The organism is Psychrobacter namhaensis (assembly GCF_016107545.1).
In the GTDB taxonomy this organism is placed as follows: domain Bacteria; phylum Pseudomonadota; class Gammaproteobacteria; order Pseudomonadales; family Moraxellaceae; genus Psychrobacter; species Psychrobacter namhaensis.
On record NZ_JABASS010000008.1, the window covers coordinates 57672 to 115342 of the forward strand.

The 57671-nt window shown below is 45.5% G+C and carries 52 protein-coding genes, 2 tRNA genes and 1 riboswitch (2 of these 55 cut by a window edge); of the genes, 22 read left to right on the forward strand and 32 right to left on the reverse strand.

Going from position 1 to position 57671, the window contains the following annotated elements:
- The 5 genes from JFC06_RS07720 to JFC06_RS07740 form a co-directional block, all read right to left on the reverse strand.
- Positions 1-743, reverse strand: the 5' portion of a protein-coding gene (locus JFC06_RS07720; RefSeq protein WP_198334579.1) for a hypothetical protein. It extends 235 nt beyond the left edge of the window; 743 of the gene's 978 nt are visible here — the first part of the coding sequence; the start codon lies at positions 741-743; the stop codon falls past the left edge of the window.
- A 56-nt stretch (positions 744-799) separates the two neighbouring features.
- Positions 800-1744, reverse strand: a complete 945-nt coding sequence (locus tag JFC06_RS07725; RefSeq protein WP_227670201.1) for a uroporphyrinogen-III synthase — start codon at positions 1742-1744, stop codon at positions 800-802.
- Between the two features lie 141 nt (positions 1745-1885).
- Complete coding sequence (hemC, locus tag JFC06_RS07730; protein ID WP_198334581.1) at positions 1886-2920, reverse strand: hydroxymethylbilane synthase; 1035 nt, start codon at positions 2918-2920, stop codon at positions 1886-1888.
- 191 nt (positions 2921-3111) lie between these two features.
- On the reverse strand, positions 3112-3849 hold the full coding sequence (locus JFC06_RS07735) for a LytR/AlgR family response regulator transcription factor (RefSeq protein WP_193005815.1): 738 nt from the start codon (positions 3847-3849) through the stop codon (positions 3112-3114).
- A gap of 244 nt (positions 3850-4093) precedes the next feature.
- Positions 4094-4981: a histidine kinase gene (locus JFC06_RS07740; RefSeq protein ID WP_227670200.1), complete on the reverse strand. Its 888-nt coding sequence runs from the start codon at positions 4979-4981 to the stop codon at positions 4094-4096.
- Between the two features lie 377 nt (positions 4982-5358).
- Here JFC06_RS07740 and argH point away from each other — a divergent pair, with 377 nt between their 5' ends.
- The gene (gene argH, locus JFC06_RS07745) at positions 5359-6732 is read left to right on the forward strand and encodes an argininosuccinate lyase (RefSeq protein WP_198334620.1); all 1374 of its coding nucleotides are present in this window, start codon (positions 5359-5361) and stop codon (positions 6730-6732) included.
- A 189-nt stretch (positions 6733-6921) separates the two neighbouring features.
- A complete protein-coding gene (locus JFC06_RS07750) occupies positions 6922-7212 on the forward strand; it encodes an oxidative damage protection protein (RefSeq protein WP_198334583.1) in 291 nt (96 codons plus the stop codon).
- A 105-nt stretch (positions 7213-7317) separates the two neighbouring features.
- On the opposite strand, the gene phoU is transcribed toward JFC06_RS07750, so the two are convergent.
- From phoU to pstS, 5 genes are all read right to left on the reverse strand, one after another.
- Entirely contained in the window at positions 7318-8100 is a 783-nt protein-coding gene (phoU, locus tag JFC06_RS07755) for a phosphate signaling complex protein PhoU (protein WP_193005812.1), read from the reverse strand.
- Between the two features lie 101 nt (positions 8101-8201).
- The gene (pstB, locus tag JFC06_RS07760; protein WP_406947931.1) at positions 8202-9137 is read right to left on the reverse strand and encodes a phosphate ABC transporter ATP-binding protein PstB; all 936 of its coding nucleotides are present in this window, start codon (positions 9135-9137) and stop codon (positions 8202-8204) included.
- Between the two features lie 94 nt (positions 9138-9231).
- Entirely contained in the window at positions 9232-10146 is a 915-nt protein-coding gene (pstA, locus tag JFC06_RS07765) for a phosphate ABC transporter permease PstA (RefSeq protein ID WP_198334622.1), read from the reverse strand.
- A gap of 81 nt (positions 10147-10227) precedes the next feature.
- Entirely contained in the window at positions 10228-11181 is a 954-nt protein-coding gene (gene pstC, locus JFC06_RS07770; RefSeq protein WP_198334584.1) for a phosphate ABC transporter permease subunit PstC, read from the reverse strand.
- Positions 11182-11359: 178 nt separating this feature from the next.
- A complete protein-coding gene (gene pstS / locus JFC06_RS07775) occupies positions 11360-12529 on the reverse strand; it encodes a phosphate ABC transporter substrate-binding protein PstS (protein ID WP_198334585.1) in 1170 nt (389 codons plus the stop codon).
- A 450-nt stretch (positions 12530-12979) separates the two neighbouring features.
- A riboswitch (TPP riboswitch) is annotated at positions 12980-13125 on the forward strand.
- 247 nt (positions 13126-13372) lie between these two features.
- On the opposite strand from pstS, the gene thiC reads away from it, so the two are divergent.
- Positions 13373-15499, forward strand: coding sequence for a phosphomethylpyrimidine synthase ThiC (gene thiC, locus JFC06_RS07780; RefSeq protein ID WP_227670199.1), 2127 nt, complete (start codon positions 13373-13375; stop codon positions 15497-15499).
- Between the two features lie 98 nt (positions 15500-15597).
- On the opposite strand, the gene JFC06_RS07785 is transcribed toward thiC, so the two are convergent.
- Both JFC06_RS07785 and JFC06_RS07790 read right to left on the reverse strand, forming a co-directional pair.
- Positions 15598-16488 carry a fructose bisphosphate aldolase gene (locus JFC06_RS07785; RefSeq protein ID WP_198334586.1) on the reverse strand — a complete coding sequence of 297 codons (891 nt, stop codon included), beginning with the start codon at positions 16486-16488 and terminating at the stop codon, positions 15598-15600.
- A gap of 183 nt (positions 16489-16671) precedes the next feature.
- On the reverse strand, positions 16672-17526 hold the full coding sequence (locus JFC06_RS07790) for an EamA/RhaT family transporter (RefSeq protein ID WP_198334587.1): 855 nt from the start codon (positions 17524-17526) through the stop codon (positions 16672-16674).
- Positions 17527-17908: 382 nt separating this feature from the next.
- Here JFC06_RS07790 and JFC06_RS07795 point away from each other — a divergent pair, with 382 nt between their 5' ends.
- The 3 genes from JFC06_RS07795 to JFC06_RS07805 are packed head-to-tail and all read left to right on the forward strand — an operon-like array spanning position 17909 to position 21390.
- The gene (locus JFC06_RS07795; RefSeq protein ID WP_198334588.1) at positions 17909-19813 is read left to right on the forward strand and encodes an ABC transporter ATP-binding protein; all 1905 of its coding nucleotides are present in this window, start codon (positions 17909-17911) and stop codon (positions 19811-19813) included.
- Positions 19814-19867: 54 nt separating this feature from the next.
- Positions 19868-20764 carry an alpha/beta fold hydrolase gene (locus JFC06_RS07800; protein ID WP_198334589.1) on the forward strand — a complete coding sequence of 299 codons (897 nt, stop codon included), beginning with the start codon at positions 19868-19870 and terminating at the stop codon, positions 20762-20764.
- Positions 20765-20772: 8 nt separating this feature from the next.
- Positions 20773-21390 carry an alpha-ketoglutarate-dependent dioxygenase AlkB family protein gene (locus tag JFC06_RS07805; RefSeq protein WP_198334590.1) on the forward strand — a complete coding sequence of 206 codons (618 nt, stop codon included), beginning with the start codon at positions 20773-20775 and terminating at the stop codon, positions 21388-21390.
- On the opposite strand, the gene JFC06_RS07810 is transcribed toward JFC06_RS07805, so the two are convergent.
- The 3 genes from JFC06_RS07810 to JFC06_RS07820 form a co-directional block, all read right to left on the reverse strand.
- Positions 21383-22387 carry an NADP-dependent oxidoreductase gene (locus tag JFC06_RS07810; RefSeq protein ID WP_193005643.1) on the reverse strand — a complete coding sequence of 335 codons (1005 nt, stop codon included), beginning with the start codon at positions 22385-22387 and terminating at the stop codon, positions 21383-21385. The two genes, JFC06_RS07805 and JFC06_RS07810, sit on opposite strands and share 8 nt — an antisense overlap.
- A gap of 86 nt (positions 22388-22473) precedes the next feature.
- On the reverse strand, positions 22474-23232 hold the full coding sequence (locus JFC06_RS07815) for an endonuclease/exonuclease/phosphatase family protein (RefSeq protein ID WP_193005644.1): 759 nt from the start codon (positions 23230-23232) through the stop codon (positions 22474-22476).
- A gap of 201 nt (positions 23233-23433) precedes the next feature.
- A complete protein-coding gene (locus JFC06_RS07820; RefSeq protein WP_198334591.1) occupies positions 23434-24546 on the reverse strand; it encodes an AOC03_06830 family ribosome hibernation factor in 1113 nt (370 codons plus the stop codon).
- Between the two features lie 778 nt (positions 24547-25324).
- Here JFC06_RS07820 and JFC06_RS07825 point away from each other — a divergent pair.
- The 5 genes from JFC06_RS07825 (at position 25325) to JFC06_RS07845 (ending at position 30123) form a co-directional block, all read left to right on the forward strand.
- The gene (locus JFC06_RS07825) at positions 25325-27526 is read left to right on the forward strand and encodes a M3 family metallopeptidase (RefSeq protein WP_198334592.1); all 2202 of its coding nucleotides are present in this window, start codon (positions 25325-25327) and stop codon (positions 27524-27526) included.
- On the forward strand, positions 27527-27784 hold the full coding sequence (locus JFC06_RS07830) for a YheV family putative metal-binding protein (RefSeq protein ID WP_198334593.1): 258 nt from the start codon (positions 27527-27529) through the stop codon (positions 27782-27784).
- 140 nt (positions 27785-27924) lie between these two features.
- On the forward strand, positions 27925-28473 hold the full coding sequence (locus tag JFC06_RS07835; protein WP_198334594.1) for a hypothetical protein: 549 nt from the start codon (positions 27925-27927) through the stop codon (positions 28471-28473).
- A 27-nt stretch (positions 28474-28500) separates the two neighbouring features.
- The gene (locus JFC06_RS07840; protein WP_198334595.1) at positions 28501-29064 is read left to right on the forward strand and encodes a hypothetical protein; all 564 of its coding nucleotides are present in this window, start codon (positions 28501-28503) and stop codon (positions 29062-29064) included.
- A 144-nt stretch (positions 29065-29208) separates the two neighbouring features.
- On the forward strand, positions 29209-30123 hold the full coding sequence (locus JFC06_RS07845; protein ID WP_198334596.1) for a haloalkane dehalogenase: 915 nt from the start codon (positions 29209-29211) through the stop codon (positions 30121-30123).
- 122 nt (positions 30124-30245) lie between these two features.
- Here the strand turns inward: JFC06_RS07845 and pnp are convergent, their stop codons facing one another.
- The 14 genes from pnp to tpiA form a co-directional block, all read right to left on the reverse strand.
- Complete coding sequence (gene pnp, locus JFC06_RS07850) at positions 30246-32348, reverse strand: polyribonucleotide nucleotidyltransferase (RefSeq protein ID WP_198334597.1); 2103 nt, start codon at positions 32346-32348, stop codon at positions 30246-30248.
- A gap of 707 nt (positions 32349-33055) precedes the next feature.
- The gene (rpsO, locus tag JFC06_RS07855; protein WP_045443035.1) at positions 33056-33322 is read right to left on the reverse strand and encodes a 30S ribosomal protein S15; all 267 of its coding nucleotides are present in this window, start codon (positions 33320-33322) and stop codon (positions 33056-33058) included.
- A gap of 367 nt (positions 33323-33689) precedes the next feature.
- Positions 33690-33863 (reverse strand): hypothetical protein, encoded by a 174-nt coding sequence (locus JFC06_RS07860; RefSeq protein ID WP_198334598.1) that lies wholly within the window; start codon positions 33861-33863, stop codon positions 33690-33692.
- Between the two features lie 157 nt (positions 33864-34020).
- On the reverse strand, positions 34021-34182 hold the full coding sequence (locus JFC06_RS07865; protein WP_198334599.1) for a hypothetical protein: 162 nt from the start codon (positions 34180-34182) through the stop codon (positions 34021-34023).
- Positions 34183-34261: 79 nt separating this feature from the next.
- Entirely contained in the window at positions 34262-34786 is a 525-nt protein-coding gene (locus JFC06_RS07870; protein ID WP_198334600.1) for a type 1 glutamine amidotransferase domain-containing protein, read from the reverse strand.
- Between the two features lie 351 nt (positions 34787-35137).
- A complete protein-coding gene (gene truB / locus JFC06_RS07875; RefSeq protein WP_198334601.1) occupies positions 35138-36223 on the reverse strand; it encodes a tRNA pseudouridine(55) synthase TruB in 1086 nt (361 codons plus the stop codon).
- Between the two features lie 9 nt (positions 36224-36232).
- A complete protein-coding gene (locus JFC06_RS07880) occupies positions 36233-36622 on the reverse strand; it encodes a ribosome-binding factor A (RefSeq protein WP_193005656.1) in 390 nt (129 codons plus the stop codon).
- 202 nt (positions 36623-36824) lie between these two features.
- Positions 36825-39551 (reverse strand): translation initiation factor IF-2, encoded by a 2727-nt coding sequence (infB, locus tag JFC06_RS07885; RefSeq protein ID WP_198334602.1) that lies wholly within the window; start codon positions 39549-39551, stop codon positions 36825-36827.
- A gap of 151 nt (positions 39552-39702) precedes the next feature.
- Complete coding sequence (gene nusA / locus JFC06_RS07890) at positions 39703-41187, reverse strand: transcription termination factor NusA (protein WP_193005658.1); 1485 nt, start codon at positions 41185-41187, stop codon at positions 39703-39705.
- A 104-nt stretch (positions 41188-41291) separates the two neighbouring features.
- Entirely contained in the window at positions 41292-41792 is a 501-nt protein-coding gene (gene rimP / locus JFC06_RS07895) for a ribosome maturation factor RimP (RefSeq protein ID WP_198334603.1), read from the reverse strand.
- Between the two features lie 445 nt (positions 41793-42237).
- Positions 42238-42314 (reverse strand) — tRNA-Met (locus tag JFC06_RS07900).
- A gap of 123 nt (positions 42315-42437) precedes the next feature.
- A tRNA-Leu gene (locus tag JFC06_RS07905) sits at positions 42438-42522 on the reverse strand.
- Positions 42523-42664: 142 nt separating this feature from the next.
- Positions 42665-42973, reverse strand: a complete 309-nt coding sequence (gene secG, locus JFC06_RS07910) for a preprotein translocase subunit SecG (RefSeq protein WP_025652589.1) — start codon at positions 42971-42973, stop codon at positions 42665-42667.
- 180 nt (positions 42974-43153) lie between these two features.
- The gene (gene tpiA, locus JFC06_RS07915) at positions 43154-43966 is read right to left on the reverse strand and encodes a triose-phosphate isomerase (RefSeq protein ID WP_198334604.1); all 813 of its coding nucleotides are present in this window, start codon (positions 43964-43966) and stop codon (positions 43154-43156) included.
- Positions 43967-44284: 318 nt separating this feature from the next.
- Here tpiA and pilB point away from each other — a divergent pair, with 318 nt between their 5' ends.
- From pilB to coaE, 4 genes are all read left to right on the forward strand, one after another.
- On the forward strand, positions 44285-45994 hold the full coding sequence (gene pilB / locus JFC06_RS07920) for a type IV-A pilus assembly ATPase PilB (protein ID WP_198334605.1): 1710 nt from the start codon (positions 44285-44287) through the stop codon (positions 45992-45994).
- A 222-nt stretch (positions 45995-46216) separates the two neighbouring features.
- The gene (locus JFC06_RS07925; RefSeq protein ID WP_198334606.1) at positions 46217-47440 is read left to right on the forward strand and encodes a type II secretion system F family protein; all 1224 of its coding nucleotides are present in this window, start codon (positions 46217-46219) and stop codon (positions 47438-47440) included.
- Between the two features lie 7 nt (positions 47441-47447).
- The gene (locus JFC06_RS07930; protein ID WP_198334624.1) at positions 47448-48350 is read left to right on the forward strand and encodes a prepilin peptidase; all 903 of its coding nucleotides are present in this window, start codon (positions 47448-47450) and stop codon (positions 48348-48350) included.
- 128 nt (positions 48351-48478) lie between these two features.
- Positions 48479-49165, forward strand: coding sequence for a dephospho-CoA kinase (gene coaE / locus JFC06_RS07935; RefSeq protein ID WP_198334607.1), 687 nt, complete (start codon positions 48479-48481; stop codon positions 49163-49165).
- On the opposite strand, the gene rlmB is transcribed toward coaE, so the two are convergent.
- Positions 49128-49898: a 23S rRNA (guanosine(2251)-2'-O)-methyltransferase RlmB gene (rlmB, locus tag JFC06_RS07940; protein ID WP_193005664.1), complete on the reverse strand. Its 771-nt coding sequence runs from the start codon at positions 49896-49898 to the stop codon at positions 49128-49130. The genes coaE and rlmB overlap by 38 nt on opposite strands.
- A 223-nt stretch (positions 49899-50121) precedes the next feature.
- On the reverse strand, positions 50122-50457 hold the full coding sequence (gene ppnP, locus JFC06_RS07945) for a pyrimidine/purine nucleoside phosphorylase (RefSeq protein ID WP_193005665.1): 336 nt from the start codon (positions 50455-50457) through the stop codon (positions 50122-50124).
- Positions 50458-51158: 701 nt separating this feature from the next.
- On the opposite strand from ppnP, the gene recN reads away from it, so the two are divergent.
- The 7 genes from recN to JFC06_RS07980 all read left to right on the forward strand — a co-directional run bounded on the left by recN (position 51159) and on the right by JFC06_RS07980 (position 56986).
- Entirely contained in the window at positions 51159-52838 is a 1680-nt protein-coding gene (gene recN, locus JFC06_RS07950; RefSeq protein ID WP_198334608.1) for a DNA repair protein RecN, read from the forward strand.
- A 118-nt stretch (positions 52839-52956) separates the two neighbouring features.
- Complete coding sequence (locus JFC06_RS07955) at positions 52957-53520, forward strand: YqgE/AlgH family protein (protein ID WP_198334609.1); 564 nt, start codon at positions 52957-52959, stop codon at positions 53518-53520.
- A gap of 50 nt (positions 53521-53570) precedes the next feature.
- Complete coding sequence (gene ruvX, locus JFC06_RS07960; protein WP_193005699.1) at positions 53571-54110, forward strand: Holliday junction resolvase RuvX; 540 nt, start codon at positions 53571-53573, stop codon at positions 54108-54110.
- A gap of 86 nt (positions 54111-54196) precedes the next feature.
- Positions 54197-54676: a hypothetical protein gene (locus JFC06_RS07965; protein WP_198334610.1), complete on the forward strand. Its 480-nt coding sequence runs from the start codon at positions 54197-54199 to the stop codon at positions 54674-54676.
- A gap of 75 nt (positions 54677-54751) precedes the next feature.
- A complete protein-coding gene (tusA, locus tag JFC06_RS07970) occupies positions 54752-55078 on the forward strand; it encodes a sulfurtransferase TusA (RefSeq protein ID WP_198334611.1) in 327 nt (108 codons plus the stop codon).
- Between the two features lie 75 nt (positions 55079-55153).
- On the forward strand, positions 55154-56092 hold the full coding sequence (gene xerD, locus JFC06_RS07975) for a site-specific tyrosine recombinase XerD (RefSeq protein WP_198334612.1): 939 nt from the start codon (positions 55154-55156) through the stop codon (positions 56090-56092).
- Between the two features lie 285 nt (positions 56093-56377).
- On the forward strand, positions 56378-56986 hold the full coding sequence (locus JFC06_RS07980) for a class I SAM-dependent methyltransferase (protein WP_193005671.1): 609 nt from the start codon (positions 56378-56380) through the stop codon (positions 56984-56986).
- Between the two features lie 84 nt (positions 56987-57070).
- Here JFC06_RS07980 and lptG read toward each other — a convergent pair whose 3' ends face one another.
- Positions 57071-57671 carry the 3' portion of an LPS export ABC transporter permease LptG gene (lptG, locus tag JFC06_RS07985; RefSeq protein WP_198334613.1) on the reverse strand. 608 nt of this gene lie beyond the right edge of the window, so only the last 601 of its 1209 coding nucleotides appear in the window; the start codon falls outside the window, past its right edge; its stop codon occupies positions 57071-57073.

The following is a 57671-nucleotide window of genomic DNA, read 5'->3' on the forward strand; positions in this document are numbered from 1 at the left end:
GTAACTAGGGTTTTCAGCTGTTTTCGCGCTTGTCTCAAATAACCAATTAACGGCTCTCGTTCGCGCATATTGCTGGCTTGACTGGCCAGATTCAATGTCATAATAACTTCATGAATCATCAGTTGCCTGCGCGTTAGGCTCACATCACTGTCAGTGTTTTGAGGCTGTGTCGCAGCATGAGTAAAACGCTCGTGACTGTGCAAAAAATCTTGAATATTTTGTATGCCGAGGTTGTGTAATTGCCAAGGACTGGGCTGCGCGCTTTTTGCCTGCAAGCGTTCAATGTCTTTTGTTAGGCTTTGTTTAATCACGACGGTTAGCGCTGGGGCGATCTCATTACTGCTTTGTGACAGCTGCCAATGTAGTCCTCGCAACAAATCTATCGCTGCACTATGGTTATTATCGGCCAGTAATCTATCAGCGGCTTGTATTTGAATACGCAATAAATCCAACTGGTTTTGCGCTTGACTGCTGGCCGCCGCTCTAGGCTCTGGCAACGTCTGCTGACTCATGGCAAACAGTCGATCATCCATCTCATTGAGTCGGCTGACGACTTGTTCGTTACTTTGCAAACGCTCATTAACATGATGCTCAAAACGCTGTTGGCTGATGTATAGCCATAATATCGCGGCGATAAGCAAAAAAATAACCAACCACTGCAGCCGCAACAAAAACACCGTTGCTTGCCGGCGCTGCTGAACAGCAGACGGATCCTTAGATAACGATTCAGAATTTATTGGCATAAGACAGTACCGTTATGGATAGGTTTAAACATAGTGAAGTAAATCATAGGAAAATGTTAGTTTTTAGCATGAATAGCAGCGAGAATGGTTTCTGGCGCCAAATCTTCTACCCGCCAGTGACTTAACTGCTGCTCTGCCACCATGTTGGCTAAGCGCTCCCCTAACACGACGTAGGCAAAATCTGACAACGTAAGTACCTTATGTGGTTCTACACTGCTCGCGGCCACACTATCTGACTGCGGTGTTAAAGGTGTTGCAGCTGCTGTAACAATCGTTGTCCAATGCTCAAAGGCCGTACCACTACTAATAACCACAATTGGCTTTGACTGTTTGGGTTGTTTTGAGGGAGCGACAACCTGCGTGGATCTGTGCGCCAAAAAGTCTTGTAGCCACTGCTGATACTGAGTCGCCGCCTCAGTAGGCATGGTGCGCTCATACCAAGCAATACTATCAATATGCACACCGCGTGCCTGTAATGTATCGACCAATAGTCGTCGTCCGCCAAGGCCACGCCAGATCAGTAGTTTATCACCTGCTTGCAGAGTTTTAATCTCAGGCATGGCTAGCATGCCTTCATTATTGGCAACGTCAGGCTGCCGTACTCTATAGCTTGTCGTATCTAATTTGGCACGACTCAGTACAGCCGCGGTTGCTGCCCCAACGGCAATGACAGGGCTGGGTGTCTTCAACGTCTCAAGTTCTGTCTCTGCTTCCTCAGCGGTACCGCCCTGCGATTTGAGTTCACGCACAAGCGATTGCCAAACCGCTAAACCGGCAGCCGCCGCGGTGGGACTCACGATAACGAGCGCCTTATAGTCACCCGTTAACCATTGACCCATCAAGGTTCTATCATTATCGGTTACTGGCCGCGATTGCAGCGACAACATCGGCATATCAACCACTGTCAGCCCTGCAGCTTGTAGATGATGCGTTAGTGGTGCTGCACGCTCTAGCGGGCGAGTGTTGATGACCACTTGCGGCAATGATAGTGATTGATCCATTGCTTGGCTTTTTTGCCTAGACTTGACGTAAGTTGACGACATAGATATACCATGAAAAACGCTGATAAAACCGACTTAACCACAGACCTGTAGAGGTAACGGCTGGCCTATGGTTGCTCAAATAGTTGCATCATTTATGCGTTATTCAGGATGATAGATCGCTGCTAAAATATCCCCAGCACCATCGGCAAGCAGCATGTCTGCAACATCAATACCAAGCTGGTTGGCCTGCGCTTCTTGCTCGTCTTGTGGGCCGATCAATGTGACCCGTTTTTCAGATTTTAACAACTTGCTGCCGTCGGCTTGACCCACCCGACCTCGTAACCACAACACATTGCCGTTATCATTATTACCATTGTCACCGTTGTGATCATTATTGGCATCGGTTTCGTCAGCCATTTGCAAAACCGCATAAGCCGCGATCGGCACTTGACACCCACCCTCTAAGTGACGATTTAGCGCGCGCTCAGCGATGAGGCGAATACGAGCTTTGTCATCATTAAGCGGTGCAAGCAGTTTTAACACCTCGTCATCACCGTCACGGCATTCGATCGCCAAGGCGCCTTGACCAACCGCTGGCAGGCAAGCATCAATATCAAGCTCTCCGCGTATCCGCTCGTCCAGCTCAATACGTTGCAGCCCGCTGGTTGCTAGGATAATAGCATCATACTCGCCAGCATCTAGCTTACCCAAGCGGGTGCCAACATTACCGCGCAAGGTCTTGATTTGTAAATCTGGACGATACGCTTTAATTTGACACTGGCGGCGCAAACTTGATGTCCCAACCACTGCCCCTTGTGGCAACGCATCGATACTATCGTAAGTATTGGAGACAAAGGCGTCTGTTGGTGAAGCACGCTTGCAGTAGACCCCAAGCGTCAAGCCTTCAGGGAGCTGCATGGGCACATCTTTTAACGAATGTACTGCAATGTCTGCTTGTTTGTCGTACAACGCTTGCTCAAGCTCTTTGACAAATAAACCTTTACCGCCGATTTTCGCCAAAGGTGTGTCCAAAATCTTGTCACCCTTAGTGACAATTTTTAGCAAGTTGATCGTCAGCTCAGGATAAAGTGCCAATAAACGATCACGAATGTGCTCAGCTTGCCACAATGCCAAAGGACTCTGGCGCGTGGCGATGTTTAAAGTGGTCAAAGCAGGTTGCTGCAGATTGCTCATAGAAAGCCTCAATAAGTTCGATACTGGAGCGTCAGTACTTAAATGTCAGTCATCAAAGACAGCGCAAATTTGCCACAAAAAATGGCGATAGGAAGGATTTACCGTAAATGCTGACGCAAAAAATACCCTTATTTAAGCATAAATAAGGGTTTGATGATATGGCGTGATTATTTCGCTATTAATACAGTCAGTTACATGCTTTGAATCTTATCGCGTAATGCTGGCAAGTGACGGCGGCTCACTGCTAACGCCTCGTTAATACCTTTAAAGCGTATCTGATACTGTCCCCCATCCAGCGTCTCTAAAAAGTCCAAAAAACTGAGGTTGATAATGGCATTACGGTGTACACGAAAGAGGCGATCGCCAAACTCTTGCTCAAGCTCTTTTAGCGTCTCATCAATCAGCACCACACCATCTTTGTGGCGTACTTTGACATACTTTTGATCGGCGGTGAAATAATAGATGTCTTTTAGCTTAATCAGCTCAACACCGCGGTGAGTACGGGCAGCGATGTGTTCGCGTACTGGGCGTGCCGTTGGGTCTTCAAGTTTACGGATCTCATTTAACTGCGCGGCATTTAGGTTTTTTGCTTTATCCAGCGCCTCCAGTAACTCGTCTTTATTCGCAGGCTTTAATAAATAACCAATGGCGTTGGCCTTGAGCGCTGCGATCGCATAGTGATCATAAGCGGTGACGAATATAATCGCTGGTGGGTGCTCAAGCTTAGCAAGCTCTTGCGCACAGCGTACCCCATCCATCTCAGGCATGCGAATGTCTAATAAGATAATGTCTGGCTGCTGAATTTTTACAGCGACAATGGCTTCTGCCCCTGTTGTTGCTTGTGCCACCACTTGGTGACCTGATTCTTGTACAATCCTGACCAAACGCTCACGCGCGAGCGGTTCATCATCACAAACTACGATACGCATGCAAACTCCCACCTTAGGACAGACTTAATATGTTTTTAATAGTATTAACATTTATCATCCATCACTTAGCGTAAAAACATTTAACTATTTAACAAAGGTACTAATCCCTCTATTAACCTCTATACATAGTTCTATGTGCCGACTACTGATGTATTGACTGTTATATTTAACACAGTGCAATAAGTATGCCATGCTTATTTATTCGAAGCAGAAAGGGGAGAAACGAGCGCTAGTAAACCGGTCGTCATAAACCGACGTCATGAAGCGGATAATTGATGATGGTGATGATTTGGGTGGTGGTGACCTTACTTTTGATATTAGCGTTTTGACCAAAATAGGCACGTAAACGCTCAGCTTGAATATAAAAATCCATGTGCTGGCGCAGCTCATGATTGATGATTAAAGTCTTTTTGGGCAGCTCGACAGCAATTTTAATGGCGACCTGATGCTGCTGCCACGTCACTTTAATACTGATATAAATCGTCTCTGTGGTCATCTCAACCACATTCAGCAGCATTTTTTCTAGTACGCTTTGTAGGGTTAAGGCAGTAATAACCATGTCATACATGATATTTTCATCAGGCAGCTGCCAACTCACCTCAAGCTTGTCTGCCAAACGGCTAGACTCAATCGCCAGATAATGCTCACAAAGCGCAATTTCCTCTTCAAAGCTAATCTCACGCTCACCACTAAAACTGGCACGAAATAACGCGGAAACATGCTGCAATAAAGCGGCGGCTCTTGCTGGGTTGGACTCAATAAGTGACACAAGCGTGTTCAGCGTGTTAAAGAAAAAATGCGGTGCCATACGGGCTTTAATCACATCATTCTGCGCGCTTAAATTACGCTCAAATGACTGCTTTAGGGCGTTTAACTCACGATAGCGACGTAAGAAGTACAGTAAAAACACCAAGGTAAAACCACCGCTAAACATCGCATCAAATAAAATATTTACTATGAAGGTTTGACGGTCGTACTCAAACCAGCCCACATTAATCATAATCAGCATGATCAGCGTCATTGAGATGACAGAGGTAATGATTAATAAGGCAAGGACATACATACTGACTCTGGGTATGCTCATCCTTTTAAAGATTGGACGCAGGTAATCAATGAGATATAAAGACGGCATAATGCTTAAGACATTTTGAAGAAACCTACTCAAAAGCTGAATCAAAAAATCTGGCCAAGTCGCGATGTCATAGCGATTCGTCACCGTCACAAACAACGACCAAAAAAAGATGTATATCAACCACTGCCAAGGCTTCAAGACCTCCATGAGCTTGGGAATAAAAAACTCTAAGCGCTCCGCTAGTAAGGCAACCTCATCCTTTGCTATACTTGAGCTCTTATTCTCTTGACTTGTCTTGTACCGATATGAATGCCAATTCTTCAAACCCTAGTAATCCCAAATCAAATGTAAACGCATCTGCCACTGATTCTAGCACAGATGCCTCTATAACAAATAACGCTGCACAAAACAGTCCTACAAGCAGTCAGGGCCAGCAGATGTGGGGCGGACGATTTAGTGAGGCGACTGACAGTTTTGTGGCAGCCTTTACCGCATCCGTTGGTTTTGACCAACGTTTTGCCCGTCATGATATTGAAGGCTCAATTGCTCATGCGACCATGCTCGAAAAGTGTGGCATTTTAACTGCTGACGAAGTGGCCACTATCGTGGATGGCCTACAGCAAGTGTTACGCGAAATTGAAGCGGGTAAGTTTAACTGGTCAATTGCCCTTGAAGACGTACACATGAATGTCGAATCACGTCTCACGGACATTATCGGCGCGGTTGGCAAAAAACTGCACACAGGGCGTAGCCGTAACGATCAAGTCGCTACCGACATTCGTCTCTGGTTACGAGAAGAAACGGACAATATTATCGCACTGTTAGTACGCCTGCAAAGCGGTTTGCTTGATTTGGCTGACAAGCACACCGACACCATTATGCCAGGCTTTACCCATCTACAAACCGCGCAGCCCGTGAGCTTTGGTCATCATGTCATGGCATGGTTTGAGATGTTGTATCGCGATACTGAACGTCTCGTCGATGCACGCCGCCGTATCAATCAGATGCCGCTTGGTAGTGCAGCCCTTGCAGGTACGACTTTCCCTATCGATCGTACGATTACCGCTGAGCTGCTAGGCTTTGAAGGCATTTGCCAAAACTCGCTTGATGCAGTATCAGATCGTGACTTTGCGATTGAATTCACCTCAGCCGCTTCTATCCTCATGATGCATATGTCACGTATGAGCGAAGAGATTATTCTGTGGATGTCAGCACAGTTTAATTTTGTACAGATCCCAGATCGTTTCTGCACTGGCTCCTCTATCATGCCGCAAAAGAAAAACCCTGATGTGCCAGAGTTGGTACGCGGTAAAGCGGCCCGTGTCTTTGGGCAACTCATGACCCTGCTGAGCCTAATGAAAAGCCAGCCCCTTGCCTACAATAAAGACAACCAAGAAGACAAAGAGCCACTTTTTGATTGCGTGGATACCTTAACGGGTTCGCTATTGGCCTTTGCTGATATGCTACCAAATATCACTCCAAACATCGATGCCATGCGTGACGCTACCATGAAAGGCTACGCAACCGCGACTGATTTGGCGGATTATCTGGTCCGTAATGGGGTGGCGTTCCGTGATGCGCACGAAGTGGTCGGCAATGCGGTCGCTTTAGGGATCGCCGAGGGCGTTGACTTAAGTGAATTGTCTTTGGCCCAGCTACAGCAGTTTAGCGAGGCGATCGGTGATGATGTCTTTGACTACCTCACACTAGAAGGCTCATTGGCAGCGCGTGACCACTTAGGCGGCACAGCGCCCAATCAAGTCAAGCAGGCCGTGGTCAATGGTCGCGCGCGCTTAAAAGCGTTTGCCTGATATCTTGGTGAAGAAGTTTGCCTGATACTTTGATAAAAGCACCCGTCTAAATAGTGGGTGTTTTTTTATTGGTCATACTACCTGCAAACTATACACCAGATACCCTTTGCTAAATCTGCCAAGACCGTTATCATAGATGAATATGACCATTTAATTTGACACCTTAATACAACGAATAAGGACTGCTTTATGACTGAGACATTTAATCCGCAAGCCAACACGGTGTTTTGCCGTAAATATAAGCAAGAATTACCAAAGATGCCGCACCCACCTTTTCCTAATAAAAAGGGTCAAGAGCTACAAGAAACGATATCAGACAAAGCCTGGAAAGAATGGCTTGAACATCAGACCATGCTGATTAACGAAAACCATTTGAGCATGATGGATCCTGAGGCCAAAAAATTCTTAACCGAACAACGCGATAAATTTTTGGACAACGAAGATTATGAGCGTGCCCAAGGTTGGACGCCAGAAGCCTAACCGTTGATTTTTGTTTTCTACTATCTAAAAAAACGCGCTATATCGATATCGCGCGTTTTTTATTTTGCCAAAAATATCTGTGCTCGAATGTTAACAAGAGATTTTTTATTCCTCATCACTGTCTGACGACTCAAAATCAGTCGCTGACATGGCGGTCACGTGTCGGGCAGCTAAGCGATCATTGGCTTCTTGTACCGCTTTTTCGACCAGAGCATAGTCTGAATGACGCACATCTTGACCGCTAATATAGTTAATCACCAATTCAGCCACGTTTTGGGCATGATCGCCAATACGCTCAAGCGCACGCAATATCCACATAATATTAATCACTTTTGAGACGTGCCGAGAGTCTTCCATAATATAGGTCATCAAAGCACGAATGGCCGATTGGTACTCATCATTGACCACGTTATCATTACGCATAACCTCAAACGCTTGCTCAGCATTTGACTGACTAAACGCTTCGAGCGCGTTGTGTAGCATGAGACGAACTTGGTTGCTTAAGTGTTGAACTTCCGCGTAACCATAAGAGGACTTGCCTTGCGCCGAGATTTTACTGGCCATCTGGGCAATTTTGACCGCTTCATCCCCAATACGTTCTAAATCCACCACGCCTTTACTGATAGACATCACCAAACGTAAATCGCTGGCAGCTGGCTGACGTTTGGCAACCAGTAACAAAATGTGCTCATCGAGCTCCACTTCCATCCGATTGATGTCAAAGTCCATATCGATGACTTCTTGCGCCAGCGCCTCATTTTTATCAATAAGCGCATGGATCGCTTTGGTGACTTGGTTGGCCGCGCTATCGCCCATGTACAAAAACAGACGGATGGCTTCATCAAGATCTTGATCAAAACTTTTGGAGATATGCTTATCACTTTGCATAAGAGGTATTCCCTAAAATCCATATTTTGGTGAAACGGTATATCTTTTAAGTTGAACCAATGACAGGCGCTGGATACTGGTTAACAATAAGACGCTCAATATTAGCCATAACGACCCGTAATATAGTCTTCCGTCGCGGTTTGGGCAGGCTTGGTAAATATCTGATCCGTCTCTCCCATCTCAATCATGTCACCCAAATACATGTAGACGGTGTAGTCGGACACGCGGGCGGCTTGTTGCATGTTATGAGTGACAATCGCAATGGTGTAGTCCTGTTTTAAATCCTCAATCAGATCCTCGATAGCACCGGTCGATATGGGATCAAGTGCTGACGTTGGCTCATCGAGTAACAACACTTCAGGCTTGGTTGCGACACTACGCGCGATACACAGACGTTGCTGCTGCCCACCTGATAAAGACAACCCAGAGGCTTTTAGCTTGTCTTTGACCTCAGGCCACAGTGCCGATTTCTTTAATGCCCACTCCACACGATGATCCAGCTCAGACTTGCTCAATTTTTCATAGAGGCGTACGCCAAACGCAACATTGTCGTAAATTGACATCGGAAACGGTGTGGGTTTTTGAAAGACCATACCAACCTGCGCGCGTAACAAGTTCACATCGATGTCTTTACCCAAGATATTGTTGCCATCCAGATTGATAGTACCTTCTGCGCGCATACCGGGGTATAGATCGTACATACGATTAAACGTACGTAATAATGTCGACTTACCGCAACCTGATGGCCCGATAAAGGCGGTCACTTTTTTGTCTGGAATATCAATATTGATATTTTTTAACGCTTGAAAATCTCCATAATAAAAACTTAGGTCACGAATCTGCATTTTTGCAGCTGGCATGTTTTTAGGAATGTCGTGGCGGGTTTGTTTGGCTAAGCTGGCAATATCTGGTTGCTCCATCTGCGAGCTAGTAGCCATAGGTCTGTTTAATAGACTGCCTTTTGTCTGATCGCTTGTTGTCTCATTGAAGCGCTTAACAGTCGTTTTTGTACGAACTTTGCTGATGACGTCATTCATAATTTTATCCAACTTAGCTCAATTAAAGCTCATATAAGTTCAAGTAAATGCTCGATGTCATGGGATGTATCGTCAGATTTATTTGGTCTGACTGCTATCTACTTTGGCTGCGACCACCAATGAATCTCGCCAAAATATTTAGTACCAAGACAGAGGTCGTGATAAGGAGTGCTGCCGCCCACGCCAAGGTGTGCCAGTTGTCATAAGGACTCATTGCAAACTGATAGATGGTATTGGGTAAATTGGCAATGGGCTGACTCATGTCGGTACTGAAATATTGATTGTTCAATGCGGTAAACAGCAAGGGCGCCGTCTCACCAGTGATTCTGGCAAAGGCCAATAGCACCCCAGTGGTGAGTCCTGCACGCGCCGCTTTAATAGTTACCTGCGTCACCATTTTCCATTTAGGCGTGCCGAGTGCATAGGCCGCTTCACGAATACTGTTGGGCACTAGATTGAGCATATTTTCCGTGGTACGCACAACCACAGGAATCACAATCAGTGCTAATGCCAACGCGCCTGCCCAGCCAGAGAAGCTTTGTCCCTTTACCATTAATGCATAAATAAAGAGACCAATCACAATCGATGGTGCGGAGAGCAAAATATCGTTTAAGAAGCGCGTCACTTTGCCAAGCATACTGCCTTGAGAAAATTCAGATAAATAAATACCTGTCATCAATCCAATCGGCGCGCCGATAAACAATCCTGAAAAGGCCAACATGATGGAGCCGACAATGGCGTTACGTAAACCGCCTGCACTCATAGGCGGCGGGGTATCGGCCGTGAATACAGGCAGTTGTACGATGCCTTGAAAGCCTTCGACAAACAACGTAAACAAAATCCAAAACAACCAAAACAACCCAAAAACCATCGCCGACATCGCAAAACCTAGACCGAGCTTATTGGCCCAGCGGCGCTTGTTATAAAGGCGTTTGTTATAACGTCCTTCAAAACTTGTATTCACTGGTAACGGCGCATTGATTGCGTTGGTTGCATTGTTAGCAGGCATCATATTTATTTCCCATGTCTTTTATCACTCTCTCTCAAAGTCTGTCGAACCTAAATCAAACCTAAGAAGTCCATCTCAGGCCTATCGATTGCCCGCTTTATTATCCATGCGCATCAGCATCAGCTTAGCCAGAGACAGCACGATGAAGGTAATGACAAATAGGATTAGACCTAAGTGTAGTAAGGAAGCCAGATGTAGCTCACTGGACGCTTCTGCAAACTCGTTGGCCAAGGCCGACGTAATCGTCACCCCAGAGGTAAACAGACTTGGACTGATATTAAAGGCATTACCAATTAAGAAAGTAACCGCCATCGTTTCACCCAGTGCCCGGCCCAATCCCAAAATAACGCCGCCGACGACGCCTGCTTTGGTATAAGGTAGGATAATCTTAAACATGACCTCCCACGTCGTTGCCCCCATACCGTAAGCTGACTCTTTTAATAAGTCCGGCACGACAGAAAAGACATCGCGCATGGTAGCGGCGATAAAAGGAATGATCATGATGGCAAGGACCAATGAAGCGGTAAACATGCCCAGCCCCATAGGCGCGCCCGTAAATAATTCACCGATAATAGGTAAAGGGCCTACATGCTCAATGAACCACGGCTGAATGTGATCGCCAAAAAAAGGCGCAAAGACAAACAGTCCCCACATACCGTAAATAATAGAAGGAATACCTGCCAACAGCTCAATGGCAATACCAAGTGGTTTTTTTAGAAAGGTGGGGCACATCTCGGTTAAAAATATGGCAATCCCAAAGCTCACGGGTACAGCAATGACAATCGCAATAAGCGAGGTTACCAGCGTGCCGTAGATAGGCGCTAGCGCACCGTACTCATTGGCAACCGTGTCCCAGTTATTGCTGGTATAAAAGCCCAAGCCAAACTCTTGAATGCTCGGCCACGCCCCTATGATTAAAGAGACTAAAATGCCGCCTAAAGATAAAAGCACCAGTAGGGCAAAAGCCTTGGTGGCGTTGACAAACAGCGTGTCGTAACGTTTTTGTTGGGCCAGTTGGGACCTTAAGTCATTCATAAGTGTCTCAGCATTGAATAGAGTGAATTCAAAAAACCAGTGTGTTCATTCAGTTTTATGACAACAAACTTCAAATGTTCTTTAAATTTGCTGTGATAAAACCCCTCAAACCACTACCGAAGAATAGTGATTTGAGAGGAAAATGAGCAATTATTAAGCAATAGATAGAATAGTGAAGTTACTGCGCAGGCTTATATACTGGCTGTCCATCACTGCCCTTTACCTCGTTCCATTTTTCTTTAAATAACGCCACGGCGGTGTCAGAGAAAGGCACATAATCTAACGCCATAGCGTCATCATCGCCTTGGGTATAGGCCCAATCAAAGAAGTTCAATACACCAGCGACCTGCTGTGGATTCTCTGGCTGCTTGTGCACCAAGATGAAGGTTGCAGCAGCGATTGGCCATGCTTGCTCAGTCTCAGAATTGGTGATGACTTTATAAAAGCCTTCTTGTTGTGACCAGTCGATATCACCCGCTGCGGCAAAAGTTTCTGCAGAGGGTTGTACGAAGTTGCCAGCTGCGTTTTTGAGAGCCGTGTGTGACATGTCGTTTTGCTTAGCGTAAGCGTATTCAACATAGCCGATCGAGTTTTTCATGCGGTTGACGTAGCTTGAAACGCCTTCATTACCTTTGCCGCCAGCACCAGTAGCAGACGTCGGCCATTTGACTGTCTTATCAACGCCAACGGTGTCGCTCCAATCTGGTGAAACTTTAGCAAGGTAGTCAGTAAAGTTAAAAGTCGTACCTGAACCGTCTGAGCGGAATACGGTGGTAATCGCCGCATCAGGTAAGCTCAAATCTGGATTCAATGCTTTGATGGCAGGGTCATTCCAGTTATTAATTTTACCCAAATAGATATTGGCTAAAGTTTCACCATCCAATTTCAGCTCGCCTGGCTCAACACCATCAATATTGACAATGGGTACCACGCCGCCGATGACCGTTGGGAATTGAATCAGACCCGCTTCATCCAGCTCTTCAGGCGTCAAAGGCGCATCAGACGCCCCAAAATCGACTGTTTTTGATTGAATTTGTTTGATACCACCAGAAGAACCGATTGATTGGTAGTTAACTTGACCACCAGTCGCAGCGTTGTAGTCGTAAGACCATTTGGCGTAGATAGGCTGCGGGAATGAAGCCCCTGCCCCAGTGATATTCATGGCGATATTTTCAGCAGACTTAAAACCTGTGGCGGCAGCAGGGGTTGCCTGAGCCTGAGTGGTGGTTTCCGTGGTTGTGACAGCGCTGCTATTATCAGCAGCTGGCTCTGACGTATCGGTCGATTTGTTACACGCCGTAAGTGCTAAGGTACAGCTGACGGCCACTGCTAATAACGAATAACGCATGTAGGACTCCTGAAGTTTAACAACGGTACAAAAAAGCATTGTGTGTGACATGGGAGCTATGTTGCCAAATCTTTATGACAGTTTAATGACAACCTCTTGAATCTTTCATGCGCTTTACATAATATTTGGATATCCTACCTATAGTCAGTTTAGAATAAAAGTCGTACATCCATTAATGGTGTTCGACTGGTATAAATTTTCCTCGCTGGCTGTTCGCAAGCGTGACAGAGGCTTCATAAAATTCATACTAGCACAGCTGTCACCTTTTTAAAGTGAACCGACTATCTACAGTCTATTCACAGTAAATCCTTGCCTTCACTGGTCACTCACGGGTCCTAAGAAGTCATAGTCGTAGCAATATCAAACTGCCCGTATAAAGCCTGATATTTATGGCCAAATATCATTAGCCGTTAGGATAGAATTTTGCTAGTATGAAGAGGATTTACAACACTGACAGACTCGGGGTGCGGTGTAACATTGGCCTGCTTTATTAAACTTGCTTTATTAAAATTAGTCGCCTTGATACATTCGCTGAGAGATCACCCGCCGAACCTGATGCGGTTAGTACCGACGCAGGGAAGTCTTAAGCACTTTGTTATTTATGACAAAGGACGCGTAGAAATACATTTTTATCATCACTACTGTCTTAATATGCGTAACGCATGTCCAGATACGAGAGAGGATATAAAGCTGCGTCCAATATTTGATGACCATCACCTGTGACGATATTTTTTGGTCGCAGGCGTGTACTCAGAATATAAACTTGTCTAGATGGTGGAGTCTTGCCCCCGCAGCTACTGGCGGTGTTGCTTTTATTCAAAAACCAACACGCTAGGACAGCATATGACTATCTCAGACACCACCGCAATGGCACCACAGGCTCAAACGCCTAACCCAGCCCATCACACACCGCTTACGTCAGAGTCCACTGACGCCACCACTGTCAAATCAGACAAAAAAGCAGACGCGCTAAAAACGCCTGCCCACCGCGCGGCAAGTGACGCACGCTTCGAAGAAGACGCACGCGACTTGCATCGTATCCTACCCGCCTCCCGTAAAGTCTATATCGAAGGCTCAAGACCTGATATCCAAGTACCCATGCGTGAAATCAGCTTGGCTGATACCCCTGTTGGCGGTACGGGTGACAAAGATGGCGAACATAACCCACCGTTTTATGTGTATGACACCTCAGGCGTCTATACCGACCCCAATGTTGATATCGACCTCACACGTGGGCTGCCAAAACTGCGTGAAAAATGGATCGCTGAGCGCGGTGATACTGAGCAACTAAGCGGGCTGTCTAGCTCATACGGGCAGGCGCGTGCTCGCGATATCAGTACGGCCAATCTAAGGTTTGCTCATATCGATAAACCACGTCGCGCTAAAACGGGCGACGGCTTGTCAGGAAATGTCACGCAAATGCACTACGCGCGTCGCGGCATCATCACCCCTGAGATGGAATATATCGCCATTCGCGAGACACAAAAGCAGCATGAGCTGACCGACATGCGCCAACATGATGGCGAGAGCTTTGGTGCCAACACACCAAAAATCATCACGCCTGAATTTGTACGCAGTGAAGTGGCTGCTGGACGCGCCATCATCCCAAACAATATCAATCATCCTGAATCCGAACCCATGATCATCGGACGCAATTTTTTGGTCAAAATCAATGCCAATATTGGCAACTCAGCGCTTGGCTCTTCTATCGATGAAGAAGTCTCAAAAATGACGTGGGCCACGCGTTGGGGTGCCGATACCATTATGGACTTATCAACGGGCAACCACATTCATGAAACCCGCGAATGGTTAATTCGTAACTCACCAGTGCCGATTGGTACCGTACCGATTTATCAAGCGCTAGAAAAAGTCGATGGCGTCGCAGAAGACTTAACGTGGGAGATTTTTCGCGACACCTTGATTGAGCAGGCAGAGCAAGGCGTGGATTACTTCACCATTCATGCCGGCGTACTGCTGCGCTATGTGCCGCTCACTGCCAAACGCTTAACAGGTATCGTCTCACGCGGTGGCTCTATCATGGCACAGTGGTGCTTGGCCCATCATAAAGAGAGCTTTTTGTACACGCATTTTGAAGACATTTGCGAAATCATGAAGCAGTATGACGTGGCGTTTAGCTTGGGTGATGGTCTGCGTCCCGGCTGCTTGCAAGACGCCAATGATGAGGCGCAATTTGGCGAGCTACGGACACTTGGCGAATTGACCAAAGTGGCATGGGAGCATGACGTACAGGTGATGATTGAAGGCCCTGGTCACGTGGCGATGAACCGTATCAAAGAAAATATGGATTTGCAGCTTGAGCTGTGTGCAGACGCGCCTTTTTATACGTTAGGACCGTTAACGACTGATATCGCCCCCGGTTATGACCATATCACCAGTGCCATAGGGGCTGCGATGATTGGCTGGTTTGGCACAGCGATGCTCTGTTACGTCACGCCAAAAGAGCATTTGGGTCTGCCCAATAAAAAAGACGTCAAAGACGGTATCATCACTTATAAGATTGCGGCCCACGCAGCCGACCTTGCCAAAGGCCATCCCGGTGCGCAGGCACGCGATAATGCGTTATCTAAAGCGCGCTTTGAGTTCCGCTGGGATGATCAGTTTAATCTGGCACTTGATCCAGACACCGCACGCGAATATCACGATGAGACGCTACCAAAAGACGCGCATAAGTCTGCGCATTTTTGCTCCATGTGTGGCCCAAAATTCTGCTCGATGAAAATTACGCAAAACGTGCGCGAGTATGCAGCGGGACTGGACCAAGATACCAAAAATCAAAAGGTAACGCCGCAAACGGGCGATTTGACCGATGCGGAACATCTGATCAAAGAAGTGGATACTGAGCTTGTCGGACAAGTGGGTGCGGCCAGCGCTGAAGAAATACGTCAAGGTATGGCAGAGATGACTGCAAAATATAACAAGGAAGGACGTCAGTTATATAAAGAGGTATAGGCTTAATAAGCTGTACACTTAAAACAAGAAAAGCCTTACTATTTAAGTATTTACACACTTATTTAGTAGGGCTTTTTTTACTGCTTTATGGGTGACTACTACACTTTTGATGCCTGATAGATTTCTTCGATTGAAGTTGTGATGGTTTCAGCAAACTCATCATCGCTTTGCTGACGGCTTAAGCCTTCAGTAAAAGCACGAGAGAAGCTGGCAATCATACCTGGGTTTTGTTTGAGCTTAGCACACGCCTCACTACGGCTGTAGCCACCGGATAGCGCCACCACCTTCAGCACTTTTGGATGATCAATCAGCGCTTGGTAAAAGCCTGATTCTTCTGGCAGTGTCAGCTTTAACATCACTTGATGATCATCAGTTAAGCGTTCCAGATTACGCAAGATATCTGCCTTTAACAGCAGCTCACAATCATGCTTTTTGGCACTGTTAATATCCACTTCTGGCTCAACGATTGGCATCAAGCCTTTTGAGAGGATTTGCTTTGCCACATCAAACTGCTGCTGCACGACCAGTTCAATACCATCGGCGCTTGGCTCGTAAATCACAGAGCGCATTTTGGTGCCAAATACAGGATAGTTTTTGGCCTTATCTAATAGTAAATCTAAATTTGGCATCGGCCGCATGACTTGTACACCGCTCATTTTTTCAGCCAATCCCTTATCCACTTTTAAGAACGGCACAATGTTTTTGTCTTCCCACAGATAGTTGGCCGTCGGTTTACCGTTGACTTCACGCTCCATGGTGTCTTCGAATAAAATCGCCCCAAGCACCCGCTCACTATCAAAAGCCTCACAAGTCATAATACGGGCACGCATCTCATGCACCAAGTCAAACATTGCTTCGTCGTTATCATAATCAGCACTACTCACACCATAATTTTCTAGGGCTTTTGGTGTGCTGCCGCCGCTTTGATCAAGTGCTGCAATGAAACCTGAACCGTTTTTTATGCGCTGTAATTGCTTTTCGTATTCCATTGAGTGGGCATCCTATTTTTAGTTATTGAGATCAAACATCATAAAATAAACAGAGTCTTGTCAGCCTAAACCAGCCTTACTGCTTATAGATAACCTTATCATAGGACGCCCTGCCTGCCTATATCTGATACGTTAAAGCTTTTGTAAAATTGCTTGCCTTTGCCAGATTTTAAGCGAAAATCATCAAATCAAAAACAGTACGCCTACACAGCCAATCGCGAGTAATAGGCCGATGACATTAATACGGTTTAGGGTTTCTTTAAACACCCCGACCCCAATCAATGTAGCGACCGCGATGACCCCCACATTCATACCCGTAAAAACGATACTTGGAGACTCGGACAACACTTGATGCGCCCGCACATAAGCATAAATATTTCCCATGTTAAGCGCGCCTAATAATAACCCCGCTACCAGCGCATTCCCCTGCCAGCGCACCCGAGTGATGAGCAGGTAGATCAACAACAACAGCCCTGCCAAACCAAAACTGACAAATAACGTGAGTGGAAAGGCCGCGCCCTGCTTGGCAACTTGCTTAAATAAAATATCGATAACGCCATAACCCGCCCATACGCCAAACAACCAAAGCGGTGTACGTTTGGCGTCTTTGCTAATATCAGCGTGCTCTTGCTGTGGACGATAGATCAGCGCTCCTAGTGCCAAAAACCCTAATACCAGTCCCAATACACGCGTACCCGTCAGCAGCTCACCAAACAATAAGAAAGCGGCCACGATCGGAATGATCAAAGATAAACGCTGAGCGGCATCGGTTGCGACCATACCGACCGCCTCAATGGCGCGCCCAAGGACGATAAACACAGCTGGCAGCAGCACAGCAAGCGCGATAATAATACCCCACGCATCGCCAAGCGTCCTCACTGCGCTGACATCGGGTTTTAGCAAAAACCAAGTCAGCAAAAACGCGACGGGATAACCCGCGACGATGGTTTGCCGTATATCCACCTCTTTTTGTCGTAATATTTTTAGTAACACGGAAACGGCGACACTGCAAAGCACCGCTATCGTTAAATACATCATGCGCTTCTACCTTTTGCTTTTTGCACCGCAATTTTTGCGGATTGACTATCCTCATGTTCAGAGTAAGAGGCTAACTCTACTTAAGCCAAGCCAACGTTCTATCTATCCATGACTGTAAACAGATAGAGACACTTAAACAGATTGAAATCAGAGAATGTAACAAAGTATGTCTTACACAGCAATCTATTTATTGGCTTTTGTCTTTCGGATAATAACAAGGGCTTGTGACTACAACGGCAGCGGTCAAATTACAATTAGCATGCAGGTCTAATTGCGAATTTTGCTAAAATAGTGCGCAACCCTAATAACAACAGTAAAGATTCAAAATAACGAGTAATGTCGTTGATTTTGGCGTACTGCTATTGATGTTTTATGACTGCCTATGAATGCTCTATTTCGCTTTTTTGAAAACCGCTTACCTGCGTTTCCTGAGACACCCATGCCGCTGCCGTCACCTCGTGATGGCATGCTAAAATTTATGTGGGCGTGTACCAAGGGTTTACGCGGCTGGCTATTGTTGTTCATGATTTTGTCTGCGGGTATCGGTATCTATGAGGCAATGTTGTTCGCTTGGATCGGTAATATCGTCGACTGGCTGGGCGTTTATACACCAGAGAATCTATGGCTAGAAAAAGGCGACATGTTGCTCTTGATGCTGGCGGTCATGATCCTGAGTCCCATATGGATTGCATTGTCATCATTTGTACATTTTCAGACCTTGCAAGGTGTGTTTCCAATGCAGATGCGCTGGCGTTTTCATCAGCGCATGCTTGGACAATCGATGCAGTTTTATCAAGATGAATTTTCAGGGCGCGTCTCAGCCAAGGTGATGCAAACCGCGCTGGCAGTTCGTGATACGGTGATGACCGTGACCGACATGTTTATGTATGTCACTGTCTATTTTATCACCTCAGGTGTCATCTTATTTAATCTCGACAGCCTGTTATTAATTCCGTTTATTGTTTGGCTCATCTTAGTTGCGCTCACTATTTGGTACTTTATTCCCAAACTCAAACAAACGGCCATTGTACAAGCAGATGCTCGGGCGTTAATGACGGGCCGTATTACCGACGCTTATGCCAATATCATGACAGTTAAGCTGTTTAGTCACTCGCGCCGTGAGCTGAGTTATGCCAAAAACGCCATGGGGCAGTTTTTAGGTACCGTTCATGCACAAATGCGCTGGGTCAGCTATTTAGAAGTCTCGACCCATCTTATCAGTGTGATTTTAGTCAGCGGCACGGTGGGTATTGGTTTGTATTTGTGGCAACAAGGAGCGGTTGGGGTTGGCGCGATTGCTGCCGCAACAGCGATGGCCCTACGTTTGAATGGTCTGACGCGCTGGATTATGTGGCAAACCGCCAGTCTATTTGAAAGTATCGGGACGGTACAAGATGGCATGCGCACCTTATCCGCTCCGCAGACGATCATGGATAAACCAAATGCGCCTGCCTTAAAAGTCACGGACGGTCATATCGTCTTTGATCACGTTGATTTTAGCTATGAAAACGACAGCGATGATGTTAAGGGCAAACCTGCCAATACCATCAATGCCCCAGCGTCACCTAACACTATCAAACTGCTCGATAACTTCTATTTGGACATCAAACCAGGAGAGAAGATCGGCTTGGTGGGGCGCTCAGGCGCAGGAAAGTCTACTCTCGTTAACTTATTATTGCGCTTTTTTGATGTGGATAGCGGTAAAATCCTGATCGATGGACAAGCCATCGATGAAGTCACTCAAGAGTCGTTACGCCAACAGATCGGTATGGTGACCCAAGATACCTCCTTATTGCATCGCACGGTCCGTGAGAATATCGCTTACGGTCGTCCTGATGCGACCGATGAGGAGATTATGATGGCCGCCAAACAAGCCCAAGCTTGGGATTTTGTTAAAGACTTATACGACGATAAAGGCAACACTGGTCTCGATACGCAAGTGGGTGAACGCGGCGTCAAACTCTCTGGCGGGCAACGTCAGCGTATCGCGATCTCACGTGTTATGCTAAAGAACGCACCGATTTTGCTGTTGGACGAAGCCACCAGTGCCCTTGACTCTGAGATTGAGTTTGCCATTACAGAGAGCCTAAATGATATGATGACGGGCAAAACGGTTATTGCAATCGCCCATCGTCTTTCTACTATTGCCGCACTTGATCGACTGGTGGTCATGGACAAAGGACATATTATCGAGCAAGGCAGCCATGATGAGCTATTGTCACTAAACGGTGTCTACGCACGGTTATGGCAACGTCAAAGTGGCGGCTTCTTAGGAGAAGACAGCTGATTAACCACCGTCAACTCTCATTAAAAAAGTCATTCACAAGGATGTGTTTATTTTATGGAAGCCTTTACAAATCGCATTCATCTTAGTGGTAAACAAGCGCGCTACTATGATTTAAACCAGCTGACTCAAACGTCACATTCCGGCACACGCACACGTGTCCCAGCGCATTTTTATGCGGGCAACAGCTTTACCGTGGGCACTTATACGCCACTGTTAAGTAAACTGGCGAGTGACTTTGATATAAGCTCGCTTGCTCTACGCGGCTATTGGTATGATAAACCGCAAAACCATCGCCTCACACGCGAGCAAGATGCGGATATTCTTATTGAGTTTTTAGAAAAGACACAGGATAAGCCTGTCGTTGGTATTGGCCATTCACAAGGCGCAACTGCCACAGCGATGGCCGCCGCCAAACGCCCCGAGCTATTTTCACAGCTCTATTTGATAGAGCCTGTGACCTTTACCAAAAAACAAGCGACGCTGTATAACTTGCTGCCACGTAAGCTTTTGCTACGCCGCGAGCCATTCAAGAGCACCCTAGCCAAACGATCTATCTGGTCAGACGTCAATAACTACTACGAGCATCTGCGCCGCCAACGGGCTTACAAACGTATCAGTGACGACCACTTACGAGTGTTTGCAGAACACAGCTTGACCAAAAACCCCGATGGCAGCTATGGGCTTACGTTTGCGCCAGAGCAAGAGCTGGCCAACTATTTTGCCGCGCCGCATATCGATGCAGCCCTTAAGCAGCTCAGTTGTCCGTATACTCTGATCACTGGCAAGCCAACTTTATTTATTAATGCAAAAGTGCGTAAACAGTGGCAAAAATTTGTGCCTGACAAAAGCATCATTTCTCTCCCAGACTATGGTCACCTGCTGCCGATGGAAGCGCCTGAACGGTGTGCACAAGTCATCATCGATCATTATAAAAACAATAAATATAGATAAGCCTAGCCATGACCGATCTTTTTGCTCCAGCTCCCACAGACAACTTATTGCCTTATGATGGTCAGGTGAGTGATCTAGGTATTATTATGGATAAACCTAATGAGCTGTATGACACCCTTTTAACTGAGCTGCCGTGGCATGCTGACATCGTCACACTATTTGGCAAAACCCATGTGACGACTCGCCAAATCGTCTGGATGGGGGCAGATGATGCAAGCTACCGTTATTCAGGGCAAGCGCGTCGCGCAATACCATGGTCAAACACCGTAGTCACCGTAAAACAGTATGTTGAGCAAGCCCTGTTAAAAGTGGGAATTTCAGCGAATTTTAACTCTTGTCTGCTGAACTACTATCCGTCTGGTGCGGACGGTATGGGGTATCATGCGGATGACGAAAAAGAGCTGGGAAATCAGCCAATCATCGCCTCTTTATCACTTGGCGCCACGCGCAAGTTTGTCTTTAAGCATAAAAAAACTCAAGATAAAGTCGAGCTCTATCTTGAGTCAGGTCAGCTGATCGTCATGCATGGCGATACTCAAACCTTTTGGAAGCACACCATCACTAAGACTAAAACCGTCGCGGCAGGACGCATCAGTCTCACCTTCCGGCAGCTCTCTTTTAACTAACTTTCAAAACGATTTTACCAAAAGCATCACCTTTTTGTAGCTCATGATGAGCCGCCACCACGTCCAATAATGGGTACGTTTGCTGAATTTTTAAGGTCAGCGTACCATCTGCAACGAGCTGTAAAACACGCGCCATATCTTGGCCACTACGCTGCGCTTTATAACCTGCCACGTCTAAAATTTTTTGCTCGCCTGCTTCTTTGAGCTTATCAACCCAAATGGTTGGTAACACATTCACGCGCCCGCCAGATTTAAGCACACTCAGCGCGCGAACGCCTGCCTCACCGCCCACCAAGTCGAGCAGCACATCAGCTTGCAACTCAGGAAAATCCCCATCCTTGGTATAATCAATCCAGCCTGTCAGCTTAGACTTATCTACTAGCTCATCGAGTTTGGCATATTTTTCTGGCGAGCAAATGACGGTGACTTTATTATTATTTTTAGTGACTTTATCCATTAACAACTGAATCAGTAAATGGCCGACCCCGCCCGCTGGCGCATTTATCACGACATGCTCGTCGTCTTTAATATCAGCAAAATCCACAAATTGTAGGGCGGTTTGTCCGATACAAGGCAGCGCACCCGCCTGCTCCAAACTGACAGTCTCTGGAATTTTTGCCAACAGCTTGGCATCGACTGCCACATACTCGGCATAACAACCCCCATTAAAGGTCAAAGCTGCCACACTGTCGCCAATCGCAAACTGCTCGCTGTTACTGCTCACAACCTCGCCTGCAACGTCAAACCCTAAAATGGCAGGCTGACCCTTATCGAATTTTTCTTTGCGAATATTGTCCGCGCCCCAGCCCTTGCCTTGGCGGGTTTTATAATCGACGGGGTTGATACCGGCATAGGCGACTTTGATCAAAACCTGATCATCCTGTAACTCAGGAATATCAACACCCTCCTGATACTTCATCACCTCAGGTTCACCAAATTCACGTATGAGTACGGCGCACTGGCTCGTTGGTAGTGGCTTGTTAGAAAGAGTAGACATCGTTATATATCCTTATATGCATCTGTTACTTTGTTGGGAAACCTCTATGATAATCTGGTGGCTATTTTAGTATTTTTTAAATCCTGTTATACCAGCGCCAGCTCCGCACTGATGGGCAAGTGATCTGATAATGTCGACCATGGCTTACCCGTATGCACCCATGCGTCTTTAACTTTTAGATTACGTATATAGATACGATCTAAACTCAGCACAGGCAGTTTGGCTGGGAATGTCGGCGATAGCTTGCCGTGACATTCTTTAAAGGCCTCGGTCATACCCAAGCTAGTGGCAAGCTTATCGCAAGACATCTTTTTCCAATCATTAAAATCCCCAGCCAAGATCAATGGCTGGTCTCTGGCTATCTCGTTGCGGATATAATTGGCAATGGCCTCATATTGCTTGATACGATCACGCTCAAACAAATTCAAATGCGCACACAACACGACCACAGGCCTATCCCACCCTACTGGCTGCACCTCACAGTGCAAGACACCGCGCTGCTCAAGTTTATTGACGGTGATATTGACATTGTGCTTTGGATCTAGAGGAAAACGGCTGAGTACCGCATTGCCATGATGACCATTTTCATACTCTGAGTTTTTACCGTAGCTGTTTTGCAATTGTAGATACTCACCAAACCATTCATGTTGTGATTGGTCGGGGTACTCATTGTATTGCAGATTGCGCTTGAGATTTTGACCTTGTACTTCTTGCAGACACAGCACATCAGAGCCGATGATATCAAGGGCTTGGGCAATTCCCTGAAGTTTCACCTGACGATTCATGGGCGACATGCCTTTATGAATGTTGTAGCTGGTTAGGATAAAAGAGGAGGTATTAGTCATAATGTTATTAGTCATAAACTCAGTATTTATAGCATAAGGGTTGATAGCTCTTCATCAAAATGATGATCAAAAGTAAATAAAAGTATAGAGGCCATTGATATAAAAAGAGCATTGATTCTTATCGAAACAATGCTCTCATATTATACCTATATTCTCTCAATGGCTAATTCGTCATTAACCATCATTCATAAATAGTACCAATTAGTAGCGAGTCACCAGAGCAATCGGTTGATCTTCACCCATGATATCTTGGGGCATAAATACCGCCTCACCGCCATTATGAATCACATGCTCAATGATTTCACCAACAGCGTCATCGGTGACGCCTTCTGCGCTAGCATCATCTGCCATACTCAGCGTTTGCGCCTTTTCATCGATAGTGGCAGGTTGCATATAGCCGCGACGGACATAGAGCGTCTCGCCCGCGCCTTGGAAAGCACTGCGATAAATTTCTTGTAAATCAGTCTGTAACATACTGGCGCCGCGAGCTTTATCAATCTCTCCCATGGCCGCTTGATGTAACGACGTACGATATCCTTCTACCGCTTCTTGGACGCTATCGACGATATGCTGAGCATTACCATCGTCTAAATTGGTCGCATTTGAGACGGTGGCAATGATGTTATCTGGACGGTCACAGACTTCTTTATAGTAGCCAATGTTTTTGGCATCACCGACGATGACAAGAGGCATTTTGTGCTCGCCCCACAGCTCTTGGACACTCTTATCTACTTGATTAAAGAATTCTTTTAAATGACTGCTTTCATTATTCGATGAGCGATCAGAACCCCCATCTCCGGTCGTGTACAGACCATTGTTCTCGATAGGAAACTGGATATTTTCCATATTGTTTTGGATATCATCATCTTTATCGAACTCTCTAATGACGCGATCATTGGAGGCTTCGATTAAGCGCGCATTGTCACGCGTCAGCACGACCGTGTAATAGTGCACCGAACTTGCCATATCACGAACCAAGTCACGAGTCGCAAAGCGATTTGAGATGATCACCCGCTCTTTTGTATCAATTGGCATACGAATGATTTGCACATCATCAGTACTCGCAAATATCGCTAAGGTATCAAGGTTATAGTTATGATTAAGCTCATTGGTCTTAGCATGGATATTGTCTAAAATTGTAGTCGCCGTCCGTTTATCATATTCGTTGGTCAAACGTTCTTCGACTACTTTTAATTGGTTTTTTAGGGCAATTGGATCTTGATCGTTGGCAGGATGCTCACGATGCGTCTTAACAAAGATACTTACCGCAGGATTGGCTTTGGTCTGACGTAAACTTTTGAGAGTCGCTTTCATATATAGTGCTCCTTGTTTTATTATCATTTACTCTTAACGTTATAATTTTTCTAGGTGTTAATGGTTTGGCTTAGCTACCACTTATCATTGTTAGGTTTAGAAATAAGTTTCTGTCCTTCTATTTATTGATAATTTTTAATCCTTCCTTTTTTATCTGACCGCTGATATGACACGTGATAATGACACTCTTTATAATATTATTGTCTTTTCACAATGCTTTTTTGATCACGCTATTTTTTAATGGCAGTGTTAGTAAACAGACACTGTTAGTATTTGAGTCAGTGGATTATTTTCGTATTCCATTACAATGATGCTAACAGTTGAACCTAAGCCGCTGTAGGGTTAATTTGCAAGCAAATGATAGCGCTTTGTAAGTAGAACAAACTATATTGTTAAAAGGTCAATCTAGCTTTTTTGGCGCTTTTTTGTGCAGCAATGCTCACTCTGCTCCGACATTGGCCTGATGCAGGTTGCATTCTTGCCAAATGAACCCATCTTTTATATACCTAATACGTAAAACTGTCGAAGATAAAAGAGATCAGAATCATTGTGCGCTATGTGTTTGGGCGGTAAGCCAGTACGCTAAAACGTTTCACTTTAAAATGTACAGTGCTGCTGAGAATGATTTTTCGACGCCTCTTGTGTGCATGTAAAACGCCGCACAAGTAGGGACAGTCATCAGCAAGATGTGCTTCTTTTATTTTCAACTACCTATGTGTGACACCTTATCTATTCAATAATAACCTACTCACTTATGACGATACTATCGGATACCTTTATGAACTCTATTTCTCCAGACTTACACCTCGTTGATTTTGCCAGTGCGACGCCAAAAACCTTACAAAATGAAGTCCTCAACGCGATCAATGCTGCCAATGCGTTTTTAGACCAAATGAGCGCAGCAACAGACCAAAGTAGTGATACGGTTGACATCAGTGCCGAACAAGCATTAGCGGATGTGATGACTTTTGATCATATGAATGTGGCATTGGATCGCAGCTGGGGTATTTTGTCACACTTAAATAGTGTCATGAGCAACGATGAGACCCGTCATGTACATCATGAACTGCTACCGAAGCTATCTGCTTATGGCACACGTGTGGGACAGCATCAGCCGTTATTTAGCCGTTACCAAACGATCATTAACGATGAGACGTTTTTTGCCTCGCTGTCACCCGCCCGTGCGCGAGCGGTTGAGCTTGCGCTAAGAAGCTTTGAGCTATCAGGCGTGGCATTGCCTAAAGCTGAGCAAGAAACATTTGCGGCGGTTCAAAGTGAGCTGTCCACGCTGTCAGCGGCTTTTTCTGATCATGTTTTGGATGCCACGCAAGCCTATGCGTTACCGCTGAATGATAAGCAGTTAGCAGGTCTGACCGAAAGTGGGCTCGCTTTATTGGCAGATGCAGGCGAACAATATAAAGCCCGTGAGCTTGCCTGCGGTGCACTGACACAAGATGAAATCGATGCGTTGCCAACCCCTTATTATGTGGCAAGCTTAAACATACCTGTCTATCTTGCTGTCATGACCCATGCTGACGACCGCAGTCTGCGTGAGACGTTGTACCGTGCTTATGTCACTCGCGCCTCTGAGTTTGACACACACACCAACAGCAAGGGCGAGTCCCTAAACAATGCTGATATCATGAGCCAAATTCTGCAACTGCGTGAGCAAAAAGCCCAGTTATTAGGTTTTGGTAATTATGCAGAGGTGTCGTTATCGACAAAAATGGCAGACAGCGTGACAGAAGTTGAAACTTTCTTACGCGATTTGGCAGCGCAAGCCACTCCGACGGCTGAACAAGATTTGGCCCAATTGCAAAAGTATGCCAGCGATTATGGTATTAGTGAGTTGCAGCCATGGGATAGCGCTTATCTTGCTGAAAAAGTCAAGCAAAGTGCGTTTAGCTTGTCGCAAGAAGAAATTCGTCACTACTTTCCACTACCAAAAGTCATTAGTGGCTTATTTGCGATTGTAGAGCGTCTCTACGGTATCAAAGCACAACCACAAAGCATCGATGGTACAGATAGCCAACCTGTATCGCGCTGGCATGACGATGTCCGTTTTTACCAGTTGTTCGATGCAGATGATCACTTACTCGGCGGTTTTTATTTTGATTTATTTGCCCGTAGTGGTAAACGCGGCGGCGCTTGGATGAATGGCTTTCAGGCGCGTTATCGCTATGAGGCACAAGGCCATCAGCAACTGCCGGTTTGCTTTATGGTTGGTAACTTCACCCCAGCCCTAGATGGTAAGCCAAGTTTGTTAACTCACGATGAGGTACTAACCTTGTTCCATGAATTCGGTCATGGTCTCCATCATTTACTGACGCAAGTGTCCGTTGGTGATGTCGCTGGTGTCAATGGTGTGGAGTGGGATGCGGTCGAGTTACCCAGTCAGTTTATGGAAAACTGGGCGTGGGATGCAGAAGGTATAGCGCTTATCAGCAGTCATGTCGAGACCGGTGACGCCTTGCCCAAGGACAAGCTTGATGCGCTATTGGCCGTGAAGAACTTCCAAAGCGGTATGCAAACGCTGCGTCAAATCGAGTTTGCGCTGTTTGACTTATTGATTCATGCACACACGCCAGCGCTGGATTACGAGGGTATATTAGCAACACTAACTTCAGTGCGTAGCGATATCGCTGTTATGCAAACACCGGATTATAACCGCTTCGCCAATGGTTTTAGCCATATCTTTGCAGGTGGCTATGCGGCAGGATATTACTCTTATAAATGGGCAGAACTACTCTCCGCCGACGCCTTTAGCAAATTTGAAGAAGACGGTATTTTTAATCCAATAACGGGTAAAGCGTTCCGTGACACCATCCTGTCAGTGGGTGGCAGTTTCCCCGCCAAGACCAATTTTGAAAACTTCCGTGGTCGTAGTGCCAGTATAGATGCCTTGCTGCGTCACAGCGGTTTTGCTAACGCTAATAATACCGAGACTGCAACTGCCCACGCTTCTCATGAGGAGGGCTAAATGCGCTATCAATCACCTCGCCCCAAGCGTCAATTCTTAGCCGGTGTTCGCTGCCCCAAATGTCAGGCAATGGATGCGGTGGTGCAAGTCAACATCGTGACGCCTGCGCCTGATGAGTATATCGAGTGCACGCAATGTGGTCATACAGAGCATCGTCCCGACCCTGATACCATCAGTGCCAAAAACCATCTTGAGGATCAGCTGACTCGTGATGCGATGACTACTGGTACCAGCGGTATAGTGAAGTTTAAGCCTTAAAAAGCCACCGTTAATGTGTTCAATCTCATTAACGCTGTGACCCTCAAGGTAACTTAAGCCTATCTAGCAATAGATAGGCTTTTTATTTTGAGTTTGCTATAGTATGTCTACTTACATTTTTGAACCAAATCGACCATCGTATGAATCGTAAAAAAATGCGTCCCCGCTCCACCAAATCATCAGAAAAACACTCAGCCAAACTCCGCCAAAAATGGTGGCTGCTTGCGGTATTGGTCGCGCTATTGGTCGGTTACTTTGCTTGGAAAAGCACCACGCCTGCGACTGATACCCTTCCTATCAAAAGCTCATCATCAAAAACTGAACAAACCAAAGCAGCGCCTTCTGCTAAGCCATTAGATAATGAAACAAACGATACGACGTTAAATGAAAGTGCGGCGCTTTCTGCCACTTCAAGTAGTCAAACACTGGATCCCAATACTAGCCGTCAAGTACTTGACGCCGACGCTATCTTAAACGCGCCACTGCCAGAAACGGACAGTCTCGCCAAAGAAGAGATTGATCGCTTAGAAGATGAGCAACAACGCTTGGCAGAACAAGAAAAGCTGGCTGCTGAACAATTAGCGATGAATAAAAAACTGACTGCTATGAAAGCCGAGCAAATTGCGCTACTTGAACAACAAATTGCAAAATTAGAAGCGGATAATACCGATCAGGCTGCGGTAGAATAAACCCATAACGTTTAGAAAGGGCTGGTGATGGCAACGCTACAATTAACACACGCCCCTATTTTAAATAGCAACGCGCAACTACTTATCCTCCCAGTCAACACCGCAGGCGTTTTTTTAGATCCTGTGCTGACCCGTACTAAGACCTTATTTCCCGATAATTACCAACGCTACTATCGCGCGTGCCGTGATGGTAGTCTCAATGTCGGCAGTTGTATGCTGCACAAACGCTCACGTGAGCAAGCTGGACTTGGGATCAGCAGTAATGGCAACCAACCCAGTCACATTGCCAATCTTGTGATATCCGATCACCCGTATCATCCCGCACGCGCGCGTTGGCTTACTGCCGCTTTACTTGACTTGCAACAACAACTTTTTCCTCTCATTCGCTATCAAGGTATTCGTAGAGCTGCTCTATTTGCACGTCCACTTGTTTTTGATAATACGTGCGACCATACCTCAGACGTTCCTAACATCACAAATCCAACTCCTTTGGACTGGCACACAGACACCTTGCCCTTATTGATTCAGTATCTGCAAGTGTTACCTAATTTGTCTATCGATGTGTATGTACCCAAATCTATTGAGTTTTAACGCTACATCGCTTTTTTTCTGAGGCACAACACGACCTTGAAGACCCAAAAAATTATGTCATCGATAATGGCTTCAATGCTATGCTAATTGTTGTTGTTTTTGAAAATGCACGATTACTATTCATCATCAGGATAAGGATACCCTATGAAAACGCTTAGAACCCCCGATTCATGTTTTGCAAACCTGCCCGATTATAACTTTGCGCCCCATTATTTGATGGTCGACGACAGCGAGGGTGGAGAGCTGCGTGTACATTATCTCGATGAAGGTCCAAAAGATGCCGATCCTGTGTTGTTGCTGCATGGCGAGCCTTCATGGTGTTATCTTTATCGTAAGATGATACCGGTACTGACAGCAGCCGGTCACCGCGTGATTGCGCCAGACCTCCCCGGTTTTGGGCGCTCAGATAAGCCTGCTGATCGTCATGATTACACCTATCAGCGCCATGTCGACTGGATGCAGTCCGTACTTGATCAGTTAGATCTAAAAAATATCACGCTCTTTTGTCAAGATTGGGGTGGTCTGATTGGTTTACGCCTAGTGGCCGAAAATCCAGACCGGTTTGCTCGGGTGGCAGCGGGTAATACCATGCTCCCTACAGGTGAATACGACCCAGGCGATAGCTTTCGCCAGTGGCAGCAGTTCTCACAAGAGACGCCGCAATTTCATGTCGGCAAAATCATTAATAGTGGCACCACAACCGAGCTATCGCAGGCAGTTATTGACGCTTACAACGCCCCATTCCCTGATGAGTCGTACAAAGAAGGGGCAAGGCAGTTCCCGATACTGGTACCGACCACCCCCGATGATCCTGCCTCAGCAAAAAACCAAGCCGCTTGGGGTGAGCTTGGCAAGTGGAACAAACCTTTTATCACGCTGTTTAGCGACTCCGATCCCATCACGGCTGGTGGCGCACGAATCATGCAAAAACTGATACCAGGTGCCGAAGGTCAAGAGCATACTACTATTGCCAACGGTGGTCATTTTCTTCAAGAAGATCAAGGCGAGAAAGTAGCCGAATTGCTGATTAAGTTTATTGCTGATAAGCCTAAGCGTTAAGCTGTAAAGACACTGTCCTCAAAGGACGACAAAATTAACACCCATAAAAAAACCGCTTTGAGCACTCATCACGAGCCTCTCAAAGCGGTTTTTAAATACCTAGACTTAACCAATTTTCAAAATTAGTTTTGCTCGATACCTTTCATCGTGAGCTTAATACGACCACGGTTGTCGACGTCTTGAACAAAGACTTTAACGATTTGACCTTCTTTTAAATAGTCTGATACATTTTCTACGCGCTCTTCTGCGATTTGTGAGATATGTACCAAGCCATCAGTGTTCGGTAAAACATTAACAAAAGCACCGAAATCTACGATACGAGCAACCGTACCTTCATAGGTCTTGCCAACTTCAACTTCAGCAGTCAATGCTTCGATTTTGCCGATAGCGGCTTTAGTTGCTGCTTTGTTTTCACCAAAGATACGAATCGTGCCACCATCATCGATATCGATGACCGCGCCTGTCTCTTCGGTTAGTTGACGAATCATCGCGCCGCCTTTACCGATCACATCACGAATCTTATCTGGGTTGATTTCGATAACGGCATAGTTAGGGGCATGCGCGTTGATTTCAGTACGGCTTGCTGGCAGTACTTTGTTCATGGCATCCAAGATGTGGATACGACCTGCATGGGCTTGCTTAAGCGCTTGCTCCATAATATCAGGCGTGATGCCTTCGATTTTGATATCCATCTGTAGTGCAGTGATACCGTCTTTAGAACCCGCAACTTTAAAGTCCATATCACCAAGATGATCTTCATCACCTAAGATGTCTGACAAGACAGCGAAACGCTCGCCTTCTTTCACCAGACCCATGGCGATACCAGCAACAGGTGCTTTTAATGGGACACCAGCATCCATCAATGCCAAACTGGCACCGCAAACAGACGCCATAGAAGATGAACCATTTGATTCAGTAATCTCTGATACCACACGAATCACATATGGGAAGCGTTCGCTGTCTGGTAGCATGGCTTCTACGCCGCGGCGCGCTAGGCGACCATGACCGATTTCACGACGTTTTGGAATACCTTCACGGCCTGTTTCACCAACAGAGAAATGCGGGAAGTTATAATGCAGCATGAAATGATCACGAATCGTACCACTGAGTGAATCAATCATGTTGACGTCACGGCTGTTACCAAGTGTGGTCGTAACCAAGGCTTGCGTCTCACCGCGAGTAAACAACGCTGAACCATGGGTATAAGGCAGGACACCGACTTGTACATCAAGGGCACGAACGGTTTCAAGATCACGTCCATCGATACGTGGCTTACCTGACAAGATATTGTCACGAACCGTACGATATTTAAGGTCGTTATAGATTTCTTTTAGCTCAGAGACAGTATCAGCATAGTTTTCTGATTCAGCATCACCAGCCATCGTATCGATAATCGATTGCTTAATCTCATCAAGTTTGGTATAGCGCTCTTGCTTATTGGTCGTGGTATAAGCGTCAGCCACTTGCGCGCCGAACTGCTCTTTCATACTGGCCTCTAAAGCTTTATCACGCTCAGGGGCCGTAAATTGCTGCTTAGCCGTACCAACTTCTTCTGCCATTGACGCAATGTTATCAATGACGATTTGCTGCTGCTGATGACCGTACAATACAGCACCTAACATCTGGTCTTCTGACAACTCTTTGGCTTCTGATTCAACCATCAATACCGCAGACTTAGTACCAGCAACGACTAGATCCAAATCACTACTTTCAAGCTGCTCAAGCGTTGGGTTAAGGACGTATTCACCGTTAATGAAACCAACACGGGCACCCGCAATAGGACCATTAAAAGGCGCATCAGAAATAGCCAAAGCCGCTGAAGCACCAATCATTGCGGCGATGTCTGCAGACTGACTCTTGTCAGATGACACCACGGTCGCTGTGATTTGAATTTCGTTCACATAACCTTCTGGAAATAGTGGACGAATTGGGCGATCAATCAAGCGTGAAGTTAAGGTTTCAAACTCGCTAGCACGGCCTTCACGTTTACCATAAGCACCTGGGATTTTACCCGCTGCATACATTTTTTCTTGATAGTTTACGGTTAGGGGAAAGAAGTTTTGGCCTTCTTTGGCTTCTGATTTTACAACAGCAGCGACTAGTACAGTGACGCCGCCCATGTGTACTAAAATAGAGTTTGCTTGACGTGCAACGCGTCCTGTTTCGATAACAACCTGTTGGTTACCGTACTGGAATTCACGCTTAATGGTGTTAAACATTGTCATATAATATTCCTAATGTTGGCTGACAAAAGTGATGGCCGCGTTATAAAAAGCGGACATCTGTCATTAAAATTCTTTGTATATAACCGCTCATTGATAGCCCTTCCTGTTAGAAACACATCAATTAGGGTCCATACCGTTACTTAGTTATCTATATCTGTGATAGACATCATACTATTCTATATATTTGGTCGTTCAATGTCGGTTTTATTATAAATACTGTCAAAAATGACTTCGTGGCAAAACCACCCCTCTATGGGGCTTTTTAACCGCTAAATTTCTTAGATTTGTCATTGCTACTCTATAGTGAGTCATTATAGCCGGATAGCCGCTGTATAAACGGTAGCCATGCTGTAAAATTACAAGATATTATTTTACAGTGATTTATAGGCGTTGACCAATTAATTGCAAAATAGCCCACCTAATAGACGGTATTCAGACGTATTGAAGTAAAAAAGCGTTAACTTTCTCGCTATCTGGCCAACTAACTATCATCTAGCAAATAGATCCAGTATCTCAGGCTATGGGGCTTACCATCCAATATTGACAAGCATAAAAAAACGGCGTGAAACTATTCCACACCGTTTTTAGAAGCAATCTATTGTACCAATATCAGCAAGCAAGTCCTAAGCGGTGTCGCAAAAAAACTGAAACGGTGCCACATAACGGCAGCTTTAGCTTTAGAAACCACTCGTCCCCTTGTCGCTATATTAACGACGTAGACCTAACTGGCTAATAAGGGTGGTATAGCGTCCAAGGTCTTTGCCTTTTAGGTAATCAAGCAGTTTACGGCGGGTATTAACCATACGGATTAGACCGCGACGGCTATGGTGATCAGCTTTGTGCGCTTTAAAATGGTTCTGTAGATCATTGATACGAGCACTTAATAACGCTACTTGCACTTCTGGTGAGCCAGTGTCGTTTTCGCCGCGCTGGTATTGAGCAATGATTTGTTCACGATCGGTATTAGTTAGCATAAATATCTCCGGCAATGCTAAAAACTTTAAGACAGACTCTCATTGAGTCATTTTTAAAGCAATAGAATAGTAAATAAAATAACTTGCACGCCATTCAGGACAACCCTGCATTACTAGAGTTGACCTAGTGTACGACAAGTTCGGTTAAAAATAACGCCACTTAAATTTTAAGATCAATGCAGTATAACTATTAACGCCAGCCTCTCACTAAGAGGGTGGGTTAGATATAACTTAGGACCTAAAATCTAATTTAAATGTGGCAGCAATTATAGCAAAAAACTGCTGAACTAGCAGCAGTTTTTCATCATACTTGAAAGATTATATTTAACTGTTAAAAAGGCATCAGAGACAGGTATTTTTTGCTTAATTATTTGTTGGTATCATCTTCTGTAGCGTTGCCACCTAACTCTTTATCTTCAAGCGGCGCAGTAGTGGCCTCAGCCAAACTATCAGGAGTCCGATCTTCACGAGGATTAATATCTTCTGCGAGCTGTTGAATCTCTCTTTCTTGTTCGTCTTTCTTGTTAGATACGTTACTCATAATGACTCCTAGATCGTTATTATTAAGCGATTTCTTTTATTTTTTAATATTGAGACTAGTTTTTGGAAAGCGTCAAAACCAATACTTGCTGAATCTCTACACTTCCAAGCTTAAAGCCAGCTAGCTTGTGTAAGATGCGACTGTCTTGTTTAAGATGCTATTTGTCTTCTTTTGCATTTTTTAAATTGTCAGCGATACGTTCTGCTGCTGCGTTCGTATCTTCTGTATGGTTGTCTTCTGTTTGACTCTTGAGTGCAGCCGTAGCAGACTCCGCACGTTGTTGTTCTAGTTTGGTATCATTTGGATTTGAATTAGCCATGGTAGTGTCCTTATTGTTAACTATAAACATTTTAAGTGAGTGTGTGAGGTAATTTCATGCTGTAAAGCAGTCAAAGCGTTTAAGAAAGTGCTTTATCAATCGCTTCAACGAAGTTTTTAATATCGTCTGGATTACGTGAAGTAATCAAATTACCATCTACTTGTACGGTTTTATCCACAAATTCTCCCCCAGCATTTTCCAAGTCAGTTTGTAACGAGTGATAGGCAGTCAATGTTTTGCCTTTAGCAATTCCTGTATTAATAAGGGCCCAAGGCGCGTGACAGATGGCAGCCAACAATTTGCCTGAATCATTGATACCATTAATAATACCGTGGGCCTCTTCGTTACCACGTAGAGTATCTGCATTAACCGTCCCACCTGGCAGCACTAACGCATCATAATCACTAACCTTTGCGTCTTTTGCAAAAATATCAGCAGTAAAAGTATCGCCTTTATTGACATCCTGCTGCATCGCTTGCACTTCTTTGTCTTTATTAGTAGTAATAAGAACCGTTTTATAACCTTTGTCTTTTAACTGGTTATTAACGTCTTCATATTCTGCTTGCTCAAAGTGGTTGTAGAGTAAAAAAGCAATCGTTTTCATAATATCCCTTCTTCTTTATAGGTGAATCGGTTATAAGCTATTTTTTATTAGATTTTTTATTAGATAATTATTTTCATTATTGTGTAGTTATAATTATTATTTAAAATAAATTTTTGCAAAATTCTTTTAATTATCAGATCCCATCCTTTGAACAAGTTTCCTTTTTTTCTTTTTTAACTTCCTACTATAATTATTTTTTATCCAGCTTTCCCTCGCTGACTTAATTAATGTACAAAAAAAACAGGTTCCACCATAGGCGAAACCTGCAATAAAATGTGACGATATGTGATTAGTGTAAACTGTTAGTAAGCTGTCAAAAGAGGAAAAAAAGAGGGGTTTAACCAAGCGCTCCTAACGTTGGATCAGCTTTTTGGGCTGTAATCGACCATTGAGACTGACCGCACCTAGACCAAGAAATTGCCCACCTTCATCTACCAAGCGTATATCCACAGGGATTTCGTGCGCTAATAATGGCGTTTTGTCTGTCCTGCTTTTAGCATCAAGGTTATCATCCACATCCGTAGCCGCTTCCATACTTGGATGAGCGATTTCGTCTTGCTCACTAAGTGTCTGGCTAGCAATACTTTTTAACACGTAATCTTTGAGATGAGCTGTTAGCTGTTCAAAGACGTTTAAGCGTTGGCCCATATGTACGCGGACACACTGTTCAGTGGTTAATGCCAACTCAGCGTCAATATCGATGCAAGCATCTACTGGCAGCAGGTGTCCTTGTCGCTGAGCAAACGCGGTTTCTTCTAACGCTGCTAGCGTAATGGCATTCTCAATTTTAAAGTTGCCCACTTGCGTACGTCGTAACGCAGTCAAATGCCCAACTGTGCCCATTACTTTAGCGATATCCTCACCCAGTACGCGCACGTAAGTACCTTTGGTGCAAGTCACTGTCAATTGAATCTGCTCGTCATCGATTGCTCTCAAATCTATTGCTTTGATCACAATGTCTCTTGGCGGACGCTCTACCTCAATACCAGCGCGGGCATACTCATACAGCTTTTTACCGTCTTTTTTTAAGGCGGAATACATCGGTGGTATCTGCTGCTGCGCACCTAAAAACTGCTGTGCCACTTTATCTAACAAGGCGTCGTCAAACTTTGGAATAGAGGCTTGCGCGACGGTTTGCCCATCTGCATCCCCCGTATCTGTCTGACTGCCGAGCAAAATAGTCGCTTGGTAAGATTTATCGGCATCTAGTTGATAGTGGCTAAATTTGGTGGCCTCACCCATACAGACAGGCAACAGTCCAGTCGCCATTGGATCAAGCGTACCCGTGTGGCCTGCTTTTTTGCTGTCATGGTTCGGTGACTTAAACAGATACTTCACCTTTGACACCACTTGTTGCGAGGTCATACCTTTGGGCTTATCTACTAAGATAACACCAGAGACTTTTATTTTATCAGCTTGCTTGGATGATGTAGACATAGTGGATGCTTACTCGTCATTCTCATTTTTTTCTGTCTTAGTGACTGCCTGATTAATCAGATCCATCATGTAATTACCACGAGCGGTGACTTCATCATAGTGAAAACGCAAGCGCGGCGTCGTACGAGTCTTTAGACTGTGGCTTAGCTCAGTACGTAAAAATCCTGCTGCTTTGTTGAGTACCTTAATACTCTCTTCGTGGTTGGTCTTGGTCATCGCATCGTTGAGCTCAGGCTCCATGATGGTGACATAGACATCGGCATAACCCAAGTCTGGGCTAACCTTGACGCTAGAGATAGTGACAAAGCCAGTCAGACGAGGGTCATTGACTTCATCACGAATAAGAACAGCAAGCTCACGCTGAATCTGATCGGCTAAGCGTTGTAAACGTTGGTTCATGTTATTACCTTTATTTGATAGGGCTTATTTTTCTTGATATAAAATTCTGTGTATTAGTCAGTTTAGTACTGATATTTGCTAAAAAAGGCCTAGCAGGATGTACCTGTTAGGCCTAAGTACAGCTAGATACTAAAGGACAATCTCATATACTAAGCTGATTAAGCACCTTGTATGATGAGATAGCCCATATCGAACAGTCGCTTTAGATCGTACGTGCGAACTCTTGGATTTCAAAGACTTCGATTTTATCACCGGCTTCAACATCATAGCCACGAACTGCTAGGCCACATTCCATACCCGTACGTACTTCATTAACGTCTTCTTTATAACGACGTAGTGATTGCAATTGACCTGTAAAGATAACTTGGTCTTCACGCAATACGCGGATAGGTTTGTTGCGATAGATAGTACCTTCGACCACCATACAACCCGCAGCAGCACCAAACTTACTAGAGCGGAATACTTCACGAACTTCGGCAACGCCAAGAATCTTCTCACGATGTTCCGGAGCCAGCATACCGCTCATGGCTGATTTCACATCATCAATCAAACCATAGATCACACTGTAATAACGGATATCCATGTTGGCAGCATCTGCTTTACGGCGTGCGGTCGCATCGGCACGAACGTTAAAGCCCAATAACACCGCTTCACTAGACTCTGCCAGAGTGACGTCAGACTCAGAAATCGGACCAACACCTGAACTGATCACTCTCACTTTAACTTCGTCAGTGGACAGCTCATTCAATGCCGCCAGTAACGCTTCAAGCGAACCACGGACATCTGTTTTCAATACGATATTTAAGAATGAGACATCGCCTTGGGCCATCTGATCGAACATGCTCTCTAAACGCATGGCATTTTGACGCTCAAGTTGACGCTCACGCTCACGGTTGGTTCTAAAGTCAGCCACTTCACGTGCTTTTTTCTCATCGGTCACAACTAAGAACTCGCTACCAGCCGCTGGAGTTTCAGGCAAGCCTAAAATCTCTACAGGGATAGAAGGACCTGCTGTTTTAACCCGTTGACCATTTTCATCCGTCAGCGCACGAACTTTACCGTAATGCTCACCAGCAAGAACCAAGTCGCCTTGCTTCAATGTACCCTTTTTAACGAGGACACTGACCACAGGACCACGGCCTTTTTCTAGTCTTGACTCGATGACCACACCTTGGGCGGCACCGTCTAATGGCGCTTCTAGTTCCATCAGTTCGGCTTGTAGACTAATGAACTCTAATAAGTCATCAATACCTTCACCCGTTTTGGCTGAGATACGCGCCATTGGTGTGTCACCGCCCCACTCTTCTGAGACGACTTCTTTTGCGGTCAATTCATTAAGAACACGGTCAGGATCAGCACCTGGCTTATCCATTTTGTTAATCGCAACGATAATGGGTGTACCAGCAGCACGTGCATGATCAATGGCTTCTACCGTTTGCGGCATCATACCGTCATCAGCAGCAACCACCAATACAACAATATCAGTCGCTTGTGCGCCACGTGAACGCATCGCACTAAAGGCGGCGTGACCTGGGGTATCAAGGAAAGTAATTACGCCGCGATCGGTTTTCACATGATAAGCACCGATATGCTGAGTAATACCACCTGCTTCGCCCGTCGCAACTTTCGTTTCACGAATTTTATCTAGTAATGAAGTTTTACCATGGTCAACGTGACCCATAATAGTCACGACTGGCGGACGTGTTTGCACGTTACTGCTGCGCTCATCAACCGCGTACTGCAGATCATCTTCAACCTTGGTATCACTGACCGGAACTGGATTATGTCCCATCTCTTCAACAAGCAAGCTTGCTGTCGCTTGATCGATCGTATCTGATTCACGTGCGATCTCGCCCATTTTCATAAGCAATTTGGTCACTTCACGCGCTTTAACCGCCATACGCTGAGCAAGATCCGCGACTGTAATGTGCTCGCTAATTTCAACATCATAAACGATTTTTTCGACAGGTTTTTCGAACTTATGCTGTGATGCTTGCGTTGAGCGCAAACCGTTTTTACGGTTTTTGATCTCACGCTCATCTTGATTCTTACGGCGACGACCACGAGTACCAGTACTGCTCGCACCGCGTTTGATTTCACGACGTTCTTTTTCAAAAGACTCTTCTAACGCATCACCGACCAGACCTTCTGCCAACGGCTCGTCTTTACGAACTTCAGCAACAGGCTCACGGTCAGTATATTGACCCGCCATTTTACGCATTTGCTCAAGCGTACGTTTTTGTGCTTCTTCAGCTTGGGTACGACGTGTTTCTGTTTCAATTTCACGTAGACGGGCTTCTTCTTTCTCACGCGCTTCGCGAGCTTTACGCTCTGCTGCCGTCTCAACTTTTGGTTTTGTCGCAGCGACTTTTTTCTTGGGTTGGTCTTTTGGCTTCACTTCAACCTTGGCTTTACCACCTTTTTTCACAACCACTGAAGTCGAGATATCGTCGTTCTTATCATCTGACTTTTTGCTAGAGCCTAAGCTTGCACGCATTGCTGCTAAGGTTGCTGCTTGACGTTCTTCAGCTTTTTTCTTAGTCGCCGCACGCTCTTCTGCGTCTTTAGCAGCACGTTCTTGCGACTCAATCATCGCTTGCTCACGCGCAGCCAATTCTTCAGCCATTTTTTCTGGATCAGGCTTTTCAAACACTTTCTTTTTACGCACTTCCACATTGACGCTCTTAGATTTACCTGAAGAGCCGGTCACGCGCGCGGTGCTAGTCGTCTTAGATTTAAGACTAATACGACGCTTTTCTTGCTGACCATGACTTTGCTTTAAATACGTCACCAACTTCTCTTGCTCAAGCTCGGTGACTAGGTCATCCTCTGCGCGAGCAGGCAGTCCAGCATCTACCAGTTGCTGTTTTACAGCACTTGGAGTTTTGCCTACCATATCTGCCAGTTCTTTGACGGTCTTATCTGCCATTTATTATCACCTACTGTCTATTATTTGCTATATGTTCAATTCAGTTGTTGGCCACAAATGATTGGGGTAAGGCTGGCATCTGTACTGCTTGCATACCAGCGCTTTATTCTCGATAGCATATCACTAAAAGACAGCGATATGCAGTTACCGCTTATTCATTGAACCAAGATTCCCGAGCTTTCATGATGAGTTTTCCTGCGGTTTCGGAGTCTAATCCTTCGATATCTTCTAGATCGAAGACGGCTTGTTCTGCCAAGTCATCAACGGTAATAATATCTTTTTGTGCCATTTTATAGGCCCAGCTTACCGTCATACCTTCAAGCTCTTGCAGCTCTTGACTTGGCTCTTTCATGTTCTGTTGTTTGACCAGCTCATCAGCGATGACCACTTCTTTAGCACGCTCTTGAATCATCTCGATCGCTTCGTCGTCTAGGCCTTCGATATCATAAAAGGTTTCAACGGGTACGTAAGCCACTTCCTCAATACTGGTAAAGCCAATATCAACAAGCGCTTGAGCTAAGTCTTTATCTACTTCTAAACGTTCATAGAATAATTCAATGAAGGCTTTAGATTCATTTTCTTGACGCTGTTGATACTCTTCTTCTAACATCATATTTAGCTTATAGCCCGTAAGCTCAGAAGCCAAACGTACATTCTGGCCTTGTGAGCCAATCGCCCGCGCCAACTGATCATTGGTGCTAAAGATGATATCAGCCGTTTGGGCATCTTCATCTAAAATAATGCTGCTGACGTCCGCTGGTTCTAAAGCGCTAATGATAAATTGGGCGGGATCATCCGACCAAACCACCACATCAATACGCTCACCATCAAGCTCTTGCTGTACCGCTTGGATACGCGTACCACGCATACCAATACAAGCGCCCACTGGATCAATACGATGATCATTGGTTTTCACTGCTATTTTAGCACGAGTACCCGGCAAGCGAGCGACATTACGAATCTCAATGATTTGCTCTGCAATCTCAGGCACCTCTTTTTGCATCAATGCTGATAGCATTTCAGGATGCGTACGAGACAGCAATAATTGGGCGCCGCGGTTTTCACGGTTCACATGATATAAGATGGCATTGATACGAGACTTGGCACGTAGTTGCTCACGCGGTAGCATTTGATCACGTGATAAATACCCTTCTGCATTGTCACCTAAATCGATGATATAACCATCGCGTGTCTGTTTTTTGACTTCGCCATACATCATCTCACCAACACGTGGCTCAAAAGCATCGGCTACTAGCGCACGCTCAGCTTCACGAATTTTTTGGATAATGACCTGTTTGGCTTGCGTCGCGGCAATACGTCCAAACTCAATGGATTCAATCTGCTCTTCTTTGACATCACCGATTGACCATTCATCTTGATCAAGGTCGGTAATGGCGAGCTGACAAGCAGGCATTTCGTGATCTTCATCAGCAACCACTGTCCAATAACGATAAGTATCATAATCGCCAGTTGCACGGTCGATGGCAACCCGTACGGCCACTTCTGGCTGTTCGGTATATACTTTTTTCTTAGTCGATACCACCAAAGCGTCTTCTATGGCTTCAAAGATATCTTCAGGATTTAAGCCCTTTTCATTACTGACAGTTTCTACTACCGTTAAGATTTCACGACTCATGCTATACCTGTCCTATCATTTTTTAATTGACTTAAATTTTATCATTTGTGTGTTGCTATTATATTTTCATTATCCGCTATTGGGAGCGTGTGCATCCTAATAGACTAAACCTCTGAATAAACCAGATTGGCTTTATCAATATTACTCAATGCAATCTCAAACTGCTCACCATCACTTGACGTCAGTTTCAAAGACGTGGCATCGATACTGTCTAAAGTGCCGGTTGCTTTACGGCGTTTTTGATCGCCTTCACCAATGGCTTGTATCAAACGTAAGCTTACGGTTTGACCAACATAAGCGTGCATTTGCTCATCTGAGAAAAAAGCACGATCAAATCCGGGTGAAGATACTTCTAAAATGTACTCTCCAGCGATAGGGTCATGAACTTCGAGGATACCACTTACTTGGTGGTTTACCGCAGCACAGTCTTCGATGGTAACTTGCTTATCTTGAGCTTGCTCTTTTGGCAGTGCCTCAATATAAATACGTAGCAAAGAGCGACGGCCTTGTGGCGCAAATTCTATGCCCCAGAGTGCCACATCACAAGCGGCTACCGCAGGGGCAATAATATTGGTCAGTTCTGCAACTTTGGTCGAAAGCTTCATAATCTATTTATATTTTCCTATTCAGTATCTATCGTACTTGGTAAACCGTCTCAAGTTTTTACTTGGCTGTTATTTACTCTTACCCTTAGTATTCACTTGCTCTTAGGAGTTACGGTTACTATTGTATGGTAAATCATAATAATGTGTTGTGCATTTATATAGGGATGAGCCTAAAAAACATCAAGCTCAGCCAGACAATGCTTTTATTATTCATAAAGCAGTACTATCGATAAAAGAGTAAGGAATAACAGATAGTGACGCTTAAGAAAAATCGCGTTAGTAGCGGCAAGTGACGGAGAGTATTGTACTCTATAGACCTAGAGCTTAGCACAAGTAGGATAGATACCGCGATAACACTGACCATCAGATACAAAAAAACCCACAAACATAATGGTGGGCTAATCGTTACTGACAAATTTAGTATACAAAACATCAGTATAAAAAGTGGTAGCGGGGGCTGGATTTGAACCAACGACCTTCGGGTTATGAGCCCGACGAGCTACCAGACTGCTCCACCCCGCATCAATCTAGAACGCATATTATAGGGAGGTTTTGTAGAAGTGTCAATACTTTTTTTAAATAAATTATAAAACAAGTATCTCTGCTAAAAAATCCAACCTGACGCTATGCTACGTCTATAAAACTTGGTGCGATTGGGGGGACTTGAACCCCCACAGCTTGCGCTACCACCCCCTCAAGATGGCGTGTCTACCAATTCCACCACAATCGCATTTTACTACTCTGTGATCTAGTCGCTAATCTACGGTAAATGACGCTTAAGGTAGGCATCTATAGATCAGGACTTGCGAAAACAGGAAAGCATTGTAAATCTAACCTAGCAAAATAGCAAGCACTGCCTGCTTAAAAGACCGTTACTGAGGATTCTGTGTCAATGGACGCGGGGTTTGGGGGGCCGAAACGGGTGCATCTAAACGGAACTGATCTTCGGCTTGCTTACGAGCGTGAACCGCGAGCGTCATACTGGTGATAAAAAATATAACGGTGAGCACCGCGGTCGCACGCGTCAAGAAGTTGGCAGTCCCTGCGGCACCAAATACGGTGCCTGATGAGCCAGCACCAAAAGAAGCTCCAGCGTCTGCCCCTTTACCATGCTGTATTAAAATCAAGCCGATCATGGCAATCGCCACAATAATATGCAGGGCTAATATAAACGTAAACATGGTGGCCTCTTTTGCCGCGTAATGACGACTGATAACGGAAAATAAATCTTAAGGTTAATAAGGATAGTCATCAGCGTGTCATCACGCTGAATCGACTATATAAATAAGGCGCATTGTACATGATTACAAGGGCACTGTTAAACCTACTTTTGCCAACTGATAAAGACACTGATAGTCACACTAAGCGTTCACACGATTAAAGGCATTAGCGATCGCCAAAAAACTCTCCGCCTTCAATGAAGCCCCACCAACCAATGCCCCATCAATCATCGCATCTGCCGCAAAGCTCTCTGCATTATCGGCATTGACACTACCGCCATATAATACGGTAATCGCCTCTGCTGTATCAGCAAGGCCTGCCACCTTTTGCTTAATATGCTGATGGGTTTTGCTGACCTCTGCCACGGTAGGCACTTTGCCAGTACCGATTGCCCATACCGGCTCATAAGCGATGATAAAGCGCTCAGACAATGATGAAATAAGTTCTGGCTGCTGAATCAGTAAATCCTTAATGACCGCTAACTGAGCATCGATAACTTCAAGGGTTTGCTGATCATCGTACTGCGTTTGCGTCTCGCCAATACAAAGTACCACACCCAAATTTTGGGCAAGGGCATGAGATAGCTTCTGCACTAGGCTATCATGAGACTCTTTGTGATACTGGCGGCGTTCAGAGTGACCAACTATCGTCCAAGTCGCACCGGCATCTGCCACTTGCTGCGCTGAACAATCCCCTGTATACGCGCCAGTACTCGCACTATGGCTACTGATATCTTGCGCCGCACACAGTACTGAACTATTCTTTAGACGCGTACTGACAGCCGCCAAATGGATATAGCTTGGTGCCACCATTAACTGGCAGCGACTGTTGGGACGTTCTGTATCCGCTTGCTCTTCAGCATTGATCGCAGTCAATAGGTCATCCAACAACACGTTGACGTCGTGGCTCGTTGCTGGATTCTGTTTCCAATTGCCAATTACCCAAGCTTGCATACTCATCTACCTTGTTTCATGTATTCATGCCAATTCGGCTAATATGCGCGCCAGTATAACAAATAATTTACAAGTGCTATAGTATGGTGCTCCAGAAACAAAACAGACGCTAACAGCTAGAGTCGACTGATATTTGACTCAGCGGTGATTCTTTGCGGATGAGCCGTTTAATAGTCTAACTAAAAGCCTTTAAACTAAAGTAAAATAAAGTTCTATCTTACGACGTGAATGAGCAGTCTATTAGATAGAAGCTCAATATAGATAGTATGTAAATTTCAAGCAACAGTGCAAGGTACTTGGTATCAAGGAGAGGTCGTAATGTCTATCACAACTGGTAAATATGGTGGTTTAGCGCAGCAGCTCATCAGCGAAGGTGTCGTTAGCGAAGCCGACATGAAAACGGCACAAACTGAGTCTGCGCAGCAGCAAATAGGGCTAGTGCCGTACCTAGTAGACCATAAACTGGCTGATGCTTCTCAACTTGCTCAAATGCTATCACAAGCCTTTGGCGACCCTTTATTCGACCTGGACGCCTTAAACCTCGATGTCATCCCAAAAGACTTAGTGGATGAAAAAATTGTTCGTAAGTTTAATGCCCTGCCACTGTTTAAGCGCGGCCAGCGTTTATTTGTCGCGTTAAGTGATCCGACCCGTATCGATGCCATCGATGCCATTGCTTTTAATTCTCGCCTGTCTATAGAAACCATTGTCGTCGAAGAAGACAAGCTAAAAAGGCGTATTGAAAGTATTTACGCTGATACCATGCAAAACTTTGACAGCTTCTCTGATAGCGATTTAAACGTTGGGTTTGAAGAGGGTGAAGAAGACGAAGGTGAAACCAAACTCACCGATAGTGTCGATGAAGCACCAGTGGTAAAGTTCGTCAATAAAATGCTGGTAGATGCCATTCGTATGGGGGCATCAGACTTACATTTTGAGCCGTATGAAAAAACCTATCGCGTGCGCTTTCGTGTCGATGGCGTGATGCAAAAAATGGCCAACCCGCCCGTACAGTTGGCGGGGAAAATCGCCGCACGTCTAAAGGTGATGTCACAAATGGACATCTCGGAGCGCCGCGTGCCGCAAGATGGACGTATCAAACTAAAACTGTCTAAAAATAAAGCCATTGATTTTCGTGTCAACTCTTTGCCGACCTTGTTTGGTGAAAAAATTGTTCTGCGTATTTTGGATCCCTCATCAGCCATGCTCGGTATTGAAGCATTGGGGTATGAGCCTGACCAAAAAGAGATGTTTTTAGAAGCACTGCATAAACCGCAAGGCATGCTCCTCATCACGGGCCCTACCGGCTCGGGTAAGACCGTCTCTCTTTATACAGGTATCAATATTTTAAATACGGGGGCAACCAATATCTCAACCGCCGAAGACCCAGTCGAGATTAACCTAGAAGGCATCAATCAGGTCAACGTCAATCCCAAAGTGGGGTTGACCTTTGCCAATGCGCTCAAGTCCTTTTTGCGTCAAGATCCTGATATTGTGATGGTTGGTGAGATTCGTGACCTTGAAACGGCGGAGATTGCGATTAAAGCTGCACAAACAGGCCATATGGTACTTTCTACCTTGCACACTAACTCGGCACCTGAGACCTTGACGCGTCTGCGTAATATGGGTGTGGCTTCCTTTAATATTGCGACGTCAGTCAATTTGGTCATCGCTCAGCGCTTAGCACGCCGCTTGTGTAAAAACTGCAAAAAACCTATCAATGTGCCTCGGCAAAGCCTGCTTGAGCTCGGTTTTCAGGATGCTGACTTGGACAATACAGACAATGTGATTTATGAGCCCGTCGGCTGTAACGAGTGCCGCGAAGGTTATAAAGGGCGTGTGGGTATTTATGAAGTGATGAAAGTCAGTCCAGATATTTCGCGAATTATCATGGAAGACGGTAACGCCATAGACATCAAAGACGCGGCACTCAAAAACGGCTTTCGGGACCTGCGCCGCTCTGGCATTTTAAAGGTACTCCAAGGTGTCACCAGTATTCAAGAGATGATGCGGGTCACCTCTGAATAGTTGTCATCTTAAAGTAAAAACAATCTCACCGTTTGTGAGGTTTTAGTGGTATCAGCGCTGACTTTTATTCACCAGCCGTCACCTTGACCAGATGTACTTAAAAATAAAACAGATGGACACTGGTTTTTTACGCTAAAATAAAGTAGATGCACTAAACATTATTGGCTAACTGTCCGTTCATACTGGGTAATGACCAATGAGACAGTTTTTGAGGGTAGTAACATGGCAAAAGCTAAGACCGATATGCTGTTAGACTTTGTCTATGAGGGGGTAAACCGGCGCGGGCAAAAAGTAAAAGGGGAAACCACCAGTCGTAGTTTAGAGTTGGCCAAAGCAACCTTGCGTAAACAAGGTATTACCGTCAAAGGCATTAAGAAAAAGCCAAAGCCCCTCTATACCTTCAAAAAATCCATCAAACCTATCGATATTGCTATTTTTGCTCGGCAATTGGCCACGATGATGAAAGCGGGCGTACCACTGACCCAGTCTTTTGAAATTGTCGCCGACTCCCTTGACAACCCAAGTATGAAAGACTTGGTGCTGCAAATCAAAGCCGATATTGAAGCAGGGGGAACTTTTGCGTCTGCGCTACGTAAACACCCTCGTTATTTTGATGACCTCTTTTGTTCACTCGTGGATTCTGGTGAGCAATCAGGTGCGTTAGAGACTATGCTCGAACGGGTTGCTACCTATAAAGAAAAAAGCGAGTTACTCAAAGCGAAAATTAAAAAAGCCATGAAATACCCTATTGCGGTTGTTGTGGTGGCCATCATTGTTACCATCATTTTGCTTATAAAAGTAGTGCCAGTGTTTTCAGACCTATTTGCGTCCTTTGGGGCAGAGCTGCCAGCGTTCACGCAAATGGTGGTGGGTATGTCTGAGTGGATGCAAGCGTGGTGGTTTATTTTGATCGTCGTCATTGGTGGCGCCATTATCGGCTTTGCAGAAGCCAAAAAACGCTCTAAAAAATTCCGTGATTTTTTGGATCGCGCGGTATTAAAAGCACCGATATTTGGCAATATTGCTTATCAAGCCGTCATTGCCCGTTTCGCTCGTACGCTGTCTACGACTTTTGCGGCAGGTGTACCACTTATTGACGCCTTAGACTCGACTGCGGGGGCGGCAAATAATGTAGTATTTTATAACGCCATTCAGCAAATTAAAAATGATGTCGCGACCGGTCAGCAACTCCAGTTCGCCATACGCTCAACCAATTTATTCCCAAGCTTGGCCATTCAAATGGTCGGGATTGGTGAAGAGTCTGGTAGCTTAGAAGAAATGCTAGACAAAGTGGCGGTATATTATGAAAACGAAGTCGACAATGCGGTGGATGGCTTAACCAGCTTAATGGAACCACTGATTATGGCGGTATTAGGGGTATTGGTCGGTGGCTTAGTAATTGCTATGTACTTGCCAATATTCCAAATGGGTTCAGTGGTAGGATAACGATTTGATGCAATTTATACAGTTACTCCAAGACAATACGGCGCTAGCTTTGGTCGTGTTTGGTCTACTAGGTCTTTGTGTTGGCAGTTTTTTGAACGTGGTGATTCACCGTATCCCCCTGATGATGGTCTATAGCTGGCGGCAAGAGTGCAGCCAGTTTATGACTGAACAAGCAGACATGCCGCGCAAACATACCCTGCCCCTTGCTAGTATTGTCACAAACGATCAACCTATTACTTTGAGCCGGCCAGCCTCGCGCTGCCCGCATTGCGCGCATAAAATCAGATGGTATGAGAATATCCCCTTAGTAAGTTGGTTGCTACTACGCGGGCGTTGTTCAGATTGCAAAGCGGCTATCGGTCTGCGCTATCCTTTGGTTGAGCTCGCCACGGCACTGCTATCAGTGCTGGTTATTTATCAATTTGGCGTTAATGCTACTGGCTTGTCAGCATTAGTCTTAGTATGGACGCTCATTGCTTTAACAGGTATTGATTTTGATACGCAGCTACTACCCGATCGCCTCACCTTTCCTCTAGCGGGTTTGGGCTTGGCAGTCAATTCACAAGGTTGGTTTGTCGCGCCCACTCAGTCGATTTGGGGATTATTGCTTGGGTTTTTATCGTTGTGGATAGTGGTTAAGGTGTTTTACCTAATTACTAAAAAACACGGTATGGGACAAGGGGATTTTAAGTTATTGGCCGTGCTGGGAGCGTGGCTTGGGCCACTGATGCTGCCGTTGATTATTTTACTGTCATCCTTGCTAGGGTCTATCGTTGGGCTTATTTTAATGAAAAAACAGGGTGAGAGTCGACCTTTCGCTTTTGGTCCTTATATCGCGATTGCTGGTATCATTGCGTTATTATATGGCTCAGATATCGTCAGCTGGTATCTTGGTATGTATACTTACTAAAACGCTTTGTTTAAGTGCCTGTTGAACACAAGTCAGAGCGCTCCCCTATAAGTCAACGAATAGTCAGTACAATATTCGCTCACTTTAACACTGTTATCACTATACTATCCGTCAGATAAGTCACCATTATGTCAAAAAACAATGCTTCACCTTATTCTCATGAGCCACAAACACCCCAAAAGCAAAACAAGACATTAGTAGTCGGATTGACAGGGGGTATCGGTAGCGGCAAATCCGCTGCCAGTGCTTGGTTCGCTGAACAAGGCATCGATATTATTGATGCTGATGTCATTGCCCATGAAATCGTTGCAAAAGGCAGTCCGACCTTACGCAAAATCCAAAGAAAATTTGGCGACTGGGTATTAAATGGTGATGGATCGATGAACCGCGCGGCGGTAAGAACGCACGTTTTTACCCATCCTGAAGCACTGATTGAATTAGAAGCAATCACGCATCCAGCGATACGCGAGACGGCAAAAGCTCAGTTGGCAGCGAGCACATCACCTTATGTGGTGTTGTCAGCACCCCTGCTCATTGAAGCTGCGGAGGCAGGGCTTGCTAACTTATGCCAACGTATTTTAGTGATGGACGCCACCGAGGACACGCAGCTGGCGCGTGCCAGTCAGCGTGATGAGCAAAGCGTACAGAAAATTAAAGCCATTATGGTGAATCAGCTGAGCCGTGAAGAGCGCAACCGTCATGCGGATAACGTCATACTCAATGAGAGTGACCTTGACGCTCTTTACTTACAACTAGAACCGTTACATCAAGAGTATCTTATACTTGCCCAGCAGCTAAAGTACGCTGTCGATTGACCTCGTATAACGCCATACCCGTGGCAACACTCACATTGAGACTTTGTAGGTTGCCATGCTCATTCCCTGACATGGGGATATAAACCAGCTCATCACAGCTCTCGGTGGTCAGGCGGCGCATGCCCTCTCCTTCTGAGCCCATAATGATTGCCGTCTTGCCTGTCAAATCGGCGGCATGTATCGGTTTGGCATCAGCACTCAGTGCGGTACCGAAGACAAACACGCCTGCCTGTTTGATTTGTGCGAGCGTACGGGCCAAATTGGTGACGCTGACAATCGGCATCATTTCTGCCGCGCCAACAGACACTTTGGCCACGGTTGGCGTCAGGCTTGCTGCATGATGTTTTGGACAAACAACTGCATCCACACCCATCGCCACAGCGGTACGCAAACAAGCCCCAAAATTATGCGCATCGGTGATTTGATCGAGTACCAACAATAAGCACTGCTCACGTCCAGCAATCGTGTCAAGCAAGCCTTCATCAGCGAAGCCCAACGGACGAGCATGCAGTACGACGCCTTGATGTTGCGGGCTACCACACAACTGAGTGAGCTTATCTTTTTGCGCCGACTGAATACTGATACCATTGGCATCAGCTTGTGCCATGATGCTCTTTACGTGGCTATCGCTCTCGCGCCCTTGCTGTACAAATAAGCTCAGCCCATCAAGAGGACGATGGTCAAGTAAGGCATCAATCGCGTGAATACCATAAAAATAAATGGGTTTTGCCATAATAGGCCTACTGAATATAAGTGGATATCGCGCAATGCGATAAAGTAAAAAGAGGGTTAGCGGTAATTGTACCAACTAATCGATGACTGGTTAGCAAAAATGTCAGCCAATAAAAAAAGAAATAAACAACACCAATTCGATATTGTTTATTTCTTGAGGACGTTATGGCTAGTATGGGACATCAATGACGTAAGCGTTTAACGCCCTATTACTGTCAGTTCTATCAGCCTTCTAAATGGCAAATATACTGAACAATTTCTTCGGTGCGTAGATTAAATCCACTATTCCCTTCGACCACGAATGACTGGCCAGCACGATAATAGCTGAACTCTTCATCACCATTTATTTTCACCTCACACTCACCGCTGATGATCTCAATACGTTCAGAGGTGTTGGTACTAAAGTGATAATGGTCAACCAAGTTGTCACAAGGCAAAATAACGCCCAACGTTTTATGGCGACCGTCCTCAAACATGATGGTATGGCTTGAACAACGACCATCATAAGATATTGTCGCCTGGGCATTGACGGTAACATTCGTAAATTGCGCCGCTGTCATAGTGGCTTCCTTATCAAATAATTATGGCAAAACTAAAAAATAAGTAACTGACTTCAGTCAGCTAGCGTGTGCATTTTAAAGAAGCGCGCGGGCTTAGATGCCGCTTGCTTTTATGTGAAACACCTATGCTTTCATCATAGAGGCAGGTTCTATGAAAACATACTGATACAAGGACTCAGTTGCATACCCTTCCAACGATACCTTTCTAATTTTACGAGATTATGACTCGTTGTCATATAGAGGGATGCATAAATCCAGTGGTAAGAGTTTATCATTATGTGAGATTATGCTACCACATTATATCTATAAAGTTTGTTAAAGCGACCAGTAAATTCTACTTGTAGTTCAACTTGTGATGTTTGACTCACAGACTTTGTAAGGAGCTGTTTTACTCATGTGCGGGCCCTATGTGAGACGGTACTATCGCTGACTGGCTAAATTTGTACATCGTATAGATCACATCATGCTGACTAAGAATGGCCCCTCTTTGAGGGTTTTATGGTAGTCTTATCACGTCATTTTATCTTATTCATTGCCTTTAGTATTTGTATTTAAAAGTATTTAACACCATAATATTTGCCAATCCCATGTATCTACTTACTCCCGATTAATTGACTCATTTTATTCTTTTATTCATCCTATTTTAGATATGACATGCCAGCCTTCTACGTGAGGCTCATTGTCTGTCATGAGAGGCGTTGATGCTCGTATCATTAACTTTACATCAATTTGCGTTAATCGCTCAGCATGAGCTGAATATTGCTGGAGGCTTTAATGTCATCACCGGTGAGACGGGGGCTGGCAAGTCGTTATTACTGGATGCGCTTTCCTTATGTGCAGGCGAACGCGCAGATAGCGCGATGGTCAGGCATGGCGCCACGCACGCAGATATTTATGCGCAGTTTGATGTAGAAAACAATCCAGTTGTTGCTGATTGGTTTGCAAAAAGTGACAGACCACTAGAAGAGCCTGAAGTGTTGATTCGCCGGCAATTGAGTAACACTGGCCGCTCAAAAGCGTGGTTAAATGGTACGCCAGTGAGCCTCGCTGAATTAAAAAGCTTGGGATCATTACTGGTCAATATTCATAGCCAACATGCCCAGCAAGCCTTACTCAAGCCGCAGTTTGTGGTGCAATGGCTGGATGAAATGGCGCAGATATCTCCTCTTGCTGCGCAAACCGCAAGCAGCTATCAGCAGTATCAAAAGCTTAAACGTCAGGCTGATGATATCGCCAGCCGTGAATCGCAACGCCAAGATCGCATCCAACTGCTACAAAGCCAACTTGCTGATATTGCACCGTTACTGGCCGTTGACTATGCAGATGTCGAAGCGGAGCACGAAGAGCTGTCTAACATTGAAGCACTGATGACGGAGGCCAGTCATGGTTTGCATCTACTAGATAATGACACCGACGAACCAGATGTCATGACCCTGCTAGGTCAAGCGATCAAGCTCTGTGATCATCAAATAAGCGTCAGCCAAACCTTTGAGCAAGCGTCTGAGCAACTGCATTTAGCACAGCAGCAAATTACGGAGGTGACGGCGCTACTCTCAGACTATGCAGAGCAGCAACTGCCTGACCCTGAGCGCTTACAAACACTAGACAGTTTAATCAGCCTAGGGCACCGATTATCGCGCAAGCATAATTTGCCAGCGGGCGCATTGATTAATGAAGCACAGAGCTGGCAAGCGCAGTTAGAACAATTAGAAAACGAGCCAAGCAGTGACGCGATGGCGTCGCAAATCGAACAAGCTTGGCAAGACTATTTGGCGTTGGCCACACAATTGAACAAGGCACGCTCGAAGGCCGCGCCAGTCGTCAGCAAACAACTGATCAAACAGCTGCAGCCCCTCGCCCTGCCCAACGCGCGCTGTGAATTCGTCTTTACCAAAAAAGCCGATCCGAGCCAGTATAATGCGCAAGGCTGCTTTGATATTGACTTATTGTTTAGCGCCAATGTGGGTATGCCGATGCAGCCACTACATAAAATTGCCTCCGGGGGTGAGTTGTCACGCATGGCGCTAGTGATGCAAGTCATGCAAGCGACCAATGCCGACAACAATGCCGCCAAGCCCATGCTGGTATTTGATGAGGTGGATGTCGGTATCAGCGGCGGTACAGCACAAGTGGTCGGTGAGCTGTTACGGGCGCTTGGTCAAACGCAGCAACTGCTCGCCATTACCCACCAAGCACAAGTGGCCGCGCAAGCGCATCAGCACATCTTGGTGCAAAAACATCATCAAGAGCAGACAGAAAGTGAGCTGTTAATATTGACTGATTCTGCGCAAGTCGATGAACTGGCACGCATGTCAGGCGGCGTCACCATTACTGACGTTACTCGTGATCATGCCCGTAGTTTATTGACCGATGTTAAATAAAAGTCAGTTGCCTCAACTTGTGATCTTGCCACTGATAAATATTTGCTTTGGTTGATTTTCTACTCATTATCGCCATATAGTGGTCTCTCACCTTTATTATTAGGTTGCGTTTGTCTCTATGTCTAAAGCTAATTTGACCCATCACTTCTTAATCGCGGCGCCAGAGCTATCAGACCCAAGGTTTGAGCAGGCCTTAATCTACATTTGTCGTCATGATAAGCATGGGGCACTAGGTCTTATGGTCAATCGTCCGCTAGAGCAATCTCGCGTGGGCAAACTCTTAGAAGACTTAAATATTGAGGTGACTGACTCGCAAGTGATGGAGGATCTGGCATTAGAAGGGGGGCCTATGTACCCTGAGGTTGGCTTTGTCTTGCACACAGGTCAGCCAGAATGGGCCTCTTCTTTTGCTATTTCAGAAAACGTCTGTATTACGACAAGCCAAGATATTCTTAAACGGATCGCGGCAGGTCAAGGTGTGGGTCATTATCAGCTGTGCTTGGGTCATGCCAGTTGGGGCAAAAAACAGCTTGAACAAGAACTAGATAGCGGCGACTGGCTGGTGTGCCCAGCCGATTTGAATTTATTGTTTGACACACCGTTTGAAGAACGTTGGCAGATTGCCGCTGACAAGATTGGCGTGAATTTTGACTATCTTAGCAGCGATATCGGACACGCTTAATATCGTATTCTCTATGAATACAGACATAAAAATAGGTAACATCCTTTATGATGGTAGATCGTACTCCTATAACAGATAGCGAAGATAGCTCAGAGATGGGGGCTAGTAGCATCGCTGCACCAGCCGTCAAACCGCATCTGGTCTTGGCCTTAGATTATGGCGTCAAAAAGATGGGCATGGCGCTGGGTAACACCATTACTGAGACCGCACGTGCCTTTGATATCCTAGCGATGAACAATGGTCAACCAGACTGGGACAACTTACTGGGCATTATTAAAGTGTGGGGCGTGGCAAAAGTGGTGGTGGGGTTACCACTGAACATGGATGGTAGCAGCTCCATGCTCTCAAAACGGGCCCACAAGTTCGCCCGCCGCTTAGCTCATAGAATCATGGAGCAGCATTTGCCGGTAACGGTATCTCTGTGTGATGAGCGCTTAACCTCAGTCGCTGCTAGGGAAATAGCGTGGGAAAACGGCTGGATTAAGCATGAGCGCGCGCCGATTGATGACATCTCTGCGTGCATCTTGATGTCGACCTATTTTGCTGACCCTAATACCAGTCTTGCCATTGATGCCATCAAAGCAGATTAATTGAGTGACCAGTTTTTCTAACGTTCCACACAACACGGCTATTTTCTGATAGGTCGTAACTCTAAACGGATACATGACTGATTACTATGACCACTGTCTCAGACCAATCCTTGCAAAATAAGTCGCAACACGGCTTTGCCCCGCTTGCCATCGCTCGTATTAAAGGCGCCCAGCGTGCAAACCAGATAGCGATTTATCTCATTTATGCCGCTCTCTTCGCTTTTGTGGTCTTTGGTACCATTGCCAGTGTTAAAGCGTTCCATGGCAATCAGCTGCTTTATCAATTGTTTTATAATTTGCCCTATGCGTTGGTTGCGCTCACGATTCCTATTACTGTTTATGATGCCTTAGTCATTTATCGTTATCGTCTGAATCAACCGTCGATGATTGCGCTGAGCATTGGCGTGTCGACCATTATCTTGATCGGCGGGTTATTATTTGCCGACACGGTGTGGCTCGGTCTAGCATCTTGGCTGGGTGTGGCGTTTTTATTCAAAGTGACTTTTAAGCGCTTCTTTAACTATTTAGAAGTACAAGAGGACTCTGACATTGTCGAAGAGACATAAAGTACGCGCCTAAAAGCACGTCTGTGCATTACTCTTGTATTTTAAACTTAACTTTATTGATTCAAAATTACCATTATGACTACTTCTATCACGCAAACGGCTATCAATCATCATTTAGACACTCAAGGACTGATCTGTCCTGAGCCAGTCATGATGCTGCATCGCACCATTCGTCAGGCGGATGGCGGTGATGTGATTGAAATACTGGCGACCGACCCGGCCACCACCCGTGATATTCCTAATTTTTGTCGTCATTTAGGGCACACGCTTGTCCATCAAGAAACCCTCGCTGAAGATGTGAGCTTGGATATAGATCCTGATGAAATCACGGTCGCTGACGATAATGATGAGCCTACGAATGGCACGCTTTATCGTTATTTGGTTAAGAAAAAAAACGCTTAATTTTTTCTTTTTGACGTTGATTTACTGTCAATTTTTAGCCATTCCCTGTTTTAGCTATCCTCTGAGTATTGTCTTATGAGTCGTGATCGCGCCGTACAACAGCGACAACCGAAAGCCTTGGCAGTAGATGATGAGCCTAGCTACATGACTGAGTTTCGTCAAGCTATGCTGGCGCGTGGTCTGGCGACGCGTACTCGTAATGCGTATGTCCGTGATTTGCGCGCTTGTGAATTAACCAGTCCTATCGCTTTGACCCGCTGGCAGCCTGACGATGTGCTGCACTGTCTCTCCTTTGTTGCACGGGACGGCAAAACCCCACGTACCCAAGCGCGCATGCTCTCAAGCCTGCGTCAGTTTTATTTATGGATGATCGCTAGCAATCTGCGTGAAGACAACCCCTGTGAGCGTATCAAAAGTCCAAAGCTTGGTCGTCCGCTACCGAAAGATTTGAGCGAAGCGGATGTCGACAATCTACTCGCTGCACCCGATACCAGCACCGCCCTCGGACTACGCGACAAAGCCATGCTAGAGGTACTCTATGCTTGCGGTCTGCGCGTCAGCGAATTGATTAATCTCTCGCTTGAGCAAGTCAATCTCAATTCTGGCTGGTTACAAATCACGGGGAAAGGTAATAAAACGCGACTGGTGCCCTTAGGCGAATATGCTAGCGATGCGCTAGAAGATTATCTGTCTCATGGGCGTGGCGATTTGATTGCGCACTTAAAATCAGGTAATTGCCAAGCGGTGTTTTTGACCGCGCAAGGTGGCTATATGACGCGGCAGAACTTTTGGTATTTGCTCAAAAAATACGCCAAAGTTGCCAGTATTGACAAAGAGCTATCGCCGCATACCTTACGGCACGCCTTTGCCACTCACCTGCTCAATCATGGGGCGGACTTGCGTAGCGTGCAATTGTTATTGGGGCACAGTGATCTATCAACGACACAAATTTATACCCATGTGGCGACGGCGAGGTTGCAGAAATTGCACGCAGCACATCATCCGAGAGGGTGAGAACCGTTAAAAAGAAGCACTGCTTCGTTAGGTTCGCAAGAGAAAATCCCTTAAAGAGGACTTTTCTATAAGTGTCCTTTACGTCCAACCGTCCCGCTCAGAGTGACAGATACAAACAACAGGCACGATTGGCTCTTCTTGCATTTGTAGAAATACAATTCTCTCAATCCATAGCTGCAAACCTGCCCGTTTCTCGTTACAATACCCTTAATAATGTGCGTCATCATATGCACACTGTCTGATTGGGCCGCGCAGCCTTTTTACTTATCTATATTTGAGAATTCCATGAGCCATAGACCGCCTGCTGACTTATTAAAAAACGCCGAACATTGGCGCGAAGACATTCACTTTCGCCAAGACGTGCTGGGTAAGCCATTTGATTTTTCAACCACCTGGGGCATTTTTTCGCCGCAAAAGCTCGATGATGGCAGCCTGATGCTGCTCGATTATGTGGACTTTCAAGCGGATGATGATTCGATAGATTTGGGCTGCGGCTATGGTGTGCTTGGTATGACAGCCGCGCGTGAGTGTCCAAATGGTCAGCATACACTGATTGATAAAGACTTTATGGCGGTAGAATATGCGCGCCGTAATTGCGAAAAAAACGGTCTAAAAAATGTCGATGTGCATTTATCTAATGGCTTTAACCATGTGGCAAAGGACAAAGACTTTAGCCTTGTCATGTCAAACTTGCCTGCCAAAGTCGGCAAAGAGCAGCATTACTTATACTTCCTCGATGCCTATGCGCGGATGCGTCAAGGCGGGCGTTTTTATGTGGTGACGATCAACGGTCTGCGCCAGTTTATGAAGCGCTCATTTACCGAAGTGTTTGGCAATAGCGAAAAGATCAAACAAGGCAAGACTTATACGATTACCATGGCGACCAAAGATTAATTTTTTGACAGCCTAAACATTTAAAAATCGTACAAGCAAAAGCCCGCCAAAACACAAATGTTTTGGCGGGCTTTTTTATGGCTACTACATTTGCCGCTTGAGTAAATAACCACCCAATACCGCACTAACAATAATCGGTAATAGCACCATAAATAACGGCGAAAATCCAGTCGCGAGCGAGACAAAGCCCACCAAGTCTTGTATATAACTGAACAGCAAGCCGAACAGTAATGCCACAACGATACGCAAACCCAGACTGTGCGTTCGTAGCGAACCAAACACGAATGAGCAAGCCACAATCACCAAAGATAAAATAGACAACGGCGATAACAGCTTTTGCCAAAATGCCAACTCATGGCTCAAAGAGCGTTGACCTTGCTGACGCATAAACTGACGATGCTCATACAACTGGGTCAATGACAAATCCTCTGCCTTGCGCGTGAGCAAATACACAGACTCAGGGGCAAATGGCAGGCTTAACGTGTCAGATGGTGAGATGGCTTGGCTACTGTCAAACCCTTGGTTGATGGTGAGTTTGGTCATGTTGTTCAGCTGCCACTCATAACGATACTGCTCGCTCGGTTTGCTGTTATTAGCATCTATAGGTTCGCGGCCGATATATTGCCCCCCTTCAGCGTGGACGGCCGTTTGCAAATTCCCGTCATTATCTAAATGCCAACGCTTG

Bases quoted from the DNA above. Each gene is read 5' to 3' on its own strand.
- phoU (WP_193005812.1), bottom strand. From the start codon at position 8,100: ATGCAAAGTGATAAGCATATCTCCAAAAGTTTTGATCAAGATCTTGAT.
- JFC06_RS07790 (WP_198334587.1), bottom strand. From the start codon at position 17,526: ATGATGTATTTAACGATAGCGGTGCTTTGCAGTGTCGCCGTTTCCGTG.
- JFC06_RS07930 (WP_198334624.1), top strand. From the start codon at position 47,448: ATGCAATTTATACAGTTACTCCAAGACAATACGGCGCTAGCTTTGGTC.
- pnp (WP_198334597.1), bottom strand. From the start codon at position 32,348: ATGACAATGTTTAACACCATTAAGCGTGAATTCCAGTACGGTAACCAA.
- JFC06_RS07830 (WP_198334593.1), top strand. From the start codon at position 27,527: ATGCGCTATCAATCACCTCGCCCCAAGCGTCAATTCTTAGCCGGTGTT.
- JFC06_RS07880 (WP_193005656.1), bottom strand. From the start codon at position 36,622: ATGAACCAACGTTTACAACGCTTAGCCGATCAGATTCAGCGTGAGCTT.
- pstC (WP_198334584.1), bottom strand. From the start codon at position 11,181: ATGAATGACTTAAGGTCCCAACTGGCCCAACAAAAACGTTACGACACG.
- ppnP (WP_193005665.1), bottom strand. From the start codon at position 50,457: ATGACAGCGGCGCAATTTACGAATGTTACCGTCAATGCCCAGGCGACA.
- JFC06_RS07955 (WP_198334609.1), top strand. From the start codon at position 52,957: ATGTCTAAAGCTAATTTGACCCATCACTTCTTAATCGCGGCGCCAGAG.
- nusA (WP_193005658.1), bottom strand. From the start codon at position 41,187: ATGAGTCGTGAAATCTTAACGGTAGTAGAAACTGTCAGTAATGAAAAG.
- hemC (WP_198334581.1), bottom strand. From the start codon at position 2,920: ATGAGCAATCTGCAGCAACCTGCTTTGACCACTTTAAACATCGCCACG.
- pstB (WP_406947931.1), bottom strand. From the start codon at position 9,137: ATGAATGACGTCATCAGCAAAGTTCGTACAAAAACGACTGTTAAGCGC.
- xerD (WP_198334612.1), top strand. From the start codon at position 55,154: ATGAGTCGTGATCGCGCCGTACAACAGCGACAACCGAAAGCCTTGGCA.
- thiC (WP_227670199.1), top strand. From the start codon at position 13,373: ATGACTATCTCAGACACCACCGCAATGGCACCACAGGCTCAAACGCCT.
- JFC06_RS07965 (WP_198334610.1), top strand. From the start codon at position 54,197: ATGACCACTGTCTCAGACCAATCCTTGCAAAATAAGTCGCAACACGGC.
- JFC06_RS07805 (WP_198334590.1), top strand. From the start codon at position 20,773: ATGACCGATCTTTTTGCTCCAGCTCCCACAGACAACTTATTGCCTTAT.
- rpsO (WP_045443035.1), bottom strand. From the start codon at position 33,322: ATGCTAACTAATACCGATCGTGAACAAATCATTGCTCAATACCAGCGC.
- ruvX (WP_193005699.1), top strand. From the start codon at position 53,571: ATGGTAGATCGTACTCCTATAACAGATAGCGAAGATAGCTCAGAGATG.
- pilB (WP_198334605.1), top strand. From the start codon at position 44,285: ATGTCTATCACAACTGGTAAATATGGTGGTTTAGCGCAGCAGCTCATC.
- JFC06_RS07925 (WP_198334606.1), top strand. From the start codon at position 46,217: ATGGCAAAAGCTAAGACCGATATGCTGTTAGACTTTGTCTATGAGGGG.
- pstA (WP_198334622.1), bottom strand. From the start codon at position 10,146: ATGCCTGCTAACAATGCAACCAACGCAATCAATGCGCCGTTACCAGTG.
- JFC06_RS07725 (WP_227670201.1), bottom strand. From the start codon at position 1,744: ATGGATCAATCACTATCATTGCCGCAAGTGGTCATCAACACTCGCCCG.
- JFC06_RS07840 (WP_198334595.1), top strand. From the start codon at position 28,501: ATGGCAACGCTACAATTAACACACGCCCCTATTTTAAATAGCAACGCG.
- JFC06_RS07835 (WP_198334594.1), top strand. From the start codon at position 27,925: ATGAATCGTAAAAAAATGCGTCCCCGCTCCACCAAATCATCAGAAAAA.
- JFC06_RS07825 (WP_198334592.1), top strand. From the start codon at position 25,325: ATGAACTCTATTTCTCCAGACTTACACCTCGTTGATTTTGCCAGTGCG.
- rlmB (WP_193005664.1), bottom strand. From the start codon at position 49,898: ATGGCAAAACCCATTTATTTTTATGGTATTCACGCGATTGATGCCTTA.
- JFC06_RS07735 (WP_193005815.1), bottom strand. From the start codon at position 3,849: ATGCGTATCGTAGTTTGTGATGATGAACCGCTCGCGCGTGAGCGTTTG.
- JFC06_RS07870 (WP_198334600.1), bottom strand. From the start codon at position 34,786: ATGAAAACGATTGCTTTTTTACTCTACAACCACTTTGAGCAAGCAGAA.
- JFC06_RS07785 (WP_198334586.1), bottom strand. From the start codon at position 16,488: ATGGAATACGAAAAGCAATTACAGCGCATAAAAAACGGTTCAGGTTTC.
- truB (WP_198334601.1), bottom strand. From the start codon at position 36,223: ATGTCTACATCATCCAAGCAAGCTGATAAAATAAAAGTCTCTGGTGTT.
- JFC06_RS07750 (WP_198334583.1), top strand. From the start codon at position 6,922: ATGACTGAGACATTTAATCCGCAAGCCAACACGGTGTTTTGCCGTAAA.
- rimP (WP_198334603.1), bottom strand. From the start codon at position 41,792: ATGAAGCTTTCGACCAAAGTTGCAGAACTGACCAATATTATTGCCCCT.
- infB (WP_198334602.1), bottom strand. From the start codon at position 39,551: ATGGCAGATAAGACCGTCAAAGAACTGGCAGATATGGTAGGCAAAACT.
- JFC06_RS07810 (WP_193005643.1), bottom strand. From the start codon at position 22,387: ATGTCTACTCTTTCTAACAAGCCACTACCAACGAGCCAGTGCGCCGTA.
- tpiA (WP_198334604.1), bottom strand. From the start codon at position 43,966: ATGCAAGCTTGGGTAATTGGCAATTGGAAACAGAATCCAGCAACGAGC.
- recN (WP_198334608.1), top strand. From the start codon at position 51,159: ATGCTCGTATCATTAACTTTACATCAATTTGCGTTAATCGCTCAGCAT.
- JFC06_RS07980 (WP_193005671.1), top strand. From the start codon at position 56,378: ATGAGCCATAGACCGCCTGCTGACTTATTAAAAAACGCCGAACATTGG.
- coaE (WP_198334607.1), top strand. From the start codon at position 48,479: ATGTCAAAAAACAATGCTTCACCTTATTCTCATGAGCCACAAACACCC.
- JFC06_RS07820 (WP_198334591.1), bottom strand. From the start codon at position 24,546: ATGAAAGCGACTCTCAAAAGTTTACGTCAGACCAAAGCCAATCCTGCG.
- JFC06_RS07865 (WP_198334599.1), bottom strand. From the start codon at position 34,182: ATGGCTAATTCAAATCCAAATGATACCAAACTAGAACAACAACGTGCG.
- JFC06_RS07800 (WP_198334589.1), top strand. From the start codon at position 19,868: ATGGAAGCCTTTACAAATCGCATTCATCTTAGTGGTAAACAAGCGCGC.
- argH (WP_198334620.1), top strand. From the start codon at position 5,359: ATGTGGGGCGGACGATTTAGTGAGGCGACTGACAGTTTTGTGGCAGCC.
- tusA (WP_198334611.1), top strand. From the start codon at position 54,752: ATGACTACTTCTATCACGCAAACGGCTATCAATCATCATTTAGACACT.
- JFC06_RS07740 (WP_227670200.1), bottom strand. From the start codon at position 4,981: ATGCCGTCTTTATATCTCATTGATTACCTGCGTCCAATCTTTAAAAGG.
- JFC06_RS07815 (WP_193005644.1), bottom strand. From the start codon at position 23,232: ATGACTAATACCTCCTCTTTTATCCTAACCAGCTACAACATTCATAAA.
- secG (WP_025652589.1), bottom strand. From the start codon at position 42,973: ATGTTTACGTTTATATTAGCCCTGCATATTATTGTGGCGATTGCCATG.
- pstS (WP_198334585.1), bottom strand. From the start codon at position 12,529: ATGCGTTATTCGTTATTAGCAGTGGCCGTCAGCTGTACCTTAGCACTT.
- JFC06_RS07860 (WP_198334598.1), bottom strand. From the start codon at position 33,863: ATGAGTAACGTATCTAACAAGAAAGACGAACAAGAAAGAGAGATTCAA.
- JFC06_RS07795 (WP_198334588.1), top strand. From the start codon at position 17,909: ATGAATGCTCTATTTCGCTTTTTTGAAAACCGCTTACCTGCGTTTCCT.
- JFC06_RS07845 (WP_198334596.1), top strand. From the start codon at position 29,209: ATGAAAACGCTTAGAACCCCCGATTCATGTTTTGCAAACCTGCCCGAT.